At 57.4% G+C, this 57,671-nt stretch carries 45 protein-coding genes; 33 read left to right on the top strand and 12 right to left on the bottom strand.

The features are described from left to right. Positions 1-547: 547 nt before the first annotated feature. Complete coding sequence (gene garD / locus DDA898_RS17120) at positions 548-2,137, bottom strand: galactarate dehydratase (protein WP_013319263.1); 1,590 nt, start codon at positions 2,135-2,137, stop codon at positions 548-550. 557 nt (positions 2,138-2,694) lie between these two features. Between garD and DDA898_RS17110 the strand changes: the two genes are divergently transcribed. The 6 genes from DDA898_RS17110 (at position 2,695) to DDA898_RS17085 (ending at position 9,998) form a co-directional block, all read left to right on the top strand. Further along, positions 2,695-4,047 carry an MFS transporter gene (locus DDA898_RS17110; protein ID WP_013319260.1) on the top strand — a complete coding sequence of 451 codons (1,353 nt, stop codon included), beginning with the start codon at positions 2,695-2,697 and terminating at the stop codon, positions 4,045-4,047. A gap of 20 nt (positions 4,048-4,067) precedes the next feature. Continuing rightward, entirely contained in the window at positions 4,068-5,429 is a 1,362-nt protein-coding gene (locus DDA898_RS17105; RefSeq protein WP_038911839.1) for an enolase C-terminal domain-like protein, read from the top strand. Between the two features lie 15 nt (positions 5,430-5,444). Further along, positions 5,445-6,785 (top strand): glucarate dehydratase, encoded by a 1,341-nt coding sequence (gene gudD / locus DDA898_RS17100; RefSeq protein WP_038911838.1) that lies wholly within the window; start codon positions 5,445-5,447, stop codon positions 6,783-6,785. Between the two features lie 69 nt (positions 6,786-6,854). After that, positions 6,855-7,625 (top strand): 2-dehydro-3-deoxyglucarate aldolase, encoded by a 771-nt coding sequence (gene garL, locus DDA898_RS17095; protein WP_013319257.1) that lies wholly within the window; start codon positions 6,855-6,857, stop codon positions 7,623-7,625. A gap of 68 nt (positions 7,626-7,693) precedes the next feature. Beyond that, a complete protein-coding gene (gene garR / locus DDA898_RS17090; protein ID WP_171849882.1) occupies positions 7,694-8,584 on the top strand; it encodes a 2-hydroxy-3-oxopropionate reductase in 891 nt (296 codons plus the stop codon). 271 nt (positions 8,585-8,855) lie between these two features. Further along, a complete protein-coding gene (locus DDA898_RS17085) occupies positions 8,856-9,998 on the top strand; it encodes a glycerate kinase (RefSeq protein WP_038901947.1) in 1,143 nt (380 codons plus the stop codon). Positions 9,999-10,104: 106 nt separating this feature from the next. Here DDA898_RS17085 and barA read toward each other — a convergent pair whose 3' ends face one another. Further along, positions 10,105-12,870, bottom strand: a complete 2,766-nt coding sequence (gene barA, locus DDA898_RS17080; RefSeq protein ID WP_038911837.1) for a two-component sensor histidine kinase BarA — start codon at positions 12,868-12,870, stop codon at positions 10,105-10,107. 60 nt (positions 12,871-12,930) lie between these two features. Between barA and rlmD the strand changes: the two genes are divergently transcribed. From rlmD to bglB, 9 genes are all read left to right on the top strand, one after another. Continuing rightward, positions 12,931-14,265 carry a 23S rRNA (uracil(1939)-C(5))-methyltransferase RlmD gene (rlmD, locus tag DDA898_RS17075; RefSeq protein ID WP_038911836.1) on the top strand — a complete coding sequence of 445 codons (1,335 nt, stop codon included), beginning with the start codon at positions 12,931-12,933 and terminating at the stop codon, positions 14,263-14,265. Between the two features lie 9 nt (positions 14,266-14,274). Then, entirely contained in the window at positions 14,275-16,512 is a 2,238-nt protein-coding gene (gene relA, locus DDA898_RS17070; protein ID WP_013319252.1) for a GTP diphosphokinase, read from the top strand. 215 nt (positions 16,513-16,727) lie between these two features. Next, positions 16,728-17,525, top strand: a complete 798-nt coding sequence (mazG, locus tag DDA898_RS17065) for a nucleoside triphosphate pyrophosphohydrolase (protein ID WP_201765907.1) — start codon at positions 16,728-16,730, stop codon at positions 17,523-17,525. Between the two features lie 226 nt (positions 17,526-17,751). Next, positions 17,752-19,389, top strand: a complete 1,638-nt coding sequence (pyrG, locus tag DDA898_RS17060; RefSeq protein WP_013319250.1) for a glutamine hydrolyzing CTP synthase — start codon at positions 17,752-17,754, stop codon at positions 19,387-19,389. A gap of 97 nt (positions 19,390-19,486) precedes the next feature. Beyond that, positions 19,487-20,785 carry a phosphopyruvate hydratase gene (eno, locus tag DDA898_RS17055; RefSeq protein ID WP_013319249.1) on the top strand — a complete coding sequence of 433 codons (1,299 nt, stop codon included), beginning with the start codon at positions 19,487-19,489 and terminating at the stop codon, positions 20,783-20,785. Positions 20,786-21,104: 319 nt separating this feature from the next. Beyond that, positions 21,105-23,285 (top strand): TonB-dependent receptor, encoded by a 2,181-nt coding sequence (locus DDA898_RS17050; RefSeq protein ID WP_107768366.1) that lies wholly within the window; start codon positions 21,105-21,107, stop codon positions 23,283-23,285. Positions 23,286-23,289: 4 nt separating this feature from the next. Next, positions 23,290-24,345 (top strand): ABC transporter substrate-binding protein, encoded by a 1,056-nt coding sequence (locus DDA898_RS17045; protein ID WP_050570281.1) that lies wholly within the window; start codon positions 23,290-23,292, stop codon positions 24,343-24,345. Positions 24,346-24,640: 295 nt separating this feature from the next. Continuing rightward, positions 24,641-26,215 (top strand): MFS transporter, encoded by a 1,575-nt coding sequence (locus DDA898_RS17040; RefSeq protein ID WP_038912627.1) that lies wholly within the window; start codon positions 24,641-24,643, stop codon positions 26,213-26,215. Between the two features lie 79 nt (positions 26,216-26,294). Then, positions 26,295-27,434: a beta-galactosidase BglB gene (gene bglB / locus DDA898_RS17035; RefSeq protein ID WP_038911832.1), complete on the top strand. Its 1,140-nt coding sequence runs from the start codon at positions 26,295-26,297 to the stop codon at positions 27,432-27,434. Between the two features lie 70 nt (positions 27,435-27,504). On the opposite strand, the gene DDA898_RS17030 is transcribed toward bglB, so the two are convergent. Next, the gene (locus tag DDA898_RS17030; protein ID WP_038911831.1) at positions 27,505-28,479 is read right to left on the bottom strand and encodes an MBL fold metallo-hydrolase; all 975 of its coding nucleotides are present in this window, start codon (positions 28,477-28,479) and stop codon (positions 27,505-27,507) included. Between the two features lie 225 nt (positions 28,480-28,704). Between DDA898_RS17030 and queE the strand changes: the two genes are divergently transcribed. After that, positions 28,705-29,376 (top strand): 7-carboxy-7-deazaguanine synthase QueE, encoded by a 672-nt coding sequence (gene queE, locus DDA898_RS17025; RefSeq protein ID WP_013319243.1) that lies wholly within the window; start codon positions 28,705-28,707, stop codon positions 29,374-29,376. Between the two features lie 39 nt (positions 29,377-29,415). On the opposite strand, the gene queD is transcribed toward queE, so the two are convergent. Further along, a complete protein-coding gene (queD, locus tag DDA898_RS17020; protein ID WP_013319242.1) occupies positions 29,416-29,784 on the bottom strand; it encodes a 6-carboxytetrahydropterin synthase QueD in 369 nt (122 codons plus the stop codon). Between the two features lie 130 nt (positions 29,785-29,914). Further along, a complete protein-coding gene (locus tag DDA898_RS17015; protein ID WP_038911830.1) occupies positions 29,915-31,249 on the bottom strand; it encodes a glycoside hydrolase family 28 protein in 1,335 nt (444 codons plus the stop codon). 536 nt (positions 31,250-31,785) lie between these two features. On the opposite strand from DDA898_RS17015, the gene DDA898_RS17010 reads away from it, so the two are divergent. Next, entirely contained in the window at positions 31,786-33,075 is a 1,290-nt protein-coding gene (locus DDA898_RS17010) for an ABC transporter substrate-binding protein (RefSeq protein ID WP_038911829.1), read from the top strand. A 45-nt stretch (positions 33,076-33,120) separates the two neighbouring features. Here DDA898_RS17010 and DDA898_RS17005 read toward each other — a convergent pair whose 3' ends face one another. After that, complete coding sequence (locus DDA898_RS17005) at positions 33,121-34,830, bottom strand: hypothetical protein (RefSeq protein WP_038911828.1); 1,710 nt, start codon at positions 34,828-34,830, stop codon at positions 33,121-33,123. Positions 34,831-35,122: 292 nt separating this feature from the next. On the opposite strand from DDA898_RS17005, the gene cysJ reads away from it, so the two are divergent. The 15 genes from cysJ (at position 35,123) to rpoS (ending at position 50,883) form a co-directional block, all read left to right on the top strand. Continuing rightward, positions 35,123-36,946, top strand: a complete 1,824-nt coding sequence (gene cysJ / locus DDA898_RS17000) for an NADPH-dependent assimilatory sulfite reductase flavoprotein subunit (RefSeq protein WP_038912626.1) — start codon at positions 35,123-35,125, stop codon at positions 36,944-36,946. Continuing rightward, complete coding sequence (cysI, locus tag DDA898_RS16995) at positions 36,946-38,661, top strand: assimilatory sulfite reductase (NADPH) hemoprotein subunit (RefSeq protein ID WP_038911827.1); 1,716 nt, start codon at positions 36,946-36,948, stop codon at positions 38,659-38,661. Before cysJ ends, cysI begins: the two co-directional genes overlap by 1 nt. Positions 38,662-38,673: 12 nt before the next feature. Next, positions 38,674-39,408: a phosphoadenylyl-sulfate reductase gene (locus tag DDA898_RS16990; RefSeq protein ID WP_038911826.1), complete on the top strand. Its 735-nt coding sequence runs from the start codon at positions 38,674-38,676 to the stop codon at positions 39,406-39,408. A 448-nt stretch (positions 39,409-39,856) separates the two neighbouring features. Beyond that, positions 39,857-41,278: a siroheme synthase CysG gene (cysG, locus tag DDA898_RS16985; RefSeq protein WP_038911825.1), complete on the top strand. Its 1,422-nt coding sequence runs from the start codon at positions 39,857-39,859 to the stop codon at positions 41,276-41,278. Between the two features lie 10 nt (positions 41,279-41,288). After that, positions 41,289-42,197 carry a sulfate adenylyltransferase subunit CysD gene (cysD, locus tag DDA898_RS16980; protein ID WP_013319233.1) on the top strand — a complete coding sequence of 303 codons (909 nt, stop codon included), beginning with the start codon at positions 41,289-41,291 and terminating at the stop codon, positions 42,195-42,197. Positions 42,198-42,208: 11 nt separating this feature from the next. Then, positions 42,209-43,636 carry a sulfate adenylyltransferase subunit CysN gene (gene cysN / locus DDA898_RS16975; protein WP_038911823.1) on the top strand — a complete coding sequence of 476 codons (1,428 nt, stop codon included), beginning with the start codon at positions 42,209-42,211 and terminating at the stop codon, positions 43,634-43,636. Between the two features lies 1 nt (position 43,637). Further along, positions 43,638-44,261 carry an adenylyl-sulfate kinase gene (cysC, locus tag DDA898_RS16970; RefSeq protein WP_038901932.1) on the top strand — a complete coding sequence of 208 codons (624 nt, stop codon included), beginning with the start codon at positions 43,638-43,640 and terminating at the stop codon, positions 44,259-44,261. Positions 44,262-44,382: 121 nt separating this feature from the next. Next, the gene (locus tag DDA898_RS16965) at positions 44,383-44,727 is read left to right on the top strand and encodes a DUF3561 family protein (RefSeq protein WP_033112032.1); all 345 of its coding nucleotides are present in this window, start codon (positions 44,383-44,385) and stop codon (positions 44,725-44,727) included. A gap of 214 nt (positions 44,728-44,941) precedes the next feature. Next, positions 44,942-45,280: a cell division protein FtsB gene (ftsB, locus tag DDA898_RS16960; protein ID WP_038911822.1), complete on the top strand. Its 339-nt coding sequence runs from the start codon at positions 44,942-44,944 to the stop codon at positions 45,278-45,280. A gap of 2 nt (positions 45,281-45,282) precedes the next feature. Further along, positions 45,283-46,011, top strand: a complete 729-nt coding sequence (gene ispD, locus DDA898_RS16955; protein WP_038911821.1) for a 2-C-methyl-D-erythritol 4-phosphate cytidylyltransferase — start codon at positions 45,283-45,285, stop codon at positions 46,009-46,011. Between the two features lie 3 nt (positions 46,012-46,014). Further along, positions 46,015-46,512, top strand: coding sequence for a 2-C-methyl-D-erythritol 2,4-cyclodiphosphate synthase (gene ispF, locus DDA898_RS16950; protein ID WP_038901929.1), 498 nt, complete (start codon positions 46,015-46,017; stop codon positions 46,510-46,512). Continuing rightward, positions 46,506-47,555 (top strand): tRNA pseudouridine(13) synthase TruD, encoded by a 1,050-nt coding sequence (gene truD / locus DDA898_RS16945; RefSeq protein ID WP_038911820.1) that lies wholly within the window; start codon positions 46,506-46,508, stop codon positions 47,553-47,555. The genes ispF and truD overlap by 7 nt, the downstream gene beginning before the upstream one ends. Before the next feature lie 121 nt (positions 47,556-47,676). Next, positions 47,677-48,303, top strand: a complete 627-nt coding sequence (locus DDA898_RS16940; protein WP_013319225.1) for a protein-L-isoaspartate(D-aspartate) O-methyltransferase — start codon at positions 47,677-47,679, stop codon at positions 48,301-48,303. Positions 48,304-48,610: 307 nt separating this feature from the next. Beyond that, on the top strand, positions 48,611-49,837 hold the full coding sequence (nlpD, locus tag DDA898_RS16935) for a murein hydrolase activator NlpD (RefSeq protein WP_038911819.1): 1,227 nt from the start codon (positions 48,611-48,613) through the stop codon (positions 49,835-49,837). A gap of 53 nt (positions 49,838-49,890) precedes the next feature. Next, positions 49,891-50,883, top strand: coding sequence for an RNA polymerase sigma factor RpoS (rpoS, locus tag DDA898_RS16930; protein WP_013319223.1), 993 nt, complete (start codon positions 49,891-49,893; stop codon positions 50,881-50,883). 78 nt (positions 50,884-50,961) lie between these two features. Here rpoS and proS read toward each other — a convergent pair whose 3' ends face one another. The 6 genes from proS to metN all read right to left on the bottom strand — a co-directional run bounded on the left by proS (position 50,962) and on the right by metN (position 56,577). Further along, positions 50,962-52,680, bottom strand: coding sequence for a proline--tRNA ligase (proS, locus tag DDA898_RS16925; RefSeq protein WP_038911816.1), 1,719 nt, complete (start codon positions 52,678-52,680; stop codon positions 50,962-50,964). Positions 52,681-52,795: 115 nt separating this feature from the next. Further along, on the bottom strand, positions 52,796-53,503 hold the full coding sequence (gene tsaA / locus DDA898_RS16920; RefSeq protein WP_038911815.1) for a tRNA (N6-threonylcarbamoyladenosine(37)-N6)-methyltransferase TrmO: 708 nt from the start codon (positions 53,501-53,503) through the stop codon (positions 52,796-52,798). Beyond that, positions 53,500-53,907 carry an envelope stress sensor lipoprotein RcsF gene (rcsF, locus tag DDA898_RS16915; RefSeq protein ID WP_013319220.1) on the bottom strand — a complete coding sequence of 136 codons (408 nt, stop codon included), beginning with the start codon at positions 53,905-53,907 and terminating at the stop codon, positions 53,500-53,502. Before rcsF ends, tsaA begins: the two co-directional genes overlap by 4 nt. Positions 53,908-54,021: 114 nt before the next feature. Continuing rightward, positions 54,022-54,837 (bottom strand): MetQ/NlpA family lipoprotein, encoded by an 816-nt coding sequence (locus DDA898_RS16910; protein ID WP_038911814.1) that lies wholly within the window; start codon positions 54,835-54,837, stop codon positions 54,022-54,024. Between the two features lie 62 nt (positions 54,838-54,899). Then, positions 54,900-55,553 carry a methionine ABC transporter permease MetI gene (locus DDA898_RS16905; protein ID WP_013319218.1) on the bottom strand — a complete coding sequence of 218 codons (654 nt, stop codon included), beginning with the start codon at positions 55,551-55,553 and terminating at the stop codon, positions 54,900-54,902. Then, positions 55,546-56,577 (bottom strand): methionine ABC transporter ATP-binding protein MetN, encoded by a 1,032-nt coding sequence (gene metN / locus DDA898_RS16900; protein WP_038911813.1) that lies wholly within the window; start codon positions 56,575-56,577, stop codon positions 55,546-55,548. Before metN ends, DDA898_RS16905 begins: the two co-directional genes overlap by 8 nt. A gap of 180 nt (positions 56,578-56,757) precedes the next feature. Here metN and gmhB point away from each other — a divergent pair, with 180 nt between their 5' ends. After that, complete coding sequence (gmhB, locus tag DDA898_RS16895) at positions 56,758-57,324, top strand: D-glycero-beta-D-manno-heptose 1,7-bisphosphate 7-phosphatase (RefSeq protein WP_038911812.1); 567 nt, start codon at positions 56,758-56,760, stop codon at positions 57,322-57,324. Positions 57,325-57,671 lie beyond the last annotated feature (347 nt).

The raw sequence follows: 57,671 nt of genomic DNA, 5'->3' as shown, positions 1-57,671 counted from the left end.
AGAAGGGCCGACGTGTGAGCACGGCCTGATTAATCACACGGGCTGAGAGGTGTGTTGAATCATCATTTTTATTTTTTTTAACACAAGGTTAAAAGATACGAAAAAAAGGGCGCTTTAAATTTCAAAGCATCCCTGAGTAAAGTTATTCCATTTTTTTGTAAGGGGGAATTTATGCTTTGCGTCTTTGTGTTGTCAATGAAATCATTTTTTGAGCGGCGTTTTTTTTACCTTATTTGGGTTTATTAAATATTGTTCTATTTTTTCTTAAAGCCGAGATCACAATAAAAACGTTTTATTAACAGCAGTAACGAAAAAGTGCTTTGTGAAAATAAAAGGCAATAGTGCGAATTATTAAGTGAAATTAAATGGTGACGCAATGAAATGAACGGCTGGCTATTTTCTATCGAAAATAAATTTACGTGGATGATATAGCTAATTAATAAAAGGTTGCGGGCGGGAAATATTTTAAAACGCTCGCCACCGGATCAAACATCCGGTGGCGAGCGGGGCGGTTAACGCGTGGGTGGTTAACGCGTAAATAGGCGTATCAGGTAACCGGCGCCGGGTTGAATACCGACAGGGCGTTGTGCAGGCCCCATTGATCGGACCAGGTTTTTTTCCTGCCGCTGGCGATATCCAGAATAAAACGGAATAACTGCCAGCCCACATCCTCAATGGTGGCTTCGCCGGTGGCAATGGTGCCGGCGTTGATATCCATCAAGTCATGCCAGCGTTCCGCCAGCGCCGTGCGGGTCGCCATCTTGATAACCGGCACGGCTTTCAGCCCGTAAGGGGTGCCGCGTCCGGTGGTGAAGACCTGCACCGTGATGCCGGAAGCCAGTTGCTGCGTGCCGCACACAAAGTCGCTGGCCGGCGTGGCCGCGTAAATCAGACCGCGCCTGGTCGGGCGCTGACCCGGCGACAGCACTTCGACAATCGCGCTGGTGCCGGATTTGGCGATAGACCCCAGCGCTTTTTCCACCACGTTGGCCAGGCCACCCTTCTTGTTGCCGGGAGACGGGTTGGCGCTGCGGTCGGTCTTGCCGCTGTCCAGATAATCGTCATACCAGGCCATCTCTTCCAGCAGGCGTTTACCCACTTCTTCATTGATGGCGCGTGGCGTGAGCAGATGGATGGCGTCACGGACTTCGGTGACTTCGGAAAACATCACCGTGGCGCCGCAACGTACCAACAAGTCGGAGGCGAATCCCACCGCCGGGTTGGCGGTCACGCCGGAAAAGGCATCGCTGCCGCCGCACTGCATGCCGACCACCAGTTCGGAAGCCGGCACCGTTTCGCGCTTACGGCGGTTGAGCTGTTGCAGATGCTTATCCGCCATGGTCAGGATATCGTCCACCATCGATTTGAAACCGACATGATGTTCATCCTGCAGCCGCACGATACTGGTGTCGTCCAGTGAGATGGCCTGCACATCCGGCGTGCCCTGCAACAGGCGTTCCGGCTGGAGTTTTTCGCAACCCAGCCCGACCACCAGCACCTCGCCGCCGAAGTTCGGGTTCAGCGCCAGGTTATGGATGGTGCGAATCGGCACTACCGCGGCCGGGGCATTGATCGCCACACCGCAGCCGTACAAATGGTTCAGCGCCACCACGCCATCCACGTTGGGGTAACGGGGCAGCAGGTCGCGTTCGATCAGCGTGACGACGTAATCCACCACGCCGGCGACGCAATGGACGCTGGTGGTAATGCCGAGCAGGTTTTTGGTGCCGACGCTGCCGTCCGGATTACGGTAGCCTTCAAAGGTATAACCTTCCAGCGGTGGCAGTGCAGGTGGAACCCGAGTCGCCAGCGGCAGTGTTTCCAGCGCCGGGGCGTTGGGCAATTCCACCAACGACTCATCGATCCAACTGCCGCGGGCGATGTCCCTGAGGGCGTAGCCGATGATTTCGCCGTAACGGACGATGGACGCGCCGAGGGCGATATCGCTTAATGCGACCTTGTGACCCTGCGGTACGTGTTCTTTCAGTTCCAGGCCGCAGTTGAATCGGGTGCCGGCTTTCAGGCCGTTATTGTTGACGACAATGGCAACATTGTCAGACTCATGGACCTTGATATAAAGCGGCCGCTCACTGGCCACACCCTTTGTTATGTTATCTGACATGATGTTAACCTTCATATGTTTATAACGCTGGTTAAAGTTATAACGCGCGGTTTATTTTCGCTGCTACTGCTAATAATGACTTTGCTCGGCACCAGTATAGGTGAGCTTTCTGCCAACAGGCATTATGCAATTGACCGACATCCTGATGCACTGTGCTTAATTTCTCTGGCGAAGAAACAATAGGCAGTGAGACTTGTCACATTATTCCGTTCCCCGCGTTTTTCCTTCCTTATCGGCACCACCATGCTCTGCGACCAGAACGACAAAAAACGGCGTTTTCGTGAAATGACTCCCAATCCGTTGGGCGATTGCAATGATCCGTGTTGGTGATGGCGGTAATTGTTGGGCGCTTGTCCAGTGAGGCTGCCAAAGTCGCCCTTTATAATTCTCTCCAGAAGTCGAAGAGGTCTCGTGGTTTATTTTTGCTGTTCTGTTTGTTCCTTTGCTCAGGTTTCAAACTATTACCGACTCTTGATTTCATTCTGGTAACCCAACCCTACATTGTGTTGTTATACATTGTGTTGTTATTCGGAATGAATGAGCTAACCGCTATCTGAAAGTAGGAGTTCATCATGAATACCGTCAGCACAGCAGCAGGCGTATTACAAAAGAAAACCAACGCCCGTTACTGGATTGTCGTGATGCTGTTTATTGTCACGTCATTCAACTATGGCGACCGCGCCACGATCTCCATCGCCGGTTCCGCCATGTCCAAAGAGATTGGTCTTGATGCCGTGGGCATGGGCTATATCTTCTCCGCGTTTTCCTGGGCTTATGTCATCGGCCAAATCCCCGGCGGCTGGCTGCTTGACCGCTTCGGTTCCAAACGAGTCTATTTCTGGAGTATTTTCACCTGGTCGCTGTTTACCCTGTTACAAGGGTTCGTGGATCTGTTCCACGGTTCAGCCATCGTGATTTCGCTGTTTATGCTGCGCTTTATGGTCGGGTTGTGCGAATCCCCGTCCTTCCCTGGTAACAGCCGCATTGTAGCGGCCTGGTTCCCGGCGCAGGAGCGCGGTACCGCCGTCGCTATCTTTAACTCCGCCCAGTATTTCGCCACCGTTATCTTCGCTCCCATCATGGGCTGGCTGACGCACGAAGTGGGTTGGGCGCACGTATTCTGGTTCATGGGCGGTCTTGGCATCGTTATCAGTTTCCTGTGGCTGAAAGTGATTCACGACCCGAAAGATCACCCCAGCGTGAACAAGGCGGAACTGGAGTACATCGAAGCGGGCGGCGCGCTGGTCAACATGGATGTGTCGGCGACGAAAAAAGAGGTCGCCCGCGGCGAGAAGTGGCATCAGATTAAACAATTACTGACTTCCCGCATGATGATGGGCGTCTATCTTGGTCAATACTGCATCAACGCGCTGACCTACTTCTTTATTACCTGGTTCCCGGTGTATCTGGTTCAGGCGCGCGGTATGTCGATTCTGAAAGCCGGTTTTGTGGCGTCGATCCCGGCCATTTGCGGATTCGTGGGCGGCGTGCTGGGCGGCGTGATTTCCGATTACCTGATGCGTCGCACCCAATCACTTACCGTTGCCCGTAAGACGCCGATTGTGCTGGGTATGTTGCTCTCCATGTCGATGGTGGTTTGTAACTACGTCACCACGGAATGGGTGGTGATTGCGGTGATGGCGGCGGCGTTCTTCGGCAAAGGCATCGGCGCGCTGGGCTGGGCGGTGATGGCGGATACGGCGCCGAAAGAAATCAGCGGCCTGAGCGGCGGCCTGTTCAACATGTTCGGCAACATCTCCGGCATTGTGACTCCGATTGCCATCGGCTACATCGTCGGCAGCACCGGTTCGTTCAACGGCGGCCTGATCTACGTCGGTATCCATGCGCTGGTGGCGATTCTGAGCTTCCTGTTCATCGTGCAGGATATCAAGCGCATCGAATTGAAACCCTACAAACCCCAATGATGTAGGGTAAGGATGAGACTATGAGCAGTACGCAAGACACCCCTGTCATTACCGACATGAAAGTCATCCCCGTCGCGGGCTATGACAGCATGTTGCTCAATATTGGCGGCGCGCACGGGGCGTATTTCACCCGTAACATCGTGATTCTGACAGACAACGCCGGGCACACCGGCGTAGGCGAAGCGCCGGGCGGCGAGGTGATTTACAACACGCTGACGGCGGCAATCCCACTGGTGGTGGGCGCGCAGGTGGCGCGCATGAACCATCTGGTGCATCAGGTTCACAAAGGCAACCAGTCTTCGGATTTCGACTCGTTCGGCAACGGCGCCTGGACGTTCGAATTGCGGGTCAACGCTGTCGCCGCACTGGAAGCCGCCCTGCTGGATCTGCTGGGTCAGCACCTGAATGTGCCGGTGGCTGAATTGTTGGGGCCGGGCAAGCAGCGCGACGACGTGACGGTGCTTGGTTACCTGTTCTATATCGGCGATCGCACCAAAACCGATCTGCCTTATCTTGAAGGCGAGCAGGGTAAGCATCCGTGGTATCACCTGCGTCATCAGAAGGCGATGGACAGCGCATCGGTGGTGCGGCTGGCGGAAGCGGCGGCCGATCGCTACGGCTTCAAAGACTTCAAGCTGAAAGGCGGCGTGCTGCCGGGCGAGCTGGAAATCGACGCCGTCAAGGCGCTGAAAAAGCGTTTTCCGGATGCTCGCATCACGGTGGACCCGAACGGCGCCTGGCTGCTGGATGAAGCGATTGGCTTGTGCAAGGGCCTGAACGGTGTGCTGACTTACGCCGAAGATCCGTGCGGCGCCGAGCAGGGTTTCTCCGGCCGCGAGGTGATGGCGGAATTCCGTCGCGCCACCGGTTTGCCGGTCGCCACCAACATGATCGCCACCAACTGGCGTGAGATGAACCACGCCGTGATGTTGCAGTCGGTGGATATTCCGCTGGCGGACCCGCATTTCTGGACCATGCATGGCGCGGTGCGAGTGGCGCAGCTGTGCGACGAGTGGGGGTTGACCTGGGGTTGCCACTCCAATAACCACTTCGACATTTCGCTGGCGATGTTCACCCACGTAGGCGCCGCGGCGCCCGGTAAGCCGACGGCGATCGACACCCACTGGATTTGGCAGGAAGGCCAGCATCTGACCAAAGAACCGCTGCAGATTGTGAACGGCAAAATCAAGGTGCCGGAGCGACCGGGGCTGGGTATCGAACTGGATATGGAACAGGTGATGAAAGCCCATGAGCTGCACAAAAAACTGCCGAGCGGCGCGCGTAATGACGCGGCGGCCATGCAGTACCTGATCCCCGGCTGGAAGTTTGATCGCAAACGCCCGGTATTCGGACGTGAGTTACCTAAGAATTCAACGTTTTAACAGAAGGAAACTATCATGACGTCGCAAAGTTCCACCCCGGTTATTACCAGTATGCAGGTGATCCCTGTCGCCGGGCACGACAGCATGTTGCTAAACCTCAGCGGGGCTCACGCGCCGTACTTCACCCGCAATATCGTGATCCTCAAAGACAACGCGGGCCATACCGGTGTGGGTGAAATTCCCGGCGGCGAGAAGATCCGCCAGACGTTGGAAGACGCCGCCGCGCTGGTGGTGGGTAAAACGCTGGGCGAATACAAAAACGTGATGACCGCGGTGCGCAACCAGTTCGCCGACCGCGACTCCTCCGGCCGCGGCCTGCAAACCTTCGACCTGCGCACCACCATTCACGTGGTAACCGGCATTGAAGCCGCGATGCTGGACCTGCTGGGGCAGTTCCTGAACGTACCGGTGGCGGCGTTGCTGGGCGACGGTCAACAGCGTGACGCGGTGGAGATGCTGGGCTATCTGTTCTACATCGGCGATCGCAACAAGACCGACCTGCCGTACCAGAGCCAGCCGAATGAAAAATGCGACTGGTATCGCCTGCGCCACGAAGAGGCGCTGACGCCGGAAACGGTGGTGCGTCTGGCGGAAGCGGCGTATGAAAAATACGGCTTCAACGATTTCAAACTGAAAGGCGGCGTGCTGGCCGGCAGCGAAGAAGCGGAAGCGGTGACCGCGCTGGCCAAACATTTCCCGCAGGCGCGCATCACGCTGGACCCGAACGGCGCCTGGTCGCTGGAGGAAGCGATTCGCCTCGGCAAACAACTGCGCGGCGTGCTGGCTTACGCCGAGGACCCGTGCGGCGCCGAACAGGGCTTCTCCGGCCGTGAAGTGATGGCGGAATTCCGCCGCGCCACCGGGTTGCCCACCGCCACCAACATGATCGCCACCGACTGGCGTCAGATGGGGCACACCATTTCCCTGCAATCAGTGGATATCCCGCTGGCGGACCCGCATTTCTGGACCATGCAAGGGTCGGTGCGCGTGGCGCAGATGTGCCATGAGTGGGGCTTGACCTGGGGTTCGCACTCCAACAACCATTTTGATATTTCACTGGCGATGTTCACCCACGTGGCTGCCGCCGCGCCGGGCCGCATCACCGCCATTGATACCCACTGGATCTGGCAGGAAGGTAATCAGCGTTTGACCAAAGAACCGTTACAAATCGTCGGCGGTATGGTCGAAGTGCCGAAGAAACCGGGTCTGGGCGTCGAACTGGATATGGATCAGGTAATGAAAGCTCATGAGCTGTATAAAAACATGGGGTTGGGCGCGCGTAACGACGCCGTCGGCATGCAGTACCTGGTTCCCAAATGGACGTTTGATAATAAACGCCCCTGTCTGGTTCGTTAACCCATCGTTGTTCGTTAATTAAGACGCGCCGCCCATCCGGGGCGGCGAGGTAAAGAGTAAGGACAAAACATGAAGACGCCACTATTGCCTAACCAATTTCGCCAGGATTTACAGCAGGGGAAAACCCTGATCGGTTGCTGGTGCGCACTGGGTAATCCGATTTCCACCGAGGTATTGGGGCTGGCGGGGTTTGACTGGCTGGTACTGGACGGCGAGCACGCGCCGAACGACATCAACACCTTTATTCCGCAACTGATGGCGCTGAAAGGCAGCCACAGCGCGCCGGTGGTGCGTCCGCCCTGTAATGAGCCGGTAATCATCAAGCGTTTGCTGGATATCGGCTTCTACAACTTCCTGATCCCGTTTGTGGAAAGCGAAGAGGAGGCCGTCCGCGCCGTGGCGTCGACCCGTTATCCGCCGGCCGGTATTCGCGGCGTGTCTGTTGGACATCGCAGCAACGCTTACGGCACCGAACCGAACTACTTCGCCACCATTAACGACAACATCACCGTGCTGGTGCAGATCGAAACGCAGGAAGGGGTGGACAACCTGGACGCGATCGCCGCGGTGGACGGCGTTGACGGCATTTTCGTCGGCCCGGGCGACCTGTCGGCCGCGCTGGGGTATCTGGGGCAGCCCAATCATCCGGAAGTGCAGAAAGTGATTCGCCACATCTTTGAACGCGCCGCCGCCCACGGCAAGCCGAGCGGCATTCTGGCGCCGGTGGAAGCGGATGCCCGCCGTTATCTGGAATGGGGCGCGCGTTTTGTGGCGGTGGGCAGCGATCTGGGCGTGTTCCGCGGCGCCACGCAGGCGCTGTGCGACAAATTCAAAAAGTAACTTGGATTAATCAGGGCCGCATCGGCCGTAAACATATCTGACCATGTCACTGAATGGACAACGAGGTTATCGCAATGAAAATTGGTTTTATTGGACTGGGTATCATGGGCAAACCGATGAGCAAAAACCTGATCAAAGCGGGTTACTCATTGGTCGTGCTGGACAGAAACAGCGCGGCGGTCGCCGAAGTTGTCGCGGCGGGCGCCACTTCGGCTGAAACGCCGAAAGCGGTCGCTGAGCAGAGCGATATCGTGATTACCATGCTGCCGAACTCGCCTCATGTAAAAGAGGTGGTGTTGGGTGAGAACGGCGTGATCGAGGGCGCGCGCAAAGGCGCGGTGGTGATCGACATGAGTTCTATCGCCCCGCTGGCCAGCCGTGAAATTGCCGCGGCGCTGGCGGAAAAAGGCGTCGTTATGCTGGATGCGCCGGTCAGCGGCGGCGAGCCAAAAGCGATCGACGGTACGCTGTCGGTGATGGTCGGCGGCGACAAAGCGGTGTTCGACAGCAGCTATGAGGTGATGAAGGCGATGGCCGGTTCGGTGGTGCACACCGGCGATATCGGCGCGGGCAACGTCACCAAGCTGGCGAATCAGGTCATCGTGGCGCTGAATATCGCCGCCATGTCGGAAGCGCTGGTGCTGGCGACCAAAGCCGGCGTGAATCCGGACCTGGTGTATCAGGCGATTCGCGGCGGTCTGGCAGGTAGCACCGTGCTGGATGCCAAGGCGCCGATGGTGATGGACCGCAACTTTAAGCCCGGTTTCCGTATCGATCTGCATATCAAGGATCTGGCTAACGCGCTGGATACGTCTCACGGCGTCGGGGCGCAGTTGCCGCTGACCGCCGCGGTGATGGAAATGATGCAGGCGCTGAAGGCCGACGATCTGGGCAGCGCCGACCACAGCGCGCTGGCTCGTTATTACGAGAAACTGGCGAAAGTGGAAGTTACTCGGTAGTTGACGGGGCGGCGCCGGCACAAGGCGCGGGGCCGCCCGGTTAACGGAACATTTTTGACTTGCGCCGGTTCCTGGTTGTGTCCCGCAATTGTGCGTGACAGCGGCTGGCGGTCAAATCGCAGCGAGAGCGGACGCGAACCGCGTAGTTTGGCAAGCCAGACACGCGCCGCGTCAGGCGGGACACTGTGACTTGGCCCTGGTTCTACGTCGGCGACGCGAATAATTGCGGGACACAGCCTACAGCGCGGGTAGTTGATGACGCGAGTCGTTTATGAAAATAGTTATCGCACCGGATTCTTACAAAGAGAGCTTATCCGCCCAGGAAGTGGCGACGCAGATTGAGGCCGGCTTTCGGGAGGTGTTCCCCGACGCCAGCTACGTAAAACTGCCGGTCGCCGATGGGGGGGAGGGAACCGTGGAGGCCATGGTGGCGGCAACCCGCGGAAAAATCGTCAAGGTGAACGTCACCGGTCCGCTGGGCGATGATACCGACGCTTTTTTCGGGCTGTCAGGGGATGAAAAAACGGCGTTCATCGAGATGGCGGCCGCCAGCGGACTGGAACGGGTGCCGCCGCACCTGCGTAATCCGCTGCTGACCACCAGCTATGGCACCGGCGAGCTGATTCGCTGCGCGCTCGATCACGGCGTTCGCCACTGTATTATCGGCATCGGCGGCAGCGCCACCAACGATGGCGGCGCTGGGATGGTGCAGGCATTGGGCGCGCAGTTGCTGGACGACGCGAAGCAGCCGATCGGGTTTGGCGGCGCTGAGCTGGCGCGACTAGCGCACATTGATACTCGCTCGCTGGACCCGCGTATCCGGCAGTGCCGGTTTGAGGTGGCCTGCGATGTCACCAATCCGCTGACCGGCAAACAGGGCGCGTCGGCGGTGTTCGGGCCGCAGAAAGGCGCCACCAAGGCGATGGTGGAACAGTTGGATCAGGCATTACGGCACTATGCGGAAGTGATCCGCCACGATCTGGACATCGACGTGGAGCCGGTGCCGGGCGCAGGCGCCGCCGGCGGCATGGGCGCGGCGTTGCTGGCGTTTTGCGGCGCGGAATTGCGTCGCGGCATCGAGATTGTCACCGAAGCGTTAGGGCTGGATGAACTGGTCAGGGATGCGTCGCTGGTGATCACCGGCGAAGGCCGTATCGACAGTCAGACTATTCACGGCAAGGTGCCGATTGGCGTCGCTTCTGTGGCTAAACGCTACCACAAACCGGTGATCGGCATTGCCGGCAGCCTGACGGCCGACGTGGGCGTGGTGCACGATCATGGGCTGGATGCGGTATTCAGCGTGCTTTACAACATCTGTTCGCTGGAGGAAGCGCTGGATAACGCCGCCGACAATGTACGGATGACCGCACGCAATATTGCCGCCACCATCAAACTGGCGCAGGCGATTTCCTGAGCTCGTCGCTGGCCGTCGCCGCGACGGCTGACCAACCGGCAGGCGCTGCCTTTGCGTGCATCCGCCTGCCTGATGGCATTCTGTTTTTAAATCGCCGGCCGGCGTTTCAGGCTGAGGCTTCCAGCCGTTTGCGCGCCGCTTTTTCCACATTCGCCATTTCGTCCATCAACTCCAGCCATTCGGGTTCCAGTTCATCAACCGACATGCCTTTGCGCAGCGCCTGTTCGAGGCAGTGGCAGATCTGCTTGAGCCGCGGTACGCCGCTATAGCTGCAACTACCGTGCAGTTTGTGGATGATGTCGACTAGATTGTCCGGTGGGGTCCCCACCAGCACCGCGTCCACCTGCTGACGCACATCCGGCAGAAAATCCAGCAACATGACCAGCAGGTCGCGCGCCAGATCCGGTTTGCTGGCAGCCTGTCGCAACGCCAGGTCCCAGTCCAGCGACAGCGGCGACTGTGCCGTGACCGCCGGCGGCGGCAGCGCGGGCGGTTCGCTTAGTGTTTTACAGGCATGGCGCAGCAGCGTCTGGCGCAGCATCTGTTCGTCGATGGGTTTGGACAGATAATCATCCATACCCGATTGCAGCAGCACTTCGCGCTCGCCGCTCATGGTGTGCGCGGTTACCGCCACGATCGGCGTATGCGTATGCTGCGACAGTTGGCGGATATGCTCGCTGGCCTGCAGGCCGTCCATGCCGGGCATCTGTATGTCCATCAGAATGATATCCAGATGGGTGCCCTGCGCGCGGGCGATGGCGTCGGCGCCGCTTTCGCACAGAATGATGTTCTCCACCTGTTCTTCCAGCAGCGCGCCGATCAGCTTCAGGTTGGCCGGGTTGTCGTCCACCGCCATGACGCTGAGCGGCAAACGGCTGAACGACATGGTGGGCGGCGGTAGCGCGAGTTCGTTGCTGTCCTGACTAAACAGGCTGTTATCCTGCAGCATCGCCAACAGCCGCGGCGCCGTAATCGGCTTGCTCAGGCTGGCGTGGATGCCGAACGATTTCAGCTGTTCCGCTTCCATTTCCGCCATGCTCGGCAGCGCCAGAATCACGCAGGATGCCAGACGGCAGAAGTCACGAATCAGCGGTGTGAAATCCAGCAGCGTATTGCGGTAGTGGATCGGTACGCCGATCAGCAGGATGTCGAAGGTGCGTTCCGGCAACTGTTCCAGCGTCGGGCTGTAGCTGACGGTCAGCGGCGTATGCACCAGAATATCCAGCGTTGCCTGAGCCGCCGCCGGGTTGGCTTCCACGTAGGCCAGATGTTTGCCCTGTAAACGATCAAAGTGATAATCGGGTTCCAGCACGTGCGGGTTCAACTGTAGGTTGACGGTACACCAGAAGGTGGTGCCCTGATTCGGTTTGCTGTGGAAACTGATATCGCCGCCCATTTCCCGTACCAGTCGTTGGGTAATCACTAGCCCCAGGCCGGTGCCGCCGTGCTGGCGTGAAATACTGGTGTCTGCCTGACGGAACGCCTGAAACAGCTGGGTCTGCTGCGCTTCGGCAATACCGATGCCGGTATCCTTGATCTGGATTTCCAGCAGCACCTGCACACTCTCCTGCCTGCGCTTTTCGATGCGGATATCAATGTTGCCCTGTTCGGTAAACTTGATGGCGTTGCCCAGCAGATTGGTGATGATTTGCTGCAAACGCAGCGGATCGCCGACGAACTGTTCCGGCACGTCATGCTGGATGTTCAGCGTCAGTTCCAGCCCTTTCTCATGAGCGGTATGCGCCAGCAGCATAATCACTTCATCCAGCGTGTTGTGCAGCGAGAACGGGATGTTCTCCAGCACCAGTTTTCCGGCTTCCAGCTTGGAGAAGTCCAGCACGTCATTGATGATATTGAGCAGATTGTTGGCGGAGCGCTCGATGGTTTGCAGGTAATCCTTCTGGGTCGACGTCAGTTGGGTTTTCAGCGTCTGGCGGGTAAAACCGATAACGCCGTTAAGCGGCGTGCGCAGTTCGTGGGACATGTTGGCCAGGAACTCGGATTTGATGCGCGCCGCTTCCTGAGCCCGCTTTTTGGCCAGATCCAGCTCAACGTTCTGGATCTCCATCTGTTCCAGCGTTTCGCGCAGGTCATAGGTGGCCTGATCGATATTTTGCTGCATCTCCTCGTGATAGGCGGTGAGCGACATCGCCATCGAGTTGATGCCGTTTTTCAGCATGTCCAGCTCGCCCAGCATGTGGCCTTCCACCCGGCTGTCCAACTGGCCGCGACGGATACGATCCACCGTTTCCACCATGTTGCGGATGGGAATGGTCACATCGCGCATCAATCGATAAGCCAGCAGCATCGCCACGCCCATGCAGAACAGCAACAGCATCGCGGCCATGAACATCTCCCGGTATTGCTGCAACCGGATGGTGTTCAAATCCAACTCGACCGCCACATAACCCATCGGCGCCTGCCGGCTGATAATCGTACCCGCGGAGACTTCGCCCTCGTTTTCGATAGGCATCTGCAACACCAGGCACTCTTCTTCGTTTTGCAGCCGCAGAGTGGTCGGCAACGGGTTGCCGGACGGCACCTGTAACAACTGGCCGTGTGGATTGTTGGGGTTGCTGGTGACAATCAGCTGGTTGCGGGCGTCGAATACGCTGATGGTGCGCACAATGCCGGAGTGATGACGATGCAGCATATTGACCAGTTGCCGCAGCGATTCCGGCTGACGTTGGGTCAAGGCATAGGCGCTGTTGACCGCCAGCGGTTGAATGATACTGGCGCCGGCGTCGGCCAACTGTTCCTGCAACTGGTTATAGCGGTGGATGACGAAAAAACTACTGAGCAGCAGCCCGATAAGCATGGTCGGGGCCAGAATCAGTATCATCATACGTGCGCGCAGACTGTATTTGGTCATGAGGTTCCAATGTGGGACAATTAAGGTCGACTATTCCATTAAATCAATGACAGCACACTTATGGCGCAATTCTACTCTCCAAACCGGCGCGTGACGACCCGGCAAACCCTTACCGTGACGGCGAATGATCTGGATCCATTCGGACAGGGAGTAGCCCGCCATCAGGGAAAAACGCTGTTCATCCCCGGTGTGCTGCCGGGTGAGCAGGCCGAGGTGCAGTTGACGGAGGAGAAACGCCAGTTTGCCCATGCCCGGCTGCGGCGGTTGTTGACCACCAGCGACGAGCGCGTGACGCCGCGCTGCCCGCATTTTTCCGTTTGCGGCGGTTGTCAGCAGCAGCATGCCAGCCAGCCGCTGCAGCATCGCAGCAAGGCGGCCGCGCTGACACACCTGATGACGCGGGAAACCGGCGCCGTTCCGCCGGAGCCGGAAGTGATCGCCGGATCGGCCTACGCCTACCGCCGTCGCGCGCGCCTTGCATTATACTATCAGGCGAAAACGCGCCGGTTGCAGATGGGCTACCGGCAGGCGGGATCGCACGATTTGGTGGATATCGGCGCCTGCCCGATTTTGCGCCCGGAGCTGGAGGCGCTGCTGGCGCCGTTGCGCGACTGCCTCGGGCAGTTGCAGGCCGTCCGGCGGCTCGGGCACGTGGAGCTGGTGCTGGCCGAGCAAGGGCCGCTGGTGATTTTGCGTCATCTGGATCCGTTGCGCGACGCCGACCGGCAGGCGCTGACGGCGTTTGCCGCCCGGCACGGCACGGCGCTGTTTGCGACGCCGGAAGCCGGCGCGCTGGAATGCCTGCACGGCGACATGCCGTCTTATCGCATCGCCGGGTTGTCGCTGGCGTTCAGCCCGCGGGATTTTATTCAGGTCAATGACGACATCAACCAGCGTATGGTGGAACGGGCGCTGACGTGGCTGGACCCGCAGCCGCAGGACCGGGTGCTCGATCTGTTTTGCGGCATGGGCAATTTTACCCTGCCGCTAGCTGCGCGCGCCGGCAGCGTGGTCGGGGTCGAAGGCGTGGCGGCGCTGGTGGAAAAAGGGCGGGAGAACGCCCAACGTAACGGGCTGACGCAGGTCACATTTTATCATCATGACCTGGAAGAGGACGTCACCCGGCAACCGTGGGCGTCGATGGGATTTGATAAGATACTGCTCGATCCGGCCCGTGCCGGCGCGCCGGGAGTGATGCCGCAGATTGTGAAACTGGCTCCCCGGCGGGTGGTGTATATATCCTGTAACCCCACCACGCTGGCGCGGGACAGCAAGGTGCTGATGGCTGCCGGTTATCGTCTGGCCCGGCTGGCCATGCTGGATATGTTTCCACATACCGGACATCTTGAGTCGATGGCACTGTTTTTGCTTGGTTCCGATGGCTCGGTAAAGTAGGGAGAGATTATGGTTGCGGTAAGAAGTGCGCATTTGAATACGGAAGGCAAGTTCGTGCCGGACGCGTGGATTGCCTCCCTGGGTATCGCCAGTAAAACGTCGTGCGAGCGTCTCGCCGAAACCTGGCGCTACTGCGAAGAAAAGACAGAAGGTCACCCTGATGCGATGCTGCTGCTGTGGCGCGGTATCGAGATGGTGGAAATCCTCTCCACGCTAAGCATGGATAACGACAGCATGCGCGCGGCGATGCTGTTCCCGTTGGCGGACGCCAACGTGGTGGACGAAGATACGCTGCGGGAAACCTTCGGCAAGAATATCGTCAATCTGGTGCATGGCGTGCGCGATATGGATGCGATTCGCCAGCTTAAAGCCACCCAGCACGATTCGATGGCCTCCGAGCAGGTGGATAATATTCGCCGTATGCTGCTGGCGATGGTGGAAGACTTCCGCTGCGTGGTGATCAAGCTGGCGGAGCGTATCGCCCACCTGCGCGAAGTGAAGGATGCGCCGGAAGAAGAGCGCGTGCTGGCGGCCAAAGAGTGTACCAATATCTATGCGCCGCTGGCTAACCGGCTGGGTATCGGCCAGCTCAAATGGGAACTGGAAGATTTCTGCTTCCGCTATCTGCACCCGGATGAGTACAAACGCATCGCCAAACTGTTGCACGAACGTCGTATCGACCGCGAGCAGTACATCGACGATTTCGTCAAAAACCTGCGCGCCTCTATGGCGCAAGAGGAACTGAAGGCCGAGGTGTATGGCCGCCCCAAACACATCTACAGCATCTGGCGCAAGATGCAGAAGAAATCGCTGTCGTTCGACGAACTGTTCGACGTGCGGGCGGTGCGTATCGTGGTGGAGCGGTTGCAGGATTGCTACGCCGCGCTGGGTATCGTGCATACCCACTATCGTCACCTGCCGGACGAGTTCGACGACTATGTCGCCAACCCCAAGCCCAATGGTTATCAGTCGATCCACACCGTGGTGCTGGGGCCGGGCGGCAAGACGCTGGAAATCCAGATTCGTACCCGGCAAATGCACGAGGATGCTGAACTGGGCGTCGCCGCGCACTGGAAATACAAGGAAGGCGCCGCCACCAGCGGACGTTCCGGTTACGAAGAGCGTATCGCCTGGCTGCGTAAGTTGCTGGCCTGGCAGGAAGAGATGGCCGACTCGGACGAAATGCTCGACGAAGTGCGCAGCCAGGTGTTCGACGACCGCGTCTACGTGTTTACCCCCAAAGGCGATGTGGTGGATTTGCCGACCGGTTCCACGCCGCTGGATTTTGCTTACCACATCCACAGCGACATCGGCCACCGTTGTATCGGCGCCAAGGTGGGCGGGCGTATCGTGCCGTTCACCTACCAGTTGCAGATGGGCGACCAGATAGAGGTCATCACCCAGAAGCAGCCGAACCCAAGCCGCGACTGGCTGAACCCCAATCTGGGGTACATCACCACCAGCCGCGGGCGTTCCAAAATTCACAACTGGTTCCGCAAGCAGGATCGCGACAAGAATATCCTGGCGGGTAAACAGATTCTGGATGATGAACTGGCGCATCTCGGCGTGAGCCTGAAGATGGCGGAAAAACTGCTGTTGCCGCGTTACAACATCAATTCGATGGATGAATTGCTGGCCGGCATCGGCGGCGGCGATATCCGTCTTAATCAGTTGGTTAACTTCCTGCAGTCGAAAGTGAACCAGCCGAGCGCGGAAGAGCAGGATCGCGAAGCGCTGCGCCAGCTGACGCAGAAATCCCAGCAACCGGCCCAGCGCGCCAGCGCTAAAGACAACGGCCGGGTGGTGGTGGAAGGCGTCGGCAACCTGATGCACCACATCGCGCGCTGCTGCCAGCCGATTCCGGGCGACGATATCATCGGCTTCATCACCCGCGGGCGCGGCATCTCCATTCACCGTGCGGACTGCGAACAGCTCGACGACCTGCGCAGTCACGCGCCGGAGCGCATCGTTGAAGCGGTATGGGGCGAAAGCTACTCCAGCGGCTATTCGCTGGTGGTTCGGGTGACCGCCAACGACCGCAGCGGCCTGTTGCGCGACATCACCACCATTCTGGCTAACGAAAAGGTCAATGTGTTGGGGGTTTCAAGCCGCAGCGACGTGAAACAGCAGCTCGCCACCATCGACATGGACATCGAGATCTACAACCTGCAGGTGCTGGGCCGGGTGCTGGCCAAGCTCAATCAACTGCCGGATGTGATTGACGCCCGGCGGTTGCAGGGCAATTGATACTGTTTTAGTACCGTAAGGCGGGCAGGTCCCGCCTTTTCCATTTTAGAGCCTATCCCACCAGGCTATTTTACTTGCCATTTTGGACCTGGGCAGTGCTCAAAATCCTCACGTACTGCGTGTACGCTCCGGTTTTTCCGCGCTGTCCGTGTCCCAACTGGCTGCGCCAATGACGCCTGGTGGGATAGGCTCTTATTATCGGGATTACCATGAATATGAATTCATCCGCCATTGAGCGCTTACTCCACATCATGCAGCGGCTGCGTGACCCGGAAAACGGTTGCCCGTGGGATCGCGAGCAGACGTTTGACACTATCGCTCCTTACACGCTGGAAGAAACCTACGAGGTGCTCGACGCCATCAGCCGCAAGGATTTCGACGACCTGCGCAGCGAGCTGGGCGACCTGCTGTTTCAGGTGGTGTTTTACGCCCGTATGGCGCAGGAGCAAGGGCTGTTTGATTTCTCGGACGTGTGTGACGCCATCAGCGATAAGCTGGAACGTCGCCATCCGCATATCTTCGGCGACGCCACGCTGTCGGACAGCGACGCGGTGCTGGCTAACTGGGAGCAGACCAAGGCGCAGGAGCGGGCGGAAAAAGACCGTCATTCGCAGCTGGACGATATTCCACAGGCGCTGCCCGCACTGATGCAGGCGCATAAAATCCAACAGCGCTGCGCCGCCGTCGGTTTCGACTGGGCCACGCTGGGGCCGGTGGTAGACAAGCTGTACGAAGAGATCGACGAGGTGATGGTCGAAGCGCAACAGGCGGTGATCGACCCGGAAAAACTGGGCGAGGAGATCGGCGATATGTTGTTCGCGGCGGTTAATCTGTCCCGCCATCTCGGGCACAAGGCGGAAATCGCGCTGCAACAGGCCAATCGCAAGTTCACCCGCCGTTTCCAGCAGGTGGAGCAACTGATTGGCGACAGCGGTAAAGCCCTTGCCGACGCCACGCTTGATGAGATGGAAGCCGCCTGGCAACAGGTAAAAGCATCAGAAAAAAAGGATTGAAATCATTTTCTGAATGAAAGCCGGTTTTTTTCCGGTTTTTGGCGCTATCCGGCTGATTTTAAACCCGGTCATCGTCTCCCGCATCGGAGGGAGATACCGCATCAGCCGGAGCCTGTCAACATCACAAAGGGTAAAACGATCATTTGTGACGCCTCCCAGGTTCGGGTATACTACTTTCCCGTCCTGGTCTTTCCATCGTCCTTAAACCTAAACTTTCAGGTTCAGCATGACAACTAATTATATTTTTGTGACCGGCGGGGTCGTATCCTCTCTGGGTAAAGGCATTGCCGCAGCCTCTCTCGCGGCTATTCTCGAAGCCCGTGGCCTCAACGTGACCATCATGAAACTGGACCCGTATATCAATGTGGATCCGGGCACGATGAGCCCGACGCAGCACGGCGAAGTGTTCGTCACCGAAGATGGCGCCGAAACCGATCTCGACTTGGGTCATTACGAGCGTTTTATTCGCACAAAGATGACGCGCCGCAATAACTTCACCACCGGACGCATTTATTCTGACGTTCTGCGCAAGGAGCGTCGGGGCGATTATCTGGGGGCGACCATTCAGGTTATCCCGCACATCACCAACGCCATTAAAGAACGCATTATCGAAGGCGGCGAAGGCCACGACGTGGTGCTAGTGGAAATCGGCGGTACGGTCGGCGATATCGAATCGCTGCCGTTCCTTGAAGCGATTCGCCAGATGGCGGTGGAAGTGGGCCGCGAGCACACCCTGTTCATGCATCTGACGCTGGTGCCGTACATGGCGGCGGCGGGTGAAGTGAAAACCAAGCCGACTCAGCACTCCGTGAAAGAACTGCTGTCCATCGGTATCCAGCCTGATGTGTTGATCTGCCGTTCCGACCGTACTGTGCCGGCTAACGAACGCGCGAAAATCGCGCTGTTCTGCAACGTACCGGAAAAAGCGGTCATCTCGTTGAAGGACATTGATTCCATTTATAAAATTCCAGCGCTATTGAAATCTCAGGGTCTGGACGATTATATTTGTAAACGATTCAGCTTAAACTGTCCGGAAGCAAACCTGTCAGAGTGGGAACAGGTTATTTACGAAGAAGCCAATCCGGGCGGCGAAGTGACCATCGGCATGATCGGCAAGTATGTGGAACTGCCGGATGCTTACAAATCAGTGATTGAAGCGCTGAAGCATGGCGGTCTGAAGAACCGCCTGACGGTCAACATCAAGCTCATCGATTCGCAGGACGTGGAAACGCGCGGCGTCGATGTGCTGAAAGGGTTGGACGCGATTCTGGTACCGGGCGGCTTCGGCTACCGCGGGGTGGAAGGGAAAATCATGGCGGCGCGCTATGCCCGCGAGAACAACATCCCGTATCTTGGCATCTGCCTGGGTATGCAGGTGGCGCTGATGGAGTTCGCCCGCAATGTCGTCGGTATGGAAGGCGCTAACTCCACCGAGTTTGTGCCAGACTGTAAATACCCGGTAGTGGCGCTGATTACCGAATGGCGTGACGCCGACGGTAATATCGAGGTGCGCAGCGAAGACGGCGATCTCGGCGGCACTATGCGCGTAGGCGGGCAGCAGTGCCATTTGACCGAAGGCAGCTTGGTGCGTCAGATGTACGGTGAACCGACGATCATTGAGCGTCACCGCCACCGTTATGAAGTCAACAATATGCTGTTGAAACAGATTGAGGCCGCGGGGCTGCGTGTTGCTGGCGTCTCCGCCGACCGCAAGCTGGTGGAAATTATCGAAATCCCTGATCATCCGTGGTTTGTGGCCTGTCAGTTCCATCCGGAATTCACCTCCACGCCGCGTGACGGACACCCGCTGTTCGCCGGCTTTGTGAAAGCCGCCGGGGCGTACCAGAAACGTCAGGTGAAGTAAGGTTTTGCCGGTGAAATGAGTTTTGCAGCAACGCGCGGTCTTCCGATCGCGCGTTGCCGTCTGAGGTTTTAGTTTAACTTGTACTGAGGAAAATCTGATGTCCAAAATCGTTAAAGTCATTGGCCGTGAAATCATCGACTCACGCGGAAACCCGACCGTTGAAGCGGAAGTGCATCTGGAAGGTGGTTTCGTTGGTCTGGCTGCCGCACCGTCAGGCGCGTCCACCGGCTCCCGCGAAGCGCTGGAACTGCGTGACGGCGACAAATCCCGTTTCCTGGGCAAAGGCGTGACCAAAGCGGTTGCCGCGGTAAACGGCCCGATCGCACAGGCTGTTCTGGGCAAAGACGCCAAGGATCAGGCTGCCATCGACAAGATCATGATCGATCTGGACGGCACTGAAAACAAATCCAACTTCGGCGCCAACGCCATTCTGGCCGTTTCTCTGGCTGCGGCTAAAGCCGCTGCTGCGTCAAAAGGCCTGCCGCTGTATGCTCACATCGCTGAACTGAACGGCACCCCGGGCAAATACTCCATGCCGTTGCCGATGATGAACATCATCAACGGTGGCGAGCACGCCGACAACAACGTCGACATCCAGGAATTCATGATTCAGCCGGTTGGCGCGAAAACGGTTAAAGAAGCCATCCGTATGGGTTCTGAAGTGTTCCACAACCTGGCGAAAGTACTGAAATCCAAAGGCATGAGCACTGCGGTGGGTGACGAAGGCGGCTATGCGCCGAACCTGGGTTCCAACGCCGAAGCGCTGGCGGTTATCGCTGAAGCGGTGAAAGCAGCCGGTTACGAGCTGGGCAAAGACATCACGCTGGCGATGGACTGCGCCGCATCTGAATTCTACAAAGACGGTAAATACGTTCTGGCCGGCGAAGGCAACAAAGCGTTCACCTCTGAAGAATTCACCCACTTCCTGGAAGACCTGACCAAACAGTACCCGATCGTGTCTATCGAAGACGGTCTGGATGAATCTGACTGGGCTGGCTTCGCTTACCAGACCAAAGTGCTGGGCGACAAAATCCAGCTGGTTGGCGACGATCTGTTCGTAACCAACACCAAGATCCTGAAAGAAGGCATCGAGAAAGGCATCGCTAACTCCATCCTGATCAAATTCAACCAGATCGGTTCTCTGACCGAAACGCTGGCTGCAATTAAAATGGCGAAAGACGCTGGCTATACGGCGGTTATTTCTCACCGTTCAGGCGAAACTGAAGATGCAACCATCGCCGACCTGGCGGTAGGTACTGCAGCAGGCCAGATCAAAACCGGTTCCATGAGCCGTTCTGACCGCGTTGCTAAGTACAACCAGCTGATCCGTATCGAAGAAGCGCTGGGTGACTCTGCACCGTTCAACGGTCTGAAAGAAGTGAAAGGCCAGGCGTAAGCGTCTGCCTTGTGCCGGGCGTCCGCGCCCGGTGATAAACCCCGGTGGGTTTCGGCACCCGGGGTTTTTTTATGTTGCGACTCCACATTCAATTTTTCCCTGCCCGGATTTTTTCGATCCCGTCGGCGTCTGGCTTGCTCCTTACGAGTGATTTTCCTACCACTTAGTAATTACATTTTATTTTTCAGCTAATTATCAATTGATCCTGGGCAATGAGAACGAGATTTTTTCTTAAAAGCGTCTCGTATCTTTGTATATTGCGCATCGATATATAAAAAAATACATATCGATAAACAACATACAAAACCGAGATAAAAAAATGACAATGCAGAAATGGAAAAACAGCATTCATTGTCTGGTGCCTGCTTTGATGGCTGTTTCTTTTTCTACCTGGTCCGCCGAGGGCGGCGCGAAACTGGATGATGATAAATCGGCGGATGTGCTGGTAGTCACGGCCAAACCCACAGACGCCTCTCCGTATCCGGCCGGGGCTGGGATGAACACCAATGCCGTCGAGATTGGGCCGCTAGGCAAGCGTGACCGCGTCGACTCGCCGTATTCCACCACCACGGTGACCTCTGCGATGATCGCCAACCAGCAGGCGAAAAATGTCAACGATCTGCTGAAATACAGCGCCTCGGCGCAGATGCAGGCACGCGGCGGCATTGATGTCGGCCGTCCGCAAAGCCGCGGTATGCAAGGGGATGTGCTGGCGAACAGTCGCCTCGATGGGCTCAATATCATCTCCACCACCGCCTTTCCTGTTGAGATGCTGGAGCGGCTGGATGTGATCAACAGCCTGACGGGGGCGCTTTATGGCCCCGCCAGCCCGGCCGGGCAGTTTAATTTTGTGCAGAAAAGACCCACGGCGCAAACCTTGAACCGCGTTACCGTCGGTTACTCCAGCAAAGGCGCCGCTTCAGGTCACGCCGATCTGGGGGGACACGTCGGGGAAAACGATCGGTTTGGTTATCGCATCAACCTGCTGCATGATGAAGGCGAGGGTAGCGTTAGCGACAGTACGCTGCGTCGCCGTCTGGCCAGCGTGGCGCTGGATTGGAACCTCTCCCCGGATACGGTACTGGAATTTAATGCCAGCGAATATCGCTTCAAGAAGATGGGCTATGCCGGCGGCTTTTCCTATGGACCGAACGTCCAGCTTCCCAGCGCGCCGGATGTCAGCCGCAAAGGGTTTGGGCAATCTTATGCCGGGCTGGATCTGGTGACCAAAACGGTCAGCACCCGTCTCAAACACTATTTCAATAATGATTGGGTTATCACCGGTGGTGTCGGTTACCAGACGGCGGATCGCGGTATGCGAACGTTAACCCATTCCATTACCGACAATCAGGGTTCACTGCGTACCACATTGACACAACCCTATAGCGCCGGGCGGTTCCGGGTGTTGAGCAATACGTTGCAGCTGAACGGCCATATTGATACCGGCGGCTTATCTCACGATGTGGTATTCAGCACCACCGGATTCCAGTGGACCAACTATGCCGCACTGGGCAGCAGCAACCGCTACCTGCTTGGCAACAGCACCATTGACGCACCGGGCGGTTTTAACGATCCGAGCGATGGCCGCTTTTACGCGGGTTCCGGGCGTTACAAAGATAGCCGCAGCACCCAGCAGGCGGTCACCGTGGGAGACACGGTGGCCTTTAACGACCGCTGGTCGGCCATGGGCGTCGTCAGCCAGAGTTGGATCGCTTCGCGTAGCTACGGTGATAACAGCGACATTCAACATGACACCGGCACCAGTCCGACGGTTTCCCTAATGTATAAGGTGCTGCCCAATGTCATGACCTACGTCGCCTATGCGGATTCCCTTGAGCAAGGGGGCGTCGCGCCCACCGGTGCGGCCAACGAAGGCCAGGTATTGAAGCCTTATCGTAGTACCCAATATGAGGCCGGGGTGAAATCCCAATGGGGGAGCGTTAACCTGAATGCCGCGCTATTCCGGTTGGAACGTCCGTTTGCCTATACCAATGCGGTTGACAACATTTACAAAGAGCAAGGTAAGCAGGTCAACAACGGTCTGGAACTGATGGCTGATGGCGAAGTCTGGGATGGTCTGCACCTGTTCGGGAGTATGACGCTGCTCGATCCCAAATTGAAGGAAACCGCGCTGGCGGAAACCCGCAACAAGCGGGTGGTGGGCGTGCCTAAGTTTCAGGCTAACCTGCTGGCGGAGTATAGCCACCCGGCACACCCGGCTCTGGTGTACCAGGCTAATCTGCACTACACCGGTAAGCGAGCGGCTAACGACACCAATACCTCCTGGGCAGCGGGGGTCACCACGCTGGATCTCGGCGCGCGTTACGGCTTTAAACTGCACGATAAAAAGGCGGCACTGCGTGTGATGGTGAATAACGTCACTAACGAGCGCTACTGGGCGTCCATTTTCCCCGGCAGTACTGATGGCAATAACGGTTCCGCCAGCGCTTTCCTGGGCGAACCGCGAGAAATTCGCGCTTCCCTCTCCGTTGACTGGTGACGCGATGACTTATTCTGTTATTGGCCGCCGCGCGCGGCGTTTTTCGGCGGCGTTGCTCGCTTGCCTGCTGGCTGGCTCGGCGCTGGCGGATGCCGCACCGACAAGAACGGTGCATTACTACGGTGATCGTACGGTTGAGGTGCCCGCTCGGGTAGAACGTATCGCCACGTCCTGGAACGCGCAGAATTCGATTATCGCCATGCTGGGCTATGGCGATCGCATTGTTGCTACCACCAAAATAGTGCGCGATACGCCGTTGTTCCGTCAGTTTGTGCCGTCGATCGCGCAGGCCGCCTTGGCGTCGCGCAACGGCGATATGGGCATTAACAGTGAAGTACTGGTGGCTATGCGCGCGCAAGTCTTGTTTGTGCCGCAAAGTACGCCGCTGCCGGAGGCCGATACGCTGGGCAAGGCGGGGATCCGCGTGGTGGCGCTGCGCTATAACTCGCTGGCGGCGATGGTGGAACGCACTCTGATTACCGGGGAGATTTTGGGGCCTGATGCGTTAGCGCGCGCCCACGATTTCGCGGCGTATTATCAGGACAACGTGCGGCGCGTTAGTGACGTCATACAACGTATTCCGCCTGAACAGCGGCTCAAGGTCTATCATGCCGTGGGTGATCCGCTTACTACGTCGGGTCGCCCCTCCCTCAATCAGGATTGGCTGGATCTCGGTGGGGCGATCAACGTCGCGGAACCCTGGTTTCACCAGGCGGGTGTCAGTACGGCGCCAGTCTCCCTTGAGCAGATCGTGCAGGCCGAGCCAGATGTGATTATCACCATGCGGGCAAGCGATGCGGCGGCGATCCGTCAGGATCCGCAGTGGCAAACGCTAAAGGCCGTCCGGCAAGGGCGGGTGTATGCCAATCCGCAGGGGATGTTCTGGTGGTGCAGGGAAACGTCCGAGCAGGCGTTGCAGTTTCTGTGGCTGGCGAAAACGCTCTACCCGCAGCAAATGCAACATATCGATATGGAAAAGGAGACCCACGACTTCTACCAGCGCTTCTATGGCTTTGACCTGAGTGCTGAGCAGGTTGATCGTATTCTGCATCCGCGTTAAGTGTCTGGAACGCCGCCATCATGGGGCGTTCCGATTGTTCTTCTGTCTTCAAACTGACCCGCTCACCTTGTGATCGCCATAAACGAACCGTTGGTTTTATTGGCCTAAAATACTTTTTTATAAAAGCTTGAGCTCGATCGCCACGTTCTTCTCTGGGATGCCAATCCCTCCCGGGCCGTGGCAAACGCGCAAAGGTTTTTGCCTTGCCGTCTCGCTACTTTAACGCTACGGCGGCCACGATGTTTTGGGCTCGCTGCAACACCTTCATAAATACAATCAATGAGGAAGGATGGCGATGAAAACACGTAAGATTGGGCTGGCGAATTACCTGGCCTACGGTTCCGGTGATTTCCTCGGGGCCGGCACCACGGCGCTCACCGCCGGCTGGCTGCTCTATTTTTACACCACCTTTTGCGGCCTGACGCCCATCGAGGCGACCTTTATTTTTGCCATGGCCAGGGTACTGGATGCGGTGGTCAGCCCGCTGATGGGGTTCCTGACCGATAACTTCGGCTCTACCTGGCTGGGCAAACGCTTCGGGCGCCGCAAGTTCTTTATTCTGCTCGGTATTCCCTGTGTCTTCAGCTACAGCCTGATGTGGGTCGGCCACATGGATTACTGGTACTACCTGATTACCTACCTGCTGTTTGACGTCATCTACACCATGGTGCTGGTGCCGTATGAAACGCTGGTGCCGGAAATGACCGATGATTTCAAACAGAAGACCAAGTTCTCCGGCGCGCGTATCGCGCTGGCGCAGCTGTCGGCGATTCTGGCGGCGTTTCTGCCCGGTATCTTGTTGGGATATTTCGGCAAGGACAATGTGGTGTCCTTCTTCTACTCCAGTCTGGTGTTCTCGGTGATCTGCGCCTGCGTGCTGACGCTGGTGTACTTCTTCACTTGGGAGCGGCCACGCGACCAGATGTCGGAAGCGTCGTTGCGGGCGGAAAAAGAGCGCCAGTCGCTGACGCTGGGGCAGAGCCTCAAACGCCTCAACATTGAACTGTTGTCCACGCTGCGTATCCGTATCTTCCGCCAGCATCTGGGGATGTATCTGGGCGGTTACATCGCACAGGACGTGTTCAACGCGGTCTTCACCTACTACGTGGTATTCGTGCTGATGCAAAGCCCGACGATGGCGTCCAACCTGATGGGCACCATGGCGACCCTGCAATTTATCTCGGTGATTGCGATGATCCCGCTGTGCATCAAGTTCGGCCCGGCGCCGTCCTATCGCATGGTGGTTTGCCTGTTCGGTCTGAGCGCGCTCTCCTATGGTTTCCTGTACTACAGCGGCATGCATTCGGCGTTCTCGCTACTGCTGCTGGTGTCCGGTTTGGCCGGTTTGGGCCGCGGCGGCATCAACTATGTGCCATGGAATACCTATACCTACATCGCTGATGTGGATGAAGTCATCACCGCCCAGCGCCGTGAAGGGATCTTCGCCGGCATTATGACCCTGACTCGTAAAGCCTCGCAGGCCGGCGCGGTAATGCTGGTGGGCATCGTGCTGCAACTGTCCGGTTTTGTCTCCGGCCAGAGCGTGCAGGCACCGGGCGTCAGCCACACTATTTTGATGGTGCTGTGCTTCGGGACGGTCGGGGTGCTGGCATTAGGCTTCCTGGTATCTCTGCGCTTCAAACTGAATTTGCAGACGCATGAAGTGCTGCGCCAGGAAACGGCGAAAATGCGTGAGGCAGGCCGCATCGTACCGGAAAAAGTCACGCCGGAAGCCCGTGCCACGGTGGAAATGCTGGCCGGTATGCCGTACGAATCCCTGTGGGGGAACAACAACATTGGTTATCTCAATCGCCACAAGGCACCGGCCCGGTCGATGACCGGCAGAACGCCTCACCACGGTGTGCATTGAACGGCATTGCGTGGATTGAGACGTTATTGAGTAGAAGTCATCGATTGATGTGTAACGAAACTGGAACTGGATATCTGTTATGACCATTTTCCCTGTGAAACATAGCGCACTGCTGCGCCAGCCCGAATACTTCATCTCCCGGGACGATTTAAAAGCGTTGATTTGCCGGGTGACCGACAATTTGATCAACATTGAGGATAAAACCGGCGAATTCCTGTTGCGGCTGGACGACGGCCGGGTAATTGATACCAAGGGCTGGGCCGGCTGGGAATGGACGCACGGCATCGGGCTGTACGGCATCTATCAGTATTATCGCCAGACCGGCGACGAGCGGATGCGCGCTATCATCGATGACTGGTTCACCGCCCGGCTGGCCGAAGGGACGCCGACCAAAAACGTCAACACGGTATGTCCGTTCCTGACGCTGGCCTACCGTTATGAAGAAACCGGCGACAGCCGTTGGCTGCCGTATCTCGAACGTTGGGCTGAATGGGTGATGTACGACATGCCGCGTACCCACAAAGACGGTTTGCAGCATATCGTCTACAACAGCGAAAACACCGATCAACTGTGGGACGACACGTTGATGATGAGCGTGCTGCCGCTGGCGAAAATCGGCAAGCTGCTCAACCGCCCCGAGTTTGTCGAAGAAGCCACCTACCAGTTCCTGCTGCACGTGCAGTACCTGATGGATCGTCAGAGCGGCCTGTGGTTCCACGGCTGGACCTTCGACGGCAACCACAGTTTTGCGCAGGCGCGCTGGGCGCGCGGCAACAGCTGGCTGACCATTGTAATCCCGGAATTCATCGAATTGCTGGATCTGCCTGAACACAACGCCACCCGCCGTTTTCTGATTCAGGTGCTGGAAAGCCAGGTGGAAGCGCTGGCGAAGTACCAGGACGACAGCGGCCTGTGGCACACCCTGCTGGATGACCCCACCTCTTATCTGGAAAGCTCCGCTACCGCCGGGTTTGCCTACGGCATCCTCAAAGCGGTGCGTAAGCGCTACATTGACCGTCGCTACGCCGAGGTGGCGGAAAAGGCGATGCGCGGCGTGGTGGCGAATATCAGCGAGAACGGGGAATTGCTGAACGTGTCCTTCGGAACGGCGATGGGCAAGGAACTGGACTATTACCGCCAGATTCCGCTGACCTCAATGCCGTACGGTCAGGCGATGGCGATTCTGTGCCTGTCGGAGTATTTGCGCGTTTATCTGTAAAGCGTCTTGAAGAGAGAAAGGTTTTGAACGGGCTTTCTGCGAAAGCCCGTTTTTTGACGCTGACGGTGACTCACAGCCCCGACAGGCTGTAATTGACCGGTAGCCAACGATAGCCGTTGGTTTTGCCGCTGGCGTCGTGCTGTGCCGCGACGTGGCCGATGCCGGGGAACGGCAGGTGTGCGCCCGCCACCCAGTAACCCTGTTTCACCGTCTCTTTCAGCAATGCATCGCGGGTGCGAACCGCCTGCTCGCTATCGGAGTCAAACGCGATGGCGGTGTCCGGCAACGGCATTTGTACCGCTTCGGCGTGCACGATGTCGCCCCACAGCAGCATTTTCTGACTCTCGCTGTTGACCAGAAAAGCGGTATGGCCGGGGGTATGGCCTGGCGTAGGCACCGCGGTAATGCCGGCAGGCAGTGACTGATGGTCGGTGAAGGTCTTGAGTTTGCCGGCTTCGCGGATGTGGCGGAACACGTCCTGCACCCGCTCAAATCCGGCTTTTTTATCCTGCGGCGCTTTTTTCAGATTATCCGGGCTCAGCCAGAAATCGGTGTCTTTCTGATTCACGTAAATGGTGGCGTTGGGATACACCAGCTTGCCGTCGCTGACCAGCCCGCCGAAGTGATCGGCATGCAGGTGGGTCACCAGTACGGTATCGACCTGTGCCGGTTGGTACCCGGCCGCTTTCAGGTTGGCCAGCGTTTTACCGGTGGTTTTTCCGCCCAGCGCGCCGGTGCCGCTGTCGACCAGAATCAGGTTTTTGCCGGTATTGATCAGAAACGCGTTGATGGAGGTTTCCACCTGCGGTTTCAGGTAGCTGGCTTCCAGCAGACTGACGATTTTCTCCCGTGGGGTGCGGGTGAGCAGCTTGTCCATCGGCATGGTGTTGGTGCCGTCGGACAACGCGGTAATTTCATATTGTCCGACCATGATGCGGTAATACCCAGGCTGGGTTTTGACCTGCGCGACCGCTTCGGCGTTGGCGAACGCCGGAACCAGAGATAATGACAAACAGAAAACAGCAAGGGGTTTCAATAACGTCATCTTACATTTCCTTATTTGAATAGAGGTGTGGCATTTGAATAGAGGTATGGCTGTATCATGTGCGACCTGTTGATTATTAACCGGGAATCGCGCAGGCACAAATTCCTGGCTGCCGTTCTTTTTCGCTATCGCGCCCGGCGGTATTCGTTATCGCACCCGGCGGTTTGGCATGGCATCCGCTATCGGCGATAATAGTGGTTTAGCCAGAAGGAATAATGAAACACGATGCTTTACCCGATTAACGAAATGTTCCAGACCCTGCAGGGCGAAGGTTTTTTCACCGGCGTCCCGGCGGTGTTTATCCGTTTGCAAGGGTGCCCGGTGGGGTGTAGCTGGTGCGATACCAAACACACTTGGGAAAAACGGCCGGAGCGGCAGATTTCGCTGGCGGAAGTGCTGGTTAAAAGCGGGGAGAGCGACGCCTGGAGCGGTTCCAGCGCCGGAGATCTGATACAGCAGATAGCGCGGCAGGGATACACTGCCAGGCATGTGGTGATTACCGGCGGCGAGCCTTGTATCCACGATCTGACGCCGCTGACGCAGGCGCTGGAACAACAAGGGTTCAGCACCCAGATTGAAACCAGCGGCACCCATGAGGTGCGTTGTTCACCCAACTGCTGGGTGACGGTTTCCCCCAAAGTGAATATGCGCGGCGGTCTGGCGGTGTTGGATCAGGCGTTGCAGCGGGCGAATGAAATCAAGCATCCGGTGGCGCGTGAGCGGGATATCGAAGCGCTGGATGCGTTGCTGGCGAGGTTGGATGACGACAAGGCGCGGGTGGTGGCGCTACAGCCGATAAGCCAAAAGGACGACGCCACCCGGCTGTGCATTGAAACCTGCATCGCCCGCAACTGGCGTTTATCGATGCAGACCCACAAATACCTCAATATTGCCTGATGGGCATCGTGTAGCCTGCCAGTCGCGCAGGCCGCGGACTCAGTCGTCCTCGCCGCGGTAGACGCACCCGGCGGTGCAGGTTTCCTTGACGGTCACCGCGCTTAATAATGGCAGCGTCGGTTTGAGTTGCTGCCAAATCCAGCGCGCCAGTACTTCGCTGGTGGGGTTTTCCAGCCCCGGAATGTCGTTCAGGTAATGGTGATCCAACCGCTCCCAGGTGGGTTTGAACGCGGCTTTCAACTCGGCGAAGTCCATCACCCAGCCGGTATAAGGATCGACCTCACCGGTAATTTCCAGACGAACCATGAACGAATGACCATGCAGGCGGCCGCATTTATGGCCATTCGGCACATGGGGAAGCCGGTGCGCGGCTTCGAACTGGAAATCTTTAAACAGTGTGGTTGGCATGGTGAGGCTCTCGTGTCATTCAAAAAACCGTCGCATACTACCGGAAAGTGCCGTGTGAAGCACGTTTCCTGACGTCAGACTATCCTTTTTGCCAGTATCAGCGCGCCATCCTGCCAGGTTGTCAATCGGGCTATTCCGTCAGTTCGATAACCGCATCGTGGCTCCAGCCGGCGGGCAACGGGGACGGGCGCCGCAACGTCATGTGGTGCAACGTTAATCCGCTGACGCCGCGCGCAAACAGCGCCGGCAGCCCGGTTGGGTAAGTTTCCACCCCGTAAGCGCGACCGGTATCCGGGTTGACCATGTAGGCGTTGTCCAGCCCCATGCCGGTGGGGCGGTCCGGGTTGCAGGGCGGGCGGACGTCGTACAAGCCCTGTTCCGGCGAATGGCTCGGTCGTTGTTCTAACGTGATGCCATCGAAATGAATATCGCGGATATAGCCCGCCGGCGTGCTGTGCAGGTTGATGGCGCCTTCGCTAACGCCGGACAGCCGCACGAAGCGCACATCCTCAATCACTCCGGGTTCAATCGTCGGGTCGCGGTAACGTACCGATACGAATACCGGGTCGGCCTTGCCCCAGTGGCAGGGCGGCGCCGCGACGCATTCGAAGGTGATATCGCTAAAACAGATGCGGCGAAAGGCGCCGCCGTCGCGGGACATCAGGCCGATTCCCCGGTTGGAGTCGTAGATGGCGCAGTGGCTGACGGTCAGGTCTTCAATGTCGGCGAAGGTTTCGGTGCCGATTTTCAGCGCGCAACTGCGCGAACGCAGCCGGCAGTGGCTGACCGTCATACGCTGGGCTTTATACTGCATGGCGGGCGGTTTGGCGGTGGTTTTGATGCACAATGCGTCATCGGCGGCGCTCAGGTGGCAGTGATGCACCGTCACGTCCTGACAGCTGTCGAGATTGAGCGCATCGGTATTCGCCATGGTCATGTCGTTATCCACCGTCAGGCGCTCAACATTGACCTGACGGCAACTCACCAGATGGACGGTCCACATCGGCGCCTGTTCGATGGTCAGGTCCTGCAAATTGACCTGTTCGCAGTCCTCCAGCACCAGAATACGCGGGCGATGTTGTGCCGGCAGGCGATAACCTTGTTCATCGGGCTCGGCTGAGAAGTAGGCGTCGGCGTTACCGGTGATTTTCCCTTTCCCGCACAGGGTGATATTGCGCTGCCGGCGGGCGTACAAAAACGCGCGATCGGAAAGCTCGGCCACGCTGACGGTAGTCGTCTGAGCAAAATCGTCATAACAGGCGCTGGCGATCAGTTCCGCTCCGGCGTCCAGTTGCAGGCAAAAATTCGAAGGTAGCCGTAATCCTCCCAACAGATAACGCCCCGGCTCTACCACCAGCGTGCCGCCGCCTTGCGCGGTCAGGTCATCGATCGCCCGCTGGAACAACGCGGTGTCCGGGGTAACGCCATCGGCGGCGGGTGTGTAGGAGCGAATGGATAGCCTCATGGTTTTTATCCTGTTTCGATAGGGAAATGAGAGCCATTCCAGCACGGTTTTTCATTGCAGACAGCCGTGGCGCGATAGGAAATCACTCAGGGTTAGAGCGCCTTCACAGCCAGCCTGGGGCAATCCGGTGGAATGTGAGCGTGATAACGTCATACTCGCCGCAGTGTGAACGTAATGTGTGTTTCATCACGTTTTTATCCCTTCTGGCGAACGCGTACCGCGTTGGCGGCGCACTGTGTTTTATTTTTGTTAAATAACTGTGAACTCGATCGCGTGCTCTATTCACCGTTGCAGGCAGGTTGTGAGGCAAGGACGCAGCAATGCGCCGGACGGTGAACCCGCTTCCATGAAATGCGCCTTGCCGGTCCCGGCGACACGCATTTTTTCAGCCTGCTCCGCATAACGCGCATTTGGTCGCTTCCCGGCGCTGGTGAAGCAAAAAACAATCTGCCTATCTTGTTTCCCTGCGGGAGGCGCCCTGTACCTGCCTGATTACCCTTCCGCCCTGAAATAACAATATAAAGAGGATCGGGGACATGATGAGATTGCTGGTAGGACTGATGTTGTTGGCGTTTACCGTGCTGGGCCAGGTTCAGGCCGCGGAACAAGTGACATTGCGCATGTCCTGGTGGGGCGGCAACAGCCGCCATCAGGCCACGCTGGCCGCCATTGAGGCTTTTCAGAAAAAATACCCGGGGATCACGGTCAAAGCGGAATATACCGGCTGGGACGGCTACCTCTCGCGTCTGACCACCCAAATCGCCAGTGGCGAAGAGCCGGACGTGGTGCAGATCAACTGGAACTGGATACCGATCTTCTCCCGCACCGGCACCGGCTTTTACGATTTGAACAAACTGAAAGAGACCCTGAAACTGCAGGACTTTCCGGCGGATGCGCTGACCACGGTGGACGGCAAGGTCAACGCCATCTCCACCTCGCTCAACGGGCTGGTGATGTACTACAACGTCGATACCTGGAAAAAAGCCGGTCTGGCGTACCCGACCACCTGGGAGGAGCTGTTCCAGGCTGGCAAGGTGTTCAGGGATAAGCTCGGCGACAACTACTTCCCGCTGGCTTCCCCAGCGCAGGATAGCGGCGAAGGGCTGCTGGAGTTGATCAACACCTATATGACCCAGAAATTTCATATCGGCATGATTGACGAGCAGAACAAACGCTTCAATTACACCGAGGCGCAGTGGCTGGAAGCGTTCCGTTTCTACAAACGGTTGGTGGACGATCATGTCATTCCGTCGGCGAAATACTACAACGCTTTTGGCAAGGCCGGGGTGTTTGAAACCCGGCCGTGGATCAACGGCGAATACGGCGGGGCGCAGCTATGGGCGTCGGTAGTGAAGAAATACGCCGAGCCGCTGGCGCCGCCCGCCAGACTGGAACTGGGGCCGTACATCATGACGCCGGGTTCCGACAATCCGGGGCAATTCTTCAAGCCCTCGATGCTGTTTGCCATCAGCAAAAGCAGCAACCACCCGAAAGAAGCGGCGCTGCTGCTCAATTTTCTGATGAATGACCCGGAAGGCAGCCTGCTGATGGGCACCGAGCGCGGCGTGCCGCTCAGCCGGGTGGCGCGTCAGGCGTTGCAGGACAACCAGCGGCTGGATACGCAGGATCTGGCGGTGAAAGGGCTGATGCAGGCGCTGGAAAAACCGATGCAAACCCCGGTGTCCTCGTACATTGAAGATCCGCAACTGGCCAGCCTGATTCTGCAAACGGTTGAGCAACTGGATTACGGCAACCGGAGCGTGGAGACGTCGGCGAAGAATTTCAATGATACGGGCAACCGCATCCTGAAACGGGTGATCCGCTGATGATTAGCCGGTTTGGCGGCGTTACGCCGGGTGACGTGACGCCGCCTAATGACCGCCGCCGGTGTCCTGCGTTAGCGCGGTCAGCTGTTGTTGCAGGCTGTCCGACAGCGCGCGTGGGCGGGCGGCATCAAACATGACGTGCATGCTCACCGGGTAGTCCCGGTGTTGCAGGCAGAAATCGTCCATTTCATGCGCCACGCCGTAGAGCGCCTGAATATTGGTTTTGGCGATTTCACGCAGCGTCCAGTTGTTTTCTACCTGCTGGCAGTAGTGCAGGGTGAAAAAGGCTTTTTGCGCATGGACGAAGGCCCGGCAATAGAGCGCCAGTCCGCGCCATTCCTGCAGCCAGCGCTGGCGCAGCGGTTCCGGCAGGTCATGGTCGCGGGCAAACTGGCTGGCGGCCTGCCGGCTCTGGTCGGCTAACTGCCAGGCTGCGTCTTTCTCCCGCACGATCTGATACAGATTCTGGGAAGCCAGTTCCGTTTCGCGGCGATCAAAGGTGATATCGCGCCCGGAGCCGGGTAACCAGTGGTTGCGATTGAGCTGACCGTACAGGCTCCACACCGCCTGACCGTAACTGGACGGCAGCAGGCTATGGCGATGGAACACATGGTGGCGCGCATACAATGATAGCGACAGCGCCTGTTGCGCCTGTTCCAGCAGGGCGCGCATGGTGTGACAGACCGTGTCGTCCGGCTGCCATTGCCAGCATTCCGCCAGCCACTGACGAAACAGTTCGCTTTCGTTAACCGGCGGCGCGCTGTCGTTCAACAGACGTGCGCAGGCGAACAGCGTGAATTCGCTCAGCGACCCCAGCACGCTGTGGTTATCGACGCCATCCCAACTGATGCGGCACGCCGCGCTGACGATGGCCGGATTCTTTTCCCTGCACCACAGCAATCGCCCCTGAATTTCGGTGTAACGCAGAAACGGCAGATTGCCCCAGCCGACTTCCTCGCCCGCCACATCCAGCTCCACCCAGATTTCCCGGTCATCCAGCTCCAGCAGCGCCGGGTTGTTGGGGAATTCCGGCCAAAAGCGCTCCGGCGTCATCTTGATGGCGGCGGACACGGTGGGCGGCAGGCTGCGGAGGGCCTCCAGTACGTGGGACATGTCGTGATGATTGGCCGGAAAGGCGCGCAAGACCAGATGACGCTGATGGGCGTGAACAACGCGGGAAACGGCGGTAAACAATTGCCGGTAAATCGGTTCGCTGTCTAGGGTTGGCGGCATTGCCGGTGGCATCGTCGGTGAAATAATGCCGCTTTGCATCTCCTCGCCGGGCGGCGGCGCAAACCGTATCAGGCTGTCGCTGTTGGAGATCGCCAGCATCAGCCCGCTCAGCCGTGGGATCTGCTGCATCAGTTGCTCTACCTTGGCGGCCAGGTAATCGCACCAGAAATGGGTATCGATACGGAACTGACGCGCATCGTCCAGCAACTGCGGGTGCAGCAACAGCAGGTCGGTAGGGAAGGACAGCTCTTTGCATTGCAGGTACAGCGCCAGCCCCTGTTCGCGGCAATAGGCGGCGACCTGATTGAGATAGACGCAGCGCGAGCGTTGCTGACTGCTGATGCGATCGTCAAAGCGGGCGTGTTGATAAGCGGGCGGCGTCACCAGCTTATCCAGCAGGTCCGCTTGCCCCAGCACCAGCGTATTGAAACCGTAACGGCGGGCGTAGTCCGCCAGCGCGGTGATGTGCCGCCAGTGCCAGATATCCTGGGTGTTCAGTTCCAGTGCGCGACGCTGCCACATAATCGGTGTGCTCCCTGGGCCACGGAATGGCGAGTATAACGCCAGCGCGATAGCCCAAAAGAAACATTAAAATAATCAATGCGGTAAATTGTGATCAATAACACTTAAAGCAATAAGTGTTATCAAAAAAACTATTTAGTCGTTTTGGTTATTAAATATTTCCATCATGTCTTTAATTGTTAAGATGGGGATGGTTACCTTATATCCCATCTGACTTTCTATTTCATGAAATTGGCTATTGCGGCAACCCGGCATTAGCGCCCGCGGCCAGAACAAGGATACCGATACCACAATGACAACTTCGGCTTCTCCGACTCCGCTGCTCCCGTTGAGCGCGGAGCAACTTTCGCGTCTTCAGGCCGCGACCGGCGATCTTTCGCCGACGCAACTGGCCTGGTTGTCCGGCTATTTCTGGGGCGTGATTCAGCAACAGCCCGGTGCGGTTGCCGTTCCGGCCGTGACGGCGGCGCCAGCCGCCGAAGTAGCGCCGCCGGCGGCGATTACGCTGATTTCCGCCTCTCAGACCGGCAACGCCCGCCGCGTAGCGGAACAGGTGCGCGACGATCTGCTGGCGGCCAGCCTGCCGGTAACGCTGGTGAATGCCGGCGACTATAAATTCAAACAGATCGCGCAGGAAAAACTGCTGCTGGTCGTTACCTCGACGCAGGGCGAAGGCGAGCCGCCGGAAGAAGCCGTGGCGTTGCACAAATTCCTGTTCTCGAAAAAAGCGCCGTCGCTGGCGGGCGCGGCGTTTGCGGTGTTTGGCCTTGGCGATACCTCGTATGAGTTTTTCAGCAAGGCGGGTAAGGATTTTGACGGCCGTCTGGCTGAGTTAGGCGCGGAACGCCTGCTCGATCGCGTCGATGCCGATGTGGAATTCCAGCCGCTGGCGGAACAGTGGCGTCGTCAGGTGGTGGAAACCTTGAAGGCGCGCTTTGCCGGCCAGACGGCGGTGGCGGTGCAAACCGCGGCCAGCGGCCAGGTCAATGCCATCACCACCAGCCCGTATCACAAGGATGCCCCTTATACCGCGTCGCTGTCGGTCAACCAGAAGATCACCGGTCGTAATTCGGAAAAAGACGTTCGCCATATCGAAATCGATCTGGGCGACTCCGGTCTGCATTACCAGCCGGGTGATGCGCTGGGCGTGTGGTATGAGAACTCCCCGGCGCTGGTGCAGGAGCTGCTGGGGCTGTTGTGGCTGAAAGGCGACGAGTCCGTTGTCGTGAACGGCAACACCCTACCGTTGGCTGAGGCGCTGCAACGCCATTTTGAACTGACGCAAAACACCGCGCCGATTGTCGCTAATTACGCGGCGTTGTCGCGCAACGAGGCGCTGCTGGGGCTGGTTGCCGATAAATCCGCGCTACAGCAGTACGCACAGCGTACTCCGCTGGTGGATATGGTGCGCGAAGCGCCGGTGGAACTGACGCCGGAACAGCTCACCGGGCTGCTGCGTCCGCTGACGCCGCGTCTCTACTCCATCGCGTCGTCGCAGGACGATGTCGGCGGCGAAGTGCACATCACCGTCGGCGCGGTGCGTTATGAATATGAAGGCCGTGCGCGTAGCGGCGGTGCGTCGGGCTATCTGGCGGACCGGCTGGAAGAGGATGGCGATGTCCGTGTGTTCATTGAGCACAATGACAATTTCCGCCTGCCCGCCAACCCCGAAACGCCGGTAATCATGATTGGTCCGGGCACCGGCATCGCGCCATTCCGGGCGTTTATGCAGCAGCGTGAAGCCGACGGCGCTGGCGGTAAAAACTGGCTGTTTTTCGGCAACCCGCACTTTACCGAAGATTTCCTCTATCAGGTGGAGTGGCAGCGTTACGTTAAAGACGGGCTGTTGACGGAAATCGACCTGGCCTGGTCGCGCGATCAGGCGCACAAGGTTTACGTACAGGACAAAATCCGTGAAAAAGGCGCGGAGGTGTGGCGCTGGATTCAGGATGGCGCCCATATTTATGTCTGCGGCGACGCCAATCGCATGGCGAAAGATGTAGAGCAGGCGCTGCTGACCGTTGTGGCTGAACACGGCGGGATGGACGCCGAACAGGCGGATGAGTTTTTAAGCGAGCTGCGTCTTGAGCGGCGTTATCAGAGAGATGTGTACTAATGAGCGAAAGATATTCTGGTCCGCTGGTGGTCGAGGGCAAGCTGGCTGACGCCGAGCGCCTTAAGCTGGAAAGCAATTACCTGCGCGGTACGATTACGGAAGATTTGAGCGACGGCCTGACCGGCGGCTTTAACGGCGACAACTTTCTGCTGATTCGCTTTCACGGCATGTATCAGCAGGATGACCGCGATATTCGCGCCGAACGCGCGGAACAGAAGCTGGAACCGCGTCATGCCATGATGCTGCGCTGCCGCCTGCCGGGCGGGGTGATGACGCCGAAGCAGTGGCTCGGCATCGACCAGTTCGCCGGTGAAAAAACGCTGTACGGCAGCATCCGCATCACCAACCGTCAGACGTTCCAGTTTCACGGCATTCTGAAAACCGATCTGAAATCCGCTCACCAACTGCTGCATGCGGTTGGGCTGGATGCGTTGGCGACCGCCAACGACGTCAACCGTAACGTGCTGTGCACCTCTAACCCGGTGGAATCTGAACTGCATCAGCAGGCTTATGAATGGGCGAAGACGATTTCCGAACACCTGCTGCCGCGCACCCGCGCCTACGCCGAGGTGTGGCTGGATAAGGAAAAAGTCGCCACCACCGACGAGGAGCCGATTCTGGGGGCGACCTATCTGCCGCGCAAGTTCAAGACCACGGTGGTGATCCCGCCGCAGAACGATGTGGACCTGCACGCCAACGATTTAAACTTTGTTGCCATTTCAGATAACAACCAACTGGTAGGTTTTAACGTATTGGTGGGGGGCGGCCTGTCTATCGCCCACGGCGACAAGGCGACCTATCCGCGTACGGCCAGCGAATTGGGCTATATTCCATTAGCGCATACGCTGGCGGTGGCTGAGGCGGTGGTGACCACCCAGCGCGACTGGGGCAATCGCACCAACCGCAAGAACGCCAAGACTAAATACACGCTCGAACGGGTAGGCGTCGAGACTTTCAAACAGGAAGTGGAACGCCGCGCCGGCATCACTTTTGAACCCGTTCGTCCGTATGCCTTCACCGGTCGCGGCGATCGCATCGGCTGGGTGAAGGGGATCGACAATAAATGGCACCTGACCCTGTTCATTGAAAACGGTCGCATTCTGGATTATCCGGGGCGCCCACTGAAAACCGGCATGGCGGAAATCGCCAAAATCCATAAAGGCGATTTCCGGCTTACCGCTAACCAGAACCTGATCGTGGCCGGCGTTGCCACTCGCGACAAAGCCAAAATCGAGGCGCTGGCGCGCCAGTACGGCCTGATCGACGATAGCGTTACCGAGCAGCGGCAGAATTCGATGGCCTGCGTATCGCTGCCGACCTGCCCGCTGGCGATGGCTGAGGCCGAGCGCTTCCTGCCGGAGTTTGTCACGCAGGTGGAAGGCATTATGCAGAAACACGGCGTGGGTGATGACCATATCGTGTTGCGCGTGACCGGTTGCCCTAATGGCTGTGGCCGCGCCATGCTGGCGGAAATCGGCCTGGTGGGCAAAGCCATCGGCCGCTACAACCTGCATATCGGCGGTAACCGCGAAGGCACGCGTATTCCGCGCATGTATCGGGAAAACATCACCGAGAAAGAGATTCTGGCCGATATCGACCAACTGGTCGGGCGCTGGGCCAGCGAACGCGAGAACGGCGAAGGGTTTGGCGATTTTGCGATCCGCGTCGGCATCATTAAACCGGTGCTGGACCCCGCCGTTGATTTTTACGACTGACAGGAGAACCTGATGTCTACGCTGAATCTGGAGGCGCTGCGCGCCTTGCCCCAACCGGAACAGACCGCCGCGCTGGCGGACGTCAACGAACAGCTGGAGAATCTGTCCGCGCAGGAGCGCGTCAGCTGGGCGCTGGAAAACTTGCCGGGCGAGTTTGTGCTTTCCTCCAGTTTCGGCATTCAGGCGGCGGTGTGCCTGCATTTGGTTACCCGACAGCGGCCGGATATTCCGGTTATCCTCACCGATACCGGTTATCTGTTTACGGAGACGTATCAGTTCATCGACCAACTGACCGAACAGTTGGCTCTTAACCTGCAGGTTTACCGTGCCGCACAGTCTCCTGCCTGGCAGGAGGCGCGTTACGGCAAGCTGTGGGAGCAGGGGCTGGAAGGCATTGAGCAGTACAACCAGATCAATAAAGTCGAGCCGATGGATCGGGCGTTACAAGAACTGCGCGCCGGCACCTGGTTCGCTGGTCTGCGCCGTGAACAATCGGACAGCCGCGAAGGATTGCCGGTGCTGGCGATCAAACGCGGGGTATTCAAGTTTTTGCCGATCATCGACTGGGATAACCGCACGGTGTACCAGTACCTGAAAGCCAACGGATTGAGCTACCACCCGCTATGGGAACAGGGCTATCTGTCGGTGGGCGATACCCATACCACCCGCAAGTGGGAACCGGGCATGAGCGAGGAAGAAACCCGTTTCTTCGGCCTGAAACGCGAATGTGGGCTGCATGAAGGCTGATGGTCGCCGCCTGATGCGCTACGAACGCGGTGACATCAGCAGCACAGAAATCCATCCATCCCGATAGCGGGTATCAACCAGACGCTGATTAACCTGTATGATAATCACGAGCAGTCATCTGACGTAGCTATCCGACATGATTCGGCCGGGCGGTGTGACATTCTCCGGCGCGAGCATCAGGCGTGTGGTCATTGCTGCTTTAACGGCGTTTGGGGAACTGTCAGCCGTATTTTTGTGAAACGTCATCGCCTGCGTACTGATGGTGCTGTCTGTCCGGCGCAGGCACAGGTGAACGTGAAGTGTAAAAACCGTTATTAAGCGTTTTTATTCTTTCCCGCATAGTTTGTTATTCCATTACGGAACTAATCATACTAATTCGGCATTTCATAACCTTTCTCTTCACGTTTTATAGTCGCTTTATAGAATTTTTAGCTTAGTAAAGGCATCTGTGAACTATCTCCCTATATTCGCCGATCTCCGGCAACGCCCTGTGCTGGTTGTCGGGGGCGGTGAGGTGGCAACACGCAAGATTGACCTGCTGCAACGCGCCGGGGCTGATGTTCGGGTAGCGGCGCGCGCGCTGTGCGAACCGCTGCACGCGCAGCATCAGACGGGCCGGCTGGCATGGGTGGCGCAGGAGTTCTCGCCCGCGCTGCTGGATAGCGTGTTTCTGGTGATTGCCGCGACCGATGATGCCGCGCTGAATGCCACGGTGTTCGAGGAAGCCAATCGCCGCCAATTGCTGGTCAATGTGGTGGATGACCAGCCCAAATGCTCATTCATTTTTCCCTCGCTGATTGACCGCTCGCCGCTGATGGTGGCGATTTCGTCCGGCGGTCAGGCGCCGGTGCTGGCGCGTTTGCTGCGGGAGAAACTGGAGGCGCTGCTGCCTGCCCGTCTGGGGCTGATGGCGGAGCTGGCCGGAAAATGGCGTGGTCGCATCAAGCAGCGGCTGGCGTCGGTAACGGAACGCCGTCGTTTTTGGGAGCGTATTTTTACCGGGCGTTTCTCCAGTCTGGTGGCTGCCGGGCAACTGGCGCAGGCCGAGCAGGAACTGGAACAACAACTGGCGCAGCCCGATGTTAAGCAAGGCGAGGTGGCGCTGGTGGGCGCCGGGCCGGGCGATGCCGGTTTGCTGACGTTGCGTGGCTTGCAGGTGATTCAGCAGGCGGATGTGGTGCTTTACGATCATCTGGTCAGCGATGAGGTGCTGGATCTGGTGCGCCGCGATGCGGAGCGGATTTGCGTCGGCAAACGCGCCAGCGCGCATCTGCTGCCGCAAGACGAGATTAACGCGCTGCTGGTGAAGCTGGCGCAGGAAGGCAAACGGGTGGTGCGGCTGAAAGGCGGCGATCCCTTTATTTTCGGTCGCGGCGGCGAAGAGCTGCAACAGGTGGCGCAGGCGGGCATTCCATTTCAGGTGGTGCCGGGCATCACCGCGGCGGCCGGCGCCACGGCGTATGCCGGCATTCCGCTGACGCACCGGGATTACGCGCAGAGCGTGATATTTATCACCGGGCATTGCCGCCCGGATGGCGATGCGCTGGAGTGGTCGACGCTGGCGCGCGGCCGACAAACCTTGGCTATCTATATGGGTACGGTCAAGTCGGCGGAAATCAGCCAGCAACTGATCGCGCATGGCCGGGCGCCGCATACGCCGGTGGCGGTCATCGGCCGCGGTACGCGACAGGATCAGCAAGTGCTGACCGGCACGCTGGCGGAACTGGAACAACTGGCGCAGCAGGCTCCGACGCCGGCGCTGCTGGTAATTGGCGAGGTGGTGAATTTGCATCAACACATCGCCTGGTTTGGTGAACAAGCGCGGATGACGCCGACTGACGGGCGCTCGGCCGTGGTGAATCTGGCTTAAGGTTAAGGTTATGGACGAGAAAAGACTCACGCATTTAAAACAGCTTGAAGCGGAAAGTATTCATATCATTCGTGAGGTAGCGGCTGAGTTCGGCAACCCGGTGATGCTGTATTCCATCGGTAAGGATTCCTCCGTGATGCTGCATCTGGCCCGTAAGGCGTTCTTTCCGGGCACGCTGCCGTTCCCGCTGCTGCATGTGGATACCGGTTGGAAATTCCGCGAAATGTACCAATTCCGCGATCGTACCGCCAAAGCCTACGGCTGCGAGCTGCTGGTGCACCGCAACCCGGAAGGGGTAGCGATGGGCATCAACCCGTTTGTGCACGGCAGCGCCAAGCATACCGACATCATGAAAACCGAAGGGTTGAAACAGGCGCTGGACAAGTACGGCTTTGACGCCGCGTTCGGCGGCGCCCGCCGTGATGAAGAGAAATCTCGCGCCAAAGAGCGTATCTACTCTTTCCGCGATCGTTTCCATCGTTGGGACCCGAAAAATCAGCGCCCGGAGCTGTGGAACAACTATAACGGCCAGATCAACAAGGGGGAGAGCATCCGCGTATTCCCGCTGTCCAACTGGACCGAACTGGATATCTGGCAGTACATCTATCTGGAAAACATCGATATCGTGCCGCTGTATCTGGCCGCCGAGCGTCCGGTACTGGAGCGCGACGGTATGTTGCTGATGGTGGACGACGACCGTATTGACCTGCAACCGGGCGAGGTGATTGCCCAGCGCATGGTGCGGTTCCGTACGCTCGGCTGCTGGCCGTTGACCGGCGCGGTGGAATCGCAGGCGCAAACGCTGCCGGAAATCATCGAAGAGATGCTGGTGTCGACCACCAGCGAACGTCAGGGACGGGTGATTGACCGCGATCAGGCCGGCTCCATGGAGCTGAAAAAGCGTCAAGGGTATTTCTGAGGAATCGTCAAATGAATCATAGTATTGCAAAACAGATTGCCGATCAGGGCGGGGTTGAGGCTTATCTTCACGCACAGCAGAACAAAAGCCTGTTGCGTTTTCTGACCTGCGGCAGCGTTGACGATGGCAAAAGCACCCTGATTGGCCGGTTGTTGCACGATACTCGTCAGATTTACGAAGATCAGCTTTCTACGCTGCACAATGACAGCAAGCGCCTTGGCACTCAGGGCGAAAAGCTCGATCTGGCGCTGTTGGTGGACGGCCTGCAGGCCGAGCGCGAGCAGGGCATCACCATTGATGTGGCTTATCGCTATTTTTCCACGGAAAAACGCAAGTTCATCATCGCCGATACGCCGGGGCATGAGCAGTACACCCGCAACATGGCGACCGGTGCGTCCACCTGCGAACTGGCGATCCTGCTGATCGACGCGCGCAAGGGCGTACTGGATCAGACCCGTCGCCACAGTTTTATCGCCACGCTGCTGGGGATTCGCCATCTGGTGGTGGCGGTCAACAAGATGGATCTGGTGGAGTATCAGCAGGCGGTCTTTGATCGGTTCAAGCAGGACTATCTGGACTTCGCCGGTCAGTTGCCGACGGATCTGGATATTACGTTTGTGCCGATTTCCGCGCTGGATGGCGACAATGTCGCGACGCCGAGCACGACCATGAGCTGGTATCACGGCCCGACGCTGTTGGATGTGCTGGAGACGGTCAATGTTTCCTCCCGCAGCCTGAGCCAGCCGATGCGTTTTCCGGTGCAGTATGTCAATCGTCCGAACCTGGATTTTCGCGGCTACGCCGGCACGGTGGCGTCTGGAGTGGTGCGAGTCGGGCAGCGTGTGAAGGTGCTGCCGTCGGGTGTGGAGTCCAGCGTCAGTCGTATCGTCACCTTTGATGGCGACCTGCAACAGGCGCAGGCTGGCGAAGCGGTGACGCTGGTGCTGTCCAGCGAAGTCGATATCAGCCGCGGCGACCTGCTGGTCGGCAGCGAGGAAACGCTCCAGCCGGTACGCAGCGCGAAGGTGGATGTGGTCTGGATGGCGGAACAGCCGCTGGTGCCGGGACAGAGCTACGACATCAAAATTGCCGGTAAGAAAACCCGCGCGCGGGTGGAAAACATCGACTATCAGGTGGAAATCAATACCCTGACCCAGCGGGTTACCGAGTCGCTGCCGCTCAACGGCATTGGTCTGGTCGAACTGACCTTTGATGAACCACTGGTGCTGGACAAATATCAGCACAACGCTGTCACCGGCGGCATGATTTTCATCGATCGCCTAAGCAACGTGACGGTCGGCGCCGGGCTGGTGCGTGAGCCGGTTGAGCTGGAGGAAGCGGAAGCCGGTAACTACAGCGCTTTTGAGCTGGAACTGAATGCGCTGATTCGCCGCCACTTCCCGCACTGGGGCGCGCGCGATCTGCTGGGAGGAAAATAACGTGGCGCAAACGCAGGCCCGGCCGGGCGCGCCGGCCGATAACAATGTGGTGTGGCACGACCATCCGGTCACACGCGAAGACCGTGAACGTCAACACGGGCATCGTGGCGTGGTGGTGTGGTTCACCGGGCTGTCCGGTTCCGGCAAATCTACGCTGGCCGGCGCACTGGAGCAGGCCTTGTTTGCCCGTGGCGTGAGTACCTATTTGCTGGATGGTGATAACGTCCGGCACGGGCTGTGTCGTGATCTGGGATTCAGCGATGATGACCGGCGCGAGAACATTCGCCGGGTGGGGGAAGTGGCCCGGTTGATGGTCGATGCCGGTCTGGTTGTATTAACCGCGTTTATCTCTCCGCACCGTGCTGAACGGCAGATGGTTCGAGAACTGCTTGATCAGGAGCAGTTTCTTGAAGTGTTCGTCGATACGCCGCTGGCTATTTGTGAAGCCCGCGACCCCAAAGGTTTATACCGGAAAGCCCGTGCCGGTGAGTTGCGCAACTTCACCGGTATTGACGCGGTTTATGAGGCGCCGGAACAGCCGGAATTGCATCTGGACGGCCAACAATTGGTAACAAATTTAGTCGCTGAATTATTAGATATGCTGCACGGTCGAGCTATCATCTAAGCCTCAGCTTGCCCCTTTGCAGGCTACGGTATGCGTGTTTTGTCTCGCTGCCGATGGTCTGACGAAGGGGCAGTCTTAAGGCCCAACGGTTACCCGGTGATGGGGTAAAGCAGGAACGATGATGCAGAGTGTGACGCCATTACCTGATAGCAATACGCAAGCCGACCATGACGAGGGGGAGGACGCGTCCTGCGTTTCTTGTAGCCCGCTGGTAGGCGCGCTGGCTGGTTTCTGTTTTTACTGGCTGGCCTTCTCTCTGCCGTTTATCGTGTATGGCCTGAACTCCACGCTGTTGCTGATGCTTTACACCTGGCCCTTTTTTCTGGCGTTGATGCCCCTGTCGGTATTGATAGGCATGCTGTTTCGCCTGTTGTTGCCGAATCATGTGGTGTGGATGATGGTCTGCTGCGCGGTTAGCATTCCAGGCGTGTTCTGGTTGGTGTTCTTATTGATCACCGGATGGTAACCGCTCGCAAGTAGCACATATCATCAGGATATCGATTTTAGAGAAACCGATTTCAGACTGTTTTGTTTCTTACCGAAACTATTTCCCTGTGTGAGTAATTTTATCCTTCCCTCCCAGCGTTCGCCTGACTTTTTCCCACCAGAGGGGAATTGTTGGTGAAGGTGGAGTCCTGATAAAAGTTATGGGATGATTAGGCGGCTTTTCAGGGGGCTGGATGGGAAAACTTTCGCTTTTATTGTTGATTCTTCTCGGTTGGTTGCAATATTCGCTCTGGCTGGGGAAAAACGGTGTTCATGATTACGTGCGGGTGAAGGATGACGTGGCGGTGCAACAGGCCAACAACGTCAAACTGAAATCCCGCAACGAACAGCTGTTTGCGGAAATAGACGATCTCAATGGTGGTCAGGAGGCTATTGAGGAGCGGGCGCGCAACGAGCTGGGCATGACCAAACCCGGAGAAAGCTTTTATCGTCTGGTGGCCGACCCGGCGGATCGCCGCGTCGGTGCAAACCCGTCGCCGGCCCCTTCCACTTCATCATCGACGTCTCGCTAGGTATGTCTACTCCAAATCAGTCTTTGGCTGAGGTGGTTGCTGTCCTGCCGGCGGCTGGAAACGGCAGCCGGATGCAGAGCGACCGCCCCAAGCAGTACCTTTCCATCGGTAATAAAACCATTCTTGAGCACACGGTCGCGGCTTTACTGCGTCATCCGCGTATTCAACGGGTGGTAATCGCCATCAGCGCCGATGACCGTTATTTTCCCGAACTGCCCCTCGCGGCCGACCCGCGTATTCAGTTGGTGACCGGCGGCCGCCAGCGGGCCGACTCGGTGCTGGCCGGCTTACTGCATTTGCCGCACACCGATTGGGTGCTGGTGCATGACGCGGCGCGGCCCTGCCTGCATCAGGACGATCTGTCCCGGCTGCTGGCGCTGACCGGGCAAAGTGAGGTCGGCGGCATCCTGGCTGCGCCGGTGCGTGATACCATGAAGCGAAGCCGCGATGGCGCCATCGACCATACGGTGGAGCGCGAGGCGCTGTGGCACGCCCTGACGCCGCAACTGTTCCCACTGGCGCTGTTGCGGGAATGCCTGGAACGGGCGCTGCGTGAAGGCGCGACCGTTACCGACGAGGCGTCGGCGCTGGAATATTGCGGTTATCGCCCGCAGATTGTTCCGGGACGGGCAGACAACATCAAGGTCACGCGCCCGGAAGATCTGGCGCTGGCGGAATTTTATCTGACGCGCCGCCCGGATCATCATCAACAAGATAATAAAGGAGCCTGAGTGATGCGTATCGGTCACGGTTTTGATGTGCATAAATTTGGCGGAGAAGGCCCGCTGGTGATCGGCGGGGTGCGTATTCCCTATGAACGCGGCTTGCTGGCGCATTCCGATGGCGACGTGGTGTTGCATGCCGTTACCGATGCGCTGTTGGGCGCGGCGGCGATGGGCGATATCGGTAAACTGTTTCCCGACACCGATCCGGCCTACCGCGGCATCGACAGCCGCGAACTGCTGCGTGAAGCCTGGCGTCGCATCACCGCCAAGGGTTACCAACTGGGCAACCTCGATGTCACCATCATCGCACAGGCGCCGAAAATGGCGCCGCACATCCCGCAGATGCGCGTCAACATCGCTGAAGATCTGCAATCGCATATGGATGATGTCAACGTCAAAGCCACTACGACCGAGCAACTGGGCTTTACCGGCCGTGGCGAAGGGATTGCCTGTGAAGCGGTAGTCTTGCTGGTCAAGGGCGACGCCACCGGCGTGGTGGCATGGTAATGCGTGAATCACTGCTTTGGTTGCATGGCGAACCGGCCGCAACGGGGGTACTGAAGGCATCGCCGGATGATTTTTTTGTCGCCGAAGATCTGGGGTTTGCACCGGATGGCGATGGCGAACATGTGCTGGTGCGTGTTCGTAAGCGCGGCTGTAACACGACGTTTGTAGCGGAAGCGCTGGCGAAGTGCGCCGGAATTCCGGCGCGTTCCGTCAGCTATGCCGGGTTGAAAGATCGTCATGCGGTAACCGAACAATGGTTCTGCCTGCATTTGCCGGGCAAAACGGAGCCGGCGTGGTCGGCATTCGCGCTGGACGGGTGCGAAATCCTTGAAGCGCAGCGCCATCGCCGTAAACTGCGTATTGGCGCGTTGCGCGGCAACCATTTTAGTCTGGTGCTGCGCGAGGTTAGCGACCGTGCCGATGTTGAAGCCCGTCTGGCGCTGATCGCCGGTAAAGGCGTACCCAACTATTTCGGCAGTCAGCGTTTCGGTCGTGACGGCAACAATCTGGAACAGGCCCGCCGCTGGGCGAATGACGAGATTCGGGTTAAGGATCGCAGCAAGCGCAGCTTCTACCTTTCCGCCGTTCGCAGTGAATTATTCAATCTAATGACCAGTGCGCGTCTGGCGACGTATGGCGCAACGCAGGTGCTGACCGGCGATGCGCTGCAACTGACTGGCCGCGGCAGCTGGTTTGTGGTCAAGCCGGAAGAATTGGCTGACGCGCAGTCGCGTGTGATAGCCGGCGAACTACAGATTACCGCCGCATTGCCGGGGCAGGGTGAACCGGGTGTGCAGGAACAGGCGCTGGCGTTCGAACAGCAATGCCTGGAGGATCAGGCGCTGTTGTTGTCATTGCTGACGCGTGAACGGGTGGACAGCGCGCGCCGCGCCATCATGCTACATCCGCAGGATATGCGCTGGTCATGGCGGGATGACGCCACGCTTGAGCTACACTTCTGGCTGCCGGCCGGGTGTTTCGCCACCAGCGTGGTGCGGGAACTGCTGCTTCCCGTGCAACAGGAAAACGAGTGGGTGGCCTAATAGCCGGCTGTTTTTGTCGGCTTCAGACGCGTGATTTATCCTGATACGGGCTGTCGATTTTCTTTGCTATCGGAGGACGGAGCGAGTTGATGAGGTGGGCTAACGCGGGAGTTGACGGGGAATGGTGAATAAACGCGTGCAAACGTTGCTGGCGCAGCTTCACCAGCAGGGCATTCAGGACGAACGCCTGTTGCAGGCCATGGCCTCGGTTCCTCGCGAGCGTTTTGTCGATGAGGCGTTCGAACATAAAGCCTACGATAACGTCGCCCTGCCGATCGGTTCCGGACAAACCATCTCTCAACCCTATATCGTCGCCAGAATGACCGAACTGCTGCAGTTGACGCCGGAGTCCCGCGTGCTGGAGATCGGCACCGGTTCCGGCTATCAAACCGCGATTCTGGCACATCTGGTGCGGCATGTCTTCTCCGTGGAGCGCATCAAAGGGTTGCAGTGGCAGGCCAAGCGGCGGCTTAAGCAACTCGATCTGCACAACGTCTCCACCCGTCATGGCGACGGCTGGCAAGGCTGGGCGTCCAAAGGGCCGTTTGACGCCATCATCGTCACGGCGGCGCCGCCGGAGATTCCGTCCGCGCTGATGGCGCAACTGGATGAAGGCGGCATCATGGTATTACCGGTAGGCGAAGAGCAGCAGACATTACAGGTCGTTTTGCACCGCAACGGCGAGTTTATCGTCCAGACGGTGGAAATGGTTCGGTTTGTTCCGCTGGTCAAAGGAGAACTGGCCTGATACCGTTGCCAGTCTCGGTAAAAAGTCCGTCTTTAAAATTTCAATACAACTGTCTTATGGTTATAACGGATTGATATTGATAGGCTGTGTCCCGTCGTTGTCCGTGTTTTGACCCTGTTGGTATGGCGTGATCGCCAGACAGACCTTATGGTACCGCCTGTTTGCGTCGACGAATAAAATAAACGGTAATCGTTTTTACGTTCCTCGCTCTGCATGATTGCCAGCCTTAATCAGGGTGTTCCGAACGGAAATAAACGTCGGGACCGGGCAGATTTCGTCATTTTTGGTTATAGGGGGAATTTGGCGCATGGGAAGCCAAATCGTGAACTGGCGTCAGATCGCTGTGTGTTCGGTTATTACTCTGGGATTGGCCGGTTGTGCAAATGACAATAATCAGGCGGCCCCGATCAGCAGCGTGGGAGATAACGGCGCAGGAAGCCGCTCGGGCAGTACCACCACCTATTCGCCGCCGCCGCGTATTTCCAGCGTCGGCAGCGTGAACAATAATACTCAACCTGTTCCTTCGGCGGTCATCAGCCACCCTTCCAGCGATGCGGCGGTCACCACCCGCGAAGGTAAGATTGTCTATAACCGCAGCTATAACAGCATCCCCAAAGGGAGCTACAGCGGTAATACCTACACCGTCAAACGCGGGGATACCCTGTTCTATATCGCCTGGATTACCGGTAATGATTACCGCGAACTGGCGCAGCGCAACAACATTCAGGAGCCTTACAGCCTGAATGTGGGTCAGTCGTTAAGCCTCGGCAGCAACATGAATGCCGGCGGCAGCACCCAGGGCATGGCGATTGCCAGCGCGCCGACCACGATAACGACATCCGCGCCGGTAACAACGTCCGCGCCGGTAGAAAGCAGCCCGGCCGGCAGCGGACATATGCTGCCTGAAAATGCCGGCAAAGCCTCTGGCGGCGGTCGCATGCTATCAGGCAATAATACGGCCGGCAGCAGCGGTCATATGCTGCCGGCCAGCGCGGCCGCGGCTGGAGCCGCGTCACCACAAATGCAAACGACGCAGGTTGATTCTCAACCAACTAATGCGTATTCTGAAGGTTCGGGTAAACAGAATGTGGGTAAGATGTTGCCCACGGCGGGAGCGGCGACCACGCTTCCGACGACCGAACCGACGCAAACGAGCACGGCAATTGCCAGCTGGCGTTGGCCTACAGACGGGAAAGTCATAGATAGTTTCTCAGCCTCAGAGGGGGGAAATAAAGGGATTGATATCGCCGGCTCACGTGGGCAATCCGTTATCGCTACCGCATCCGGGCGTGTAGTGTATGCGGGGAACGCGTTACGCGGTTACGGTAATCTGATCATCATTAAACATAATGATGACTACTTGAGCGCCTATGCCCATAACGAAACCATGCTGGTCCGGGAACAACAAGAGGTAAAGGCGGGTCAACAAATCGCTACCATGGGTAGCACCGGAACCAGTTCAGTACGCTTGCATTTTGAAATTCGTTACAAGGGGAAATCCGTAAACCCGCTGCGTTTTCTTCCGCAGCGATAAATCGGGCAGAGTATTTCGGTATTCTGCCAAGGGATCACGGGTAGGAGCCACTTATGAGCCAAAATACGCTGAAAGTTAACGAGTTACATGAAGATGCTGAATTCGATGAGAATGGAATCGACGTTTTTGACGACAAAGCGTTGGCGGAGGAAGAAACCAGCGATAGCGACCAGCTCGACGAGGAATTGCTTTCGCAGGGAACTGCTCAGCGCGTGCTGGATGCAACCCAGCTTTATCTGGGAGAAATCGGCTACTCACCTCTTCTGACTGCTGAAGAAGAAGTTTACTTTGCCCGTCGGGCGCTACGCGGCGATGTTTCATCTCGCCGCCGTATGATCGAGAGTAACCTGCGGCTGGTGGTGAAAATCGCCCGCCGCTACAACAATCGGGGACTGGCGCTGCTGGACCTGATTGAAGAAGGGAACCTCGGTTTGATCCGCGCAGTCGAGAAGTTTGACCCTGAACGCGGGTTCCGCTTTTCGACTTACGCCACCTGGTGGATCCGTCAGACCATTGAACGGGCCATCATGAATCAAACCCGCACCATCCGTTTACCCATCCATATCGTTAAAGAACTCAATGTCTACCTGCGTACCGCACGCGAACTGTCCCACAAGCTTGACCACGAGCCCAGTGCGGAAGAAATCGCCGAGCGGCTGGATAAGCCGGTGGATGACGTTAACCGCATGCTGCGTCTCAACGAGCGCATCACCTCGGTGGATACGCCGCTGGGCGGGGATTCGGAAAAGGCGCTGCTGGATATTCTGGCCGACGAGAAGGATAACGGCCCGGAAGACACCACGCAGGATAACGATATGAAACAAAATATCGTTAAGTGGTTGTTTGAACTGAACGCAAAACAGCGTGAAGTGCTGGCCCGCCGTTTTGGTCTGCTGGGATATGAAGCCGCCACGCTGGAAGATGTGGGCCGTGAAATCGGGTTGACTCGTGAACGGGTTCGCCAGATTCAGGTAGAAGGGCTGCGCCGTTTGCGCGAGATCCTGCAGGTGCAGGGGCTGGACATCGAAGAGCTGTTCCGCGAATAACTCGCACAATAATTAACATGACACAAAAAAATGGTGGGATGTCCCACCATTTTTTATGTCTGCGATTTGGTCCGTGCGTTACCGGGCACACTGAGACAGCAGGAACTCGACGATATCGCCGGCCTTGATCATCTCTTTTTCGCCTTTACGGCGGTGCTTGTACTCGATCTCGTCGTTATCCAGATTGCGGTCGCCAATCACGATGGTGTGCGGAATACCGATCAGTTCCATGTCCGCAAACATCACGCCGGGGCGTTCTTTGCGATCGTCCAGCAATACATCGACGCCGTTGGCGCGCAACTGCTGGTAGATGCCCTCGGCTACTTCCTGCACGCGGAAGGATTTATGCATGTTCATCGGCAGAATCGCCACCTGGAACGGCGCAATGGCGTCAGGCCAGATAATGCCGCGGTCGTCGTGGTTCTGTTCAATGGCGGCGGCGATCACGCGCGTTACGCCAATACCATAGCAACCCATGGTCAGGGTTTGGTTACGGCCGTCTTCACCCTGAACCGTCGCTTTTAAGGCTTCGGAGTATTTTTTACCCAGTTGGAAGATGTGACCGACTTCAATACCACGCTTGATAAGCAGCGTGCCTTTGCCGTCCGGGCTGCGATCGCCTTCCACCACGTTACGGATATCGGCAACCTGCGGCAGCGCGGTATCGCGTTCCCAGTTAATGCCGAAGTAGTGTTTACCGTCGATATTGGCGCCGGCGCTGAAATCGCTCATCGCGGCCACGGTACGGTCGACAACGACCGGCACCGGCAGATTCACCGGTCCCAGTGAGCCGGGGCCTGCTTTCACCGTCGCACGGATCTCTTCTTCGGTAGCGAAGGTCAGCGGGCTGGCGACCAGCTCCAGTTTTTCCGCTTTAACTTCGTTCAGTTCATGATCGCCACGCACCAGCAGCGCAACCAATTTATGGCCGCTTTCTTCGGTCGCTTTCACCAGTAGGGTTTTGACGGTTTTCTCCACCGGCACGGCGAATTGTTCCACCAGTTCGGCGATGGTTTTGGCGTTCGGGGTATCCACCAGCGTCATGGCTTGAGTCGGCGCGCTTAGGCCGCGTTCCGGCGCGACGGCTTCCGCCAGCTCAATGTTGGCGGCGTAATCCGACTCGGTAGAGAACACGATGTCGTCTTCGCCACTGCTGGCCAGCACCTGGAATTCATGTGATGCGTTGCCGCCGATAGAGCCGGTATCGGCCTGTACAGGGCGGAAATCGAGATCCATCCGGCTGAAAATCTTACTGTAGGCCGCGTACATGGCATCGTAAGTGACCTGTAGGGATTCCTGCGTGGTGTGGAACGAGTAAGCATCCTTCATCAGGAATTCACGGGCGCGCATCACGCCAAAGCGCGGGCGGACTTCGTCACGGAATTTGGTCTGGATCTGATAGAAATTCAGCGGCAACTGCTTGTAGGAACTGATTTCATTGCGGATCAAATCGGTGATGACTTCTTCATGCGTCGGGCCGAGCACAAACGGGCGGTCGCCACGGTCGACAAAGCGCAGCAGCTCCGGACCATATTGTTCCCAGCGGCCGCTTTCCTGCCACAGATCGGCGGGTTGAACCACCGGCATCGAAATTTCGATGGCGCCGGCATTGTTCATTTCTTCACGCACGATGTTTTCGACTTTTTTCAGCACCCGCAACCCGGTCGGCAACCAGGTGTAAAGGCCGGAAGCCAGTTTACGAATCATCCCGGCTCGCAGCATCAACTGATGGCTGATGACTTCGGCATCGGCGGGTGTCTCCTTCAGCGTGGAGAGCATGTATTGACTTGTACGCATGATGTTTGAGTTCCGTCAGAACAAATAAATAGCATTAACCACAACGTGGTTCAGGCAGAAAAAGTGGTTTAGTTTACCAGTGCGGGCCGCTCCCCAAAAGGCGCAGCAATGTTTTTTAACCGGCATTAAGGCTGATGACTTCCGTTTGCCCATCAATTACGCGCCAACGGACGTTAAATTCCAGCAGCAATGCGGCATAGACCTTGAGGTCATCTTCCCCTTTGCGATAAGCCGGACGGGGGTCCTGCGCCAGCACCTGGCTGATGAAACGCCGCAGATTTGGGTAGCGTTGCTGATGTTCCATCAGCTGCTGTTCCGCCAGCGCGGAAAAATGGATCGGCATATCGGCTTCGGGCGCCAATTGGGCAAAACCGGCGCGCGCCTGCGGCTGACTTTCCGCAAACGGCAGGTAGGGCTTGATGTCCACGACCGGGGTGCCGTCTACCAGATCCAGACTGCCCAGTTCCAGTATCACGCTGTCTCGCATGGTGCGTACCGCTTTGAGTTCAACCAGCGACATACCAATCGGGTTAGGGCGAAACGTTGAGCGGGTGGCGAACACGCCCATGCGGGCATTGCCGCCCAGGCGAGGCGGCCTGACTGTTGGGTGCCAGCCCGCGGAGGCTGTCTGATGGAAAATGAACAGCAGCCACAGGTGGCTGAAATCTTCGAGCCCGCGTACGGCCTCGGGTTGGTTATAAGGCGAGAGGAGATGTAATTCTCCACCGCCATCCCTAATCAGACCGGGCTGTCGGGGTATGGCAAATTTTTCTTTATAAGGTGAACGGATAACGCCGATCTGATTAAAGCAAAATTGGCTCATTGCGCGGAAACTTTCAGTGCGGAACCCTGGCAGACGGCCTGACGGTAGCATCCTGCGACATTACTGACGATCTGGCAGTCATGCAGCAGTACGGCATTGGCTTTCATGGCGGTGGCGCGATTCTGCATTCTTCTGCGGGCGGACGGAATGCTAGGCGGCGTATCTTGCGCGCTGGACTGACAGGATGAGCCAGACACTTCACCCATATCGCGGAACGGCTTGCCTACCAGTTCTTCAGCACTTTTATACAGCACGGCAGGAGCGGGATGCGTGACCGGCTTCGGCTTCGGCGGAGGTTCCACAGCCACCGGTGTCTGCGGTTGTGGTGCCGGCGCAGCAGGTTTGTGCAGCAGGGAACATCCTGTCAGCGAAAACGCCAACAGCAGAACAGGTACAGCACGCATAAATTTTCCTCTGGCTTGGATAAAGTGCGGTTATTGAAGCAAGCAATACAGAAAATAACAAGACGGGCAGTTGCCCGTCTCTCATCTCTTTTGTGCAATAAAGTAAGTATTAACTTACCAGCCTTTCACCGCGCCACCATTAAATACTTTCAGCGCTGCCTGGTTTACTTCGTCAGACTGATAAGCTTTTACGAATTTTTTCACGTTTTCTGCATCTTTGTTGTCTTCACGAGCAACCAGCAGGTTAACGTACGGCGAGTCTTTTTCTTCCACGAACAAACCGTCTTTGGCCGGGGTCAGGTTAATCTGGCTGGCATATGTGGTGTTGATGATGGCCAGCGCGATCTGATCGTCATCCAAAGAACGCGGCAACTGCGGCGCTTCCAGTTCGACCAGCTTCAGGTTTTTCGGGTTTTCAGTCACATCCAGCACGGTCGGCAGCAGGCCAACGTTGTCTTTCAGTTTGATCAAGCCCACTTTCTGCAGCAGCAGCAGCGAACGGCCCAGGTTGGTCGGATCGTTCGGCAGGGCGATCTGCGCGCCGTTCTGCAGATCATTCAGCGATTTGATTTTTTTGGAGTAACCGGAGATCGGATACACGAAGGTGTTGCCGACGGAAACCAGCTTATAGCCGCGATCCTTGATCTGCTGGTCAAGGTACGGTTTGTGCTGGAAAGCGTTCAGGTCGATATCGCCTTTGCTCAGCGCTTCATTCGGCAGCACGTAATCATTAAAGGTAACCAGTTCAACATCCAGACCGTATTTTTCTTTGGCGACTTTCTGCGCCACTTCCGCTACCTGCTGCTCGGCACCGACGATCACGCCGACTTTAATGTGGTTAGGGTTCTTCTGCTCCTGACCGCATCCGGCCAGCGCCAGCGCACCAATCAACGCACCAACCGCCGCGAGAGATTTCAATTTAATTGCCATTTTTTACCTCTGTTAATGTTTTAACCTGCACCGAAGAATAATAGACGCGATGATAAAACCCGTTATTTATGGGTAACCGCGCGAACTGCTCTGTCACCAAAAAACTGAATGAGATAAACCAGAACCACCAGCAGGATCAGTACGGTATTCATCACGGTGGCGTTATAGCCGACGTAACCATATTGATAACCAATCTGCCCCAGACCGCCGGCACCGACCGCGCCGCCCATGGCTGAATAACCGACCAACGTAATTAATGTAATAGTGGCGGCGTTGATCAGGCCGGGAAGGGCTTCGGGCAGTAGAATCTTACGGATAATCTGCAACGGCGTGGCGCCCATGGCGCGTGCTGCTTCGATCAATCCGGTCGGAATTTCCAACAGGGCGTTTTCCACCATGCGGGCAATAAAAGGCGCAGCCCCCACCGTCAACGGTACAATCGCTGCCTGCAGACCAATTGCGGTGCCGACAATCACTCGGGTAAAAGGAATCATCCACACCAGCAGGATAATGAACGGAATGGAACGGAAGATATTCACCAACGCGGAAATGCTGCGATAGAGCTTAGGATTAGCGATAATCTGCCCAGGGCGGGTGATATATAACAGCACGCCGACGGGCAAACCCAGCATAAAACCGAAAGAGCCGGACACGAATGTCATCACCACGGTCTCCCAAACGCCGCGGGCAATCAACCAGAGCATGGCTTCAGACATAACCCAATACCTCAATATTCACGTGGTGCTGCTGCAGAAAGGCGATGGCTGCCTGAGTGTCGGTTTCCTGTCCGTGCATTTCGGCCAGCATGATGCCGAATTTCACGCCGCCGGCGTAATCCATCTGCGCGCTGATAATGTTGTTGTTGACGTTGAATGTCCGAGCCACCTCGGACAGTAACGGCGCATCAACCGACTGGCCGGTAAATTCCATACGCAGCAGCGGCACGCTGTTCGGACGAGGCGTCGCCGACAGTCGCTGCTGATAATCATCCGGAATATCCAGATGCAGGGTGGACTGGATAAATTTCTGAGCCAGCGGCGTTTTCGGGTGCGAAAACACTTCGCTGACCGTATCCTGCTCAATCAGTTTGCCGTCACTGATCACCGCCACCTGATCGCAGATCCGCTTAACCACATCCATCTCATGCGTAATCAACAAAATCGTTAGCCCCAGCCGACGATTGATGTCTTTCAGCAATTCAAGAATAGAGCGGGTGGTGGCAGGGTCCAGCGCGCTGGTCGCTTCATCACACAACAGTACTTTAGGATTGCTTGCCAGCGCACGAGCAATAGCGACACGCTGTTTTTGCCCGCCGGACAGATTAGCCGGATAAGCGTCGTGTTTATCCGACAGCCCGACCAGGTCCAGAAGCTGATGCACCCGCTGTTTGATTTCAGACGCGGGCGTGTTATCCAGTTCCAGCGGTAACGCCACGTTGCCGAATACGGTACGCGAGGATAACAAATTGAAGTGCTGGAAAATCATGCCGATTTGACGGCGGGTGCGCGTCAATTGGCTTTCCGACAGGCTCATCAGGTCTTTCCCGTCGATCAGCACTTTCCCCTTAGTCGGTCTTTCCAGCAGATTCACGCAACGAATCAGCGTGCTTTTACCTGCGCCTGATGCGCCAATCACGCCATAAATCTGACCCGCGGGCACGCGTAATGTCACGTCGTCCAGCGCAGTGACGGCGCGCCCTTTTTGCTGGAAAACCTTTGTAATATTAATCAGTTCAATCATAAATTTTATCAAAGATGACGATGGCCGGATAAGAAACCATAATATTCCGACCCAATGTGGAGGGGATGTTAAGGCGTCTAGACGTCTAAGTCAATCGAGATCCCATCAGGGATGACATTCTCTCTAGTGATGAAAACATGCGATACTAAGCGCAATTTACGCCATCAGGAGCAAAGGTAAGTGGCAAACAGCGTCCCTGCAATTTTTCTCGACCGTGACGGTACCATTAATGTCGATTATGGCTATGTCCATGAAGTCGATCAGTTCCAGTTCATTGACGGCGTGATTGACGCCTTGCATGAGCTCAAAAAAATGGGTTTTGCTCTGGTACTGGTGACCAACCAGTCAGGGATTGCCAGAGGCAAGTTTACCGAAGATCAGTTCATGCAACTGACCGAGTGGATGGATTGGTCGCTGGCCGATCGTGGTGTTGACCTGGACGGCATCTATTATTGTCCCCATCACCCTGATGCCGGTGAAGGAGAATATCGCCAGCAGTGTGATTGCCGCAAACCTCAGCCGGGGATGTTTATCTCCGCGCAGCGCCATTTGCACATTGATATGGCTGCTTCTTATATGGTGGGCGACAAAGTGGAAGATATGCAGGCGGCACAGGCTGCAGGGGTAGGAACTAAAGTATTGGTTAAAACCGGCAAACCGGTCACCGAGGAAGGCGAAAAATTGGCTGACTGGCTAATAGATAGCCTGGCGGACCTGCCAAAAACGATCGAAAAGCGCGTAAAATAGCTGTAAGGGTGGAAAAATGCGCGAACGGAAAAAAAGATCGAGAAAGTGGTTGTGTAACCCGTTCGGATCCCTATAATGCGCATCCACTGACACGGCAACAGCGGAAACGCAGCGCGGTGTCAGGCGGAGAAAACGAGAAAAAAGTCGTTGACTCTGCAGGAGGAAAGCGTAGTATACGCCACCTCGCGGCAGCAGGCTCAGGCCGGTCGCACTGCTCTTTAACATCAATCAGACAATCTGTGTGGGCACTCGCAGGACACTTCACTAAAATATTTTGTGAAAGTCTTGAAGAGTGACAACAGTTAATTCATATGAACTAACAGTAAATTCTTTGAGCACCGCTTCTT

Origin of the sequence: Dickeya dadantii NCPPB 898, assembly GCF_000406145.1 — a bacterium.
GTDB classification, from domain to species: domain Bacteria; phylum Pseudomonadota; class Gammaproteobacteria; order Enterobacterales; family Enterobacteriaceae; genus Dickeya; species Dickeya dadantii.
This window is presented reverse-complemented; position numbering and strand designations above follow the sequence as displayed.

Coding starts and splice junctions, on each gene's coding strand:
- garD (WP_013319263.1), bottom strand. CDS start 2,137: ATGAAGGTTAACATCATGTCAGATAACATAACAAAGGGTGTGGCCAGT.
- DDA898_RS17110 (WP_013319260.1), top strand. CDS start 2,695: ATGAATACCGTCAGCACAGCAGCAGGCGTATTACAAAAGAAAACCAAC.
- DDA898_RS17105 (WP_038911839.1), top strand. CDS start 4,068: ATGAGCAGTACGCAAGACACCCCTGTCATTACCGACATGAAAGTCATC.
- gudD (WP_038911838.1), top strand. CDS start 5,445: ATGACGTCGCAAAGTTCCACCCCGGTTATTACCAGTATGCAGGTGATC.
- garL (WP_013319257.1), top strand. CDS start 6,855: ATGAAGACGCCACTATTGCCTAACCAATTTCGCCAGGATTTACAGCAG.
- DDA898_RS17085 (WP_038901947.1), top strand. CDS start 8,856: ATGAAAATAGTTATCGCACCGGATTCTTACAAAGAGAGCTTATCCGCC.
- barA (WP_038911837.1), bottom strand. CDS start 12,870: ATGACCAAATACAGTCTGCGCGCACGTATGATGATACTGATTCTGGCC.
- rlmD (WP_038911836.1), top strand. CDS start 12,931: ATGGCGCAATTCTACTCTCCAAACCGGCGCGTGACGACCCGGCAAACC.
- relA (WP_013319252.1), top strand. CDS start 14,275: ATGGTTGCGGTAAGAAGTGCGCATTTGAATACGGAAGGCAAGTTCGTG.
- mazG (WP_201765907.1), top strand. CDS start 16,728: ATGAATTCATCCGCCATTGAGCGCTTACTCCACATCATGCAGCGGCTG.
- pyrG (WP_013319250.1), top strand. CDS start 17,752: ATGACAACTAATTATATTTTTGTGACCGGCGGGGTCGTATCCTCTCTG.
- eno (WP_013319249.1), top strand. CDS start 19,487: ATGTCCAAAATCGTTAAAGTCATTGGCCGTGAAATCATCGACTCACGC.
- DDA898_RS17050 (WP_107768366.1), top strand. CDS start 21,105: ATGACAATGCAGAAATGGAAAAACAGCATTCATTGTCTGGTGCCTGCT.
- DDA898_RS17045 (WP_050570281.1), top strand. CDS start 23,290: ATGACTTATTCTGTTATTGGCCGCCGCGCGCGGCGTTTTTCGGCGGCG.
- DDA898_RS17040 (WP_038912627.1), top strand. CDS start 24,641: ATGAAAACACGTAAGATTGGGCTGGCGAATTACCTGGCCTACGGTTCC.
- bglB (WP_038911832.1), top strand. CDS start 26,295: ATGACCATTTTCCCTGTGAAACATAGCGCACTGCTGCGCCAGCCCGAA.
- DDA898_RS17030 (WP_038911831.1), bottom strand. CDS start 28,479: ATGACGTTATTGAAACCCCTTGCTGTTTTCTGTTTGTCATTATCTCTG.
- queE (WP_013319243.1), top strand. CDS start 28,705: ATGCTTTACCCGATTAACGAAATGTTCCAGACCCTGCAGGGCGAAGGT.
- queD (WP_013319242.1), bottom strand. CDS start 29,784: ATGCCAACCACACTGTTTAAAGATTTCCAGTTCGAAGCCGCGCACCGG.
- DDA898_RS17015 (WP_038911830.1), bottom strand. CDS start 31,249: ATGAGGCTATCCATTCGCTCCTACACACCCGCCGCCGATGGCGTTACC.
- DDA898_RS17010 (WP_038911829.1), top strand. CDS start 31,786: ATGATGAGATTGCTGGTAGGACTGATGTTGTTGGCGTTTACCGTGCTG.
- DDA898_RS17005 (WP_038911828.1), bottom strand. CDS start 34,830: ATGTGGCAGCGTCGCGCACTGGAACTGAACACCCAGGATATCTGGCAC.
- cysJ (WP_038912626.1), top strand. CDS start 35,123: ATGACAACTTCGGCTTCTCCGACTCCGCTGCTCCCGTTGAGCGCGGAG.
- cysI (WP_038911827.1), top strand. CDS start 36,946: ATGAGCGAAAGATATTCTGGTCCGCTGGTGGTCGAGGGCAAGCTGGCT.
- DDA898_RS16990 (WP_038911826.1), top strand. CDS start 38,674: ATGTCTACGCTGAATCTGGAGGCGCTGCGCGCCTTGCCCCAACCGGAA.
- cysD (WP_013319233.1), top strand. CDS start 41,289: ATGGACGAGAAAAGACTCACGCATTTAAAACAGCTTGAAGCGGAAAGT.
- cysN (WP_038911823.1), top strand. CDS start 42,209: ATGAATCATAGTATTGCAAAACAGATTGCCGATCAGGGCGGGGTTGAG.
- DDA898_RS16965 (WP_033112032.1), top strand. CDS start 44,383: ATGCAGAGTGTGACGCCATTACCTGATAGCAATACGCAAGCCGACCAT.
- ftsB (WP_038911822.1), top strand. CDS start 44,942: ATGGGAAAACTTTCGCTTTTATTGTTGATTCTTCTCGGTTGGTTGCAA.
- ispD (WP_038911821.1), top strand. CDS start 45,283: ATGTCTACTCCAAATCAGTCTTTGGCTGAGGTGGTTGCTGTCCTGCCG.
- ispF (WP_038901929.1), top strand. CDS start 46,015: ATGCGTATCGGTCACGGTTTTGATGTGCATAAATTTGGCGGAGAAGGC.
- truD (WP_038911820.1), top strand. CDS start 46,506: ATGGTAATGCGTGAATCACTGCTTTGGTTGCATGGCGAACCGGCCGCA.
- DDA898_RS16940 (WP_013319225.1), top strand. CDS start 47,677: ATGGTGAATAAACGCGTGCAAACGTTGCTGGCGCAGCTTCACCAGCAG.
- nlpD (WP_038911819.1), top strand. CDS start 48,611: ATGGGAAGCCAAATCGTGAACTGGCGTCAGATCGCTGTGTGTTCGGTT.
- rpoS (WP_013319223.1), top strand. CDS start 49,891: ATGAGCCAAAATACGCTGAAAGTTAACGAGTTACATGAAGATGCTGAA.
- proS (WP_038911816.1), bottom strand. CDS start 52,680: ATGCGTACAAGTCAATACATGCTCTCCACGCTGAAGGAGACACCCGCC.
- tsaA (WP_038911815.1), bottom strand. CDS start 53,503: ATGAGCCAATTTTGCTTTAATCAGATCGGCGTTATCCGTTCACCTTAT.
- rcsF (WP_013319220.1), bottom strand. CDS start 53,907: ATGCGTGCTGTACCTGTTCTGCTGTTGGCGTTTTCGCTGACAGGATGT.
- DDA898_RS16910 (WP_038911814.1), bottom strand. CDS start 54,837: ATGGCAATTAAATTGAAATCTCTCGCGGCGGTTGGTGCGTTGATTGGT.
- DDA898_RS16905 (WP_013319218.1), bottom strand. CDS start 55,553: ATGTCTGAAGCCATGCTCTGGTTGATTGCCCGCGGCGTTTGGGAGACC.
- metN (WP_038911813.1), bottom strand. CDS start 56,577: ATGATTGAACTGATTAATATTACAAAGGTTTTCCAGCAAAAAGGGCGC.